Origin of the sequence: Amphritea sp. 1_MG-2023 (assembly GCF_030547545.1) — a bacterium.
Taxonomy (GTDB): Bacteria; Pseudomonadota; Gammaproteobacteria; order Pseudomonadales; family Balneatricaceae; genus Amphritea.
This window is the reverse complement of record NZ_JAUOQE010000023.1, coordinates 1-57,671: the sequence shown is the minus strand read 5'-3', so window position 1 is coordinate 57,671 and position 57,671 is coordinate 1. Positions and strand designations below refer to the sequence as shown.

Genomic DNA, 57,671 nt, shown 5'->3' with positions numbered 1-57,671 from the left:
TCTATTTTAATACCCTGAGTACGATCTCCGAGCTGTGGGTGTCTGCTATCCACTTTGGTGGCTTTGCCATGCTGTGTGCTTTGATGGTACCGGCAATCCGCAGCAATACTATGGCAGGCCGACGAGTCGCGTTGCTCTTGGATGTTTTGCTCGGTTGCGCCGCCGTTGCCTGTGCGCTTTACTTGATCGGGTTTGAAGACGCGCTGTATGCGCGGGGTGTTAAGTTTGATAACCTCGATTGGGTGTTCTCGCTGTGTGCGATCTTTATTGCGCTTGAAATGGCGCGGCGAACAACGGGTTGGTTTATTCCCTGCTTGATTCTGTTCGCATTGACGTATGTATTTTGGTGGGGACAATATGTTGATGGTATTTTTGGCTTTCCTGGCCTGAGTCTGGAAACCTTACTTTATCGTAGCTATTTTTCTTCGGAAGGGATGTTCGGTCAGATTGCCCGTATTTCCTGGACCTTTGTTTTCATGTTCATTCTGTTCGGTGCTTTTTTGGTAAAGTCCGGTGCCGGCGATTTTATTATTGAACTATCTCGCTGTGCCGCAGGACGGATGGTCGGTGGTCCAGGCTTCGTTGCCGTATTGGGTTCGGGCTTGATGGGCTCTGTGTCCGGCTCGTCGGTGGCTAATACAGTGTCCACCGGTGTTATCACGATTCCTCTCATGCAGAAAGCAGGCTTTCCTGCGCGGTTTGCCGCGGGTGTTGAAGCGGCCGCTTCTACCGGTGGGCAGTTGATGCCGCCTGTAATGGGAGCCGGAGCCTTTATTATGGCTTCATATACGCAGATCCCTTATGTTCAAGTCATCTCTGTTGCGGCACTGCCGGCACTGTTGTACTTCCTATCGGTGGGCTTCTTTGTTCGGGTCGAAGCGATGCGCAGTCGCGCACAGGCGGTTGAGTTAGATTCCCGCCCCATTGGCGAAGTCTTCCGTGATGGTTGGCATTATCTGCTGCCACTCGTGGTATTAGTGTGTCTATTGATTTACGGTTTTACGCCGACCTATGCCGCCGGTATCTCTATTATCTCGGTGGTGGTGGCGTCATGGTTGTCGAAGCACCCGATGGGGCTTAAAGATATTTTTGATGCGCTGGCGCAGGGCTCAAAGAATATGGCAACGACCTCGATGCTATTGATTGCGGTTGGGTTAGTGGTCAATGTGGTGGCGATGACGGGTATTGGTAATACCTTCTCGCTGATGGTTGCTGAATGGGCAGGTGGTAGCTTGTTAATCACTATCTTGCTGGTGGCGCTCGCGTCGCTGGTGTTGGGTATGGGCTTACCGGTAACCGCTGCCTATATCGTGCTGGCAACGCTATCGGCTCCTGCGCTGTATAACTTAATCGCAGAAATGCAATTGATTGGGATGATGGTTGATGGCACCTTGCCTGAAATGGCACGCACTATTTTCCTGTTAGTCGATGCCGATAAAGCGGCGTTGTTGGCCGAACCCATGAGTAAGATCGATGCTCAGCAGTTGCTGGCATTGGTGCCGGGTGATTTCAAAGGACAGTTGATGGAACAAGCGATTGATCCGACGCGTCTGGCGATGATTTTACTGGCGGCACATATGATCATTTTCTGGCTATCTCAGGATTCAAATGTCACTCCGCCGGTTTGTTTGACGGCTTTTGCGGCTGCCGCGATTGCCAAAACACCGCCGATGGCAACGGGCTTTACCGCCTGGAAAATAGCCAAAGGGTTGTATATCGTGCCGTTACTGTTCGCCTATACTAACTTTATTGGCGGCACAACGGCCGAAGTATTGACTATTTTCTTCTTCTCAGTGTTTGGCATATACGCCCTAGTTGGTTTCATGGAAGGCTATCTCGAGAGCCCACTTAACCCGCTACTACGATTAGTATCAGGGGCTGCCGGGATGTTAATGCTGTGGCCTCATGGCGAGTGGTTGATTAGTAGCTTAGGCTTGCTGGTATTTTTGGCACTGTTTATCTACAGCCGTTACAACCAAAAAGAGGAAGACGGCGTGACGATAACGGCCGGTTAACTCTTAAGCGGTGATGACAAACCGGCCAAACGGCCGGTTTTTGCGTTTTTAAAGGAAATAATGAGCTCGATCTCTTATTCCGCAGGCAACAATTTGTTAAATTACGCCTAAGAATGCTGACTCCGTGTACCTGAACATCGCGGTATGGCCTTTGTTCTCGCTTGTTCTAGTGCTATTGTCGGTAGAATTAAAGCGGGTTTGATTGATGGCTTTCGACAGTGGATTGTTATGGTCGCCAGCTTTCGCTTAATTCCGAGGGGGAATTAAGTCGTGAAATGTTGTGAAGATGCGTTTAAATGTTCTTCTGGCTAGCGGTAGGGACTATGTTAATAAAACCGAATTTAACACGATTGCAGCTGTATTTTCGTTTACCCACTCTTCTTGGCGTGAGTTCCACGCTGCTTTTTGCATCGTTATCTGCCGCCAGTGATGGCGATCAAAACAATTGTTATTCGCTTTTTGCCGCGGCAAAGTATCAAGAGGCTCGGCCTCAATGTCAGGAGCTTGCTGAGCTTGGCGATGCCAAAGGCGCGTTTCTATTAGCGACCATGTATTATCAGGCGTTGGGCACAAAACGTGATGATCAGCGTGGCTTGTTTTGGGATCAGGTCGCGGCAGAGAAAGGTCATCCAGAATCGGCTTATCGATTAGGGCTGGCGTATCAATTGGGTCAGGGCGTCAGTCAGAGTAATAATCAAGCGCGTCATTGGTATCAGCAGGCGGCATTGGCGCAGCACCCTAAAGCGCAAAAATTACTTGGCTCGATGTTTGAAACTGGCGCTGCCGGCGAAAAAGATGAGCAGCGGGCTTATCAGTGGTATCTTAAAGCGGCTCAACAAGACGTGATGGAAGCCCAACTGAAAATCGGCACAATGCTGCTAGAAGGACGTGGCGTCAAGGCTAACCGAGCATCAGCACAACACTGGATCAGAAAAGCGGCTGAAGCGGGCAACGCCAATGCTCAGGTTGCCATGGGGGTTTTTTTGGCCGAGGTTGATCCTGATGAAAGTCTGAATTGGTATCAACGTTCAGCGGCTCAGGGTAACGGGCTGGCGCTGCAAAATTTAGCGCTGGTGTATTATGTTGGTCAAGGTGTCGATACCGATCATGCTAAGGCGGCCGATTTGGCACAGCAAGCGTTAGATGCCGGTAATAAGGAAGCCGGATCGTTATTGAACTTGATCCGTTTGGAAACCGAACAGAAAAAAGTCGTTGAGCTACAGGCTGAGAAGCAACAGCTTGCGCGACAGATTCGAGAATCGATCCCTGACAATGGATCGGGTGAGCGGCAACTGTTGTTGGCGACCTTGTCTGTTGATAAGGGGATGATCGATAGCGATGATCTGGGCGCTCAGGCAGAGCCGATGACGGACTCAGTCGCGATGAATGAAGTTGTAGAATCAGCCGCTGAACCTCTAGAACCGTCAGCTGACTCTTCATCAGAGCCTTCAGCCGATTCTTTATCAGAGCCCTCAACCGATCCTCTATCAAAGTCTTCAGCTAATTCTTCATTAGCGCCTTCAGTTGATGCTGCCTCAAAGCCGTCAGCAGCGGCGCTAGCTTCAGCCATTGTCGCCCAGGATGCTTCATCGTCTGAGGTTAACGTTGCAACTAATCCTCAACAAGCCCCATGGCAACCCGATAATCAATATGCGCTGCCCGATGGCTGGGTAATGGATAAATTTCCACCTAACTTTACCATTCAGTTGTTATATGGCACCGATGAGCAAGGCGTACTCAATTATATTAACAAGCATCAATTGCCGGAAACGGTGCGTTATTTCAGGACACAGCGTGAAGCGGGGCTGTTTTTCGTGCTCGTTTATGGCGATTATAAAACCATCGCAGAAGCCAATGCTGCTCTGGCTGAGCTGTCTGAATCGGCTCAGAAGAGTCACTGGATTCGTAAGTTTAGGCGCTTGCAGGAGTTGTATGTCGATCCTTAATTGGCTTAACCGGCAGTAATAAAAACTACTTGGCTTAGTTGTTTAGTTTGAATCAATCTGTTTTTAGTCTTGTTGTTCGGAAGTGATATGGCGCGTATTGTTTTCTCACTGGTTACTATTGTGTTGTTTTTTTCAGCGGCCCTTCGTGCTGAGGATCAAACCTGTCGTCGTTTTTATGATGATGGCCAAAGCCGTGAAGCGTTACATCATTGTTTGCCGTTGGCCGCTCAGGGAGATGGAGAAGCCAGCTTTATTCTTTCTAACCTCTACAGTCAGGGGTTTGAAGGAGGCTCTGCCGATTTACAGCAGGCCTTGAGTTGGCTAACCCGTTCAGCCGAGCAGGGTTATGCGCCGGGTTGTTATAACTTGGCCGTGCTGTATGAAACAGGCGGTGTGGTCGATCAGGATATGAGCGTTGCCTTTCGTTGGTACCTTGAGGGTGCGACGTTGGGGCATTTAGCGAGTCAGTTAAAAACGGGGCTTGCCTATTTGAAAGGCAAAGGCACTGACAAAGATCTCACTGAGGCACGTTACTGGCTAACGCAGGCCGCTGATCGAGGCGATCAGAGTGCACAGGTCATGTTGGCGACCTTATTCAAGGACAGTGATCCGGAAAAATCGATTCAGCTCTATCAACAGGCTGCGCAGCAGGGTAACCGTTTTGCTTATTATCAACTGGCGGGGCTGTTGCGCGAAGGTTCTGCTACGCGGGATGTGAATTTGGCTCAGGCTTTAACATATGCCATCGAAAGTGAACGACTAGGCTATGAGCCAGCGATTGAGTTAGTGGAAAGTATCAAGCAACAGCAGGTGCTTGAAGTCGCTCACCGGATCACCCTCGGTGATGAAGCGATCGCCGCGGATGTTGATGGTTTAGCATCATTGGAACGCGTCACGACCCATGCAGCAGAAGCGCCTAAAGAGAAAGCTGTTAAACAGGAAGCGCTAAATAACACTGTCGCATTAGACATGGCCGAGAAAGCGGCCATTCAGGATACCGAGGTTAATAAATCAAACGCTGCGTCAGCATCTCTCGATGCGGTAGGTTTACATGATTTCGCTTGGTTAATGGCGCAGCCCGAGCATAATTATGTTTTGCAACTGGCGCAACTGAGCAGCGCGGCTTCCGTTAAAGCTTATCTTGCGACTTATCAGTTAGAGGGTAAGACTCACTATTTTAAAGCGATAACGCCCGGCGGTGAAAAGTATGTGGTGTTATTTGCGCAGTCTGGTCGCACACTACCCGAAGCGAAACAGCTAGCGGCAAAACACTTACCTGAAGGGCTAAAGGGGATGGTGTGGTATCGTACTTATCGAGCGATTCTGGGGGCTTACACATCCACGGATTCTGTTCATGTTGATAATGACAAAGATGACTCATAGCGTCTTTTTGAGTACGGCGTAAGCGCAGCGATTAACGCGTGTGATAATCAAGTATTGTTATTCAGTTAAAAGGATTTTAAATGTTTCTAGGGGTTAGACTGGCTATCGCGATAGCCATTACATTATTAGCCAGCGTGAGTTTGGCCGCCAATAATCAACTGTGTCAGCAACATTATAATGCGGGACAGATGAATCAAGCCTATGATTATTGCTTGCCTTTAGCGCAGGTTGGCGATCCTCAGGCCGCCTTTATTTTGGCGCGCTTGTATTCATTGGGTATTGAGGGTAAAGGCGCCGACTGGGAAAAAGTGGTCGAGTGGCTGACTATTTCTGCTGCTGGAGATCATGCAGAAGCTGCCTATAACTTAGCCATTGCTTATGAAACGGGCAAAGGCGTTGCCGTTAATGTGCGTCAAGCCCTAAAGTATTATCGTCAATCGGTTACCTTGGGCAATCCTAAGGCGATGCGTAATTTGGCCCGGTTATATGAGCAGGGTGAGGGTGTCGAGTTGGATATTAATCGGGCTTTTTTGCTCTATCAGCAGTCGGCAGAGGCAGGCTTGCCTGATAGTCAGATGAAGACGGGCTTGATGTTGCTGCATGGCGAGGGTGTTACAAAAGACTTAATGACAGCCCGTCGGTGGATCGAAAAATCGGCACAATCCGGTTATCTTAAAGCTCAGTTAGGGTTAGGTGTGATGCTGATGGACGTGGAGCCCAGTCAAGCGGTGTATTGGTATCAGCGTGCGCTGTCTAAGGGAAGCGCTTATGCTGCGCATAACTTGGCTTTAGCTTATTTTGAGGGGCGCTCGGTGCCTCTTGATCTGTTGCGGGCGTTGGCTTACGCAGACGCGAGTCTTGAGTTAGGCGACCTCAAGACGCAGGTTCTTTATGATAGGATCTTAACCCGTATACAACAGCAAGATGCTGCTCAGACACTGACGTTGAATGGGTCTACTCGTTCAAACGACGCTCAAAAATCTACAGAGTCTCATACTCCCGCGCAAGATCAAGGTTACTTGGTTAAGGTTCGCCAACCATCGGTAGCAACGACAGACAATCAGGCAGCGACATCAATATGGCAGGATCTCGATTGGCTTAAGCGTCAACCATCCGATGGCTACATCATTCAGTTAGCTCGGCTAACGAGTCAAACAAGTGCTTTACGCTTTATTGCGGAGTATCACTTAGAAGATCAGGCTTATGCGGTTAATCTTGCTAAGCATGATTATGTGATATTACTTCAGGATAGTTATGCCGATAAAAATCTCGCTCTCAATGCCTCTAAAGCCAAGCTGCCCACTGCGCTGGTGGATGAAGCGTGGGTACGTAGCTATCGTTCACTGTATACTCAATAATACAATCTCGATGGCGTACGACGAGTGAAGATACTCCTACTTTCCGCCTACGATGCGGCCAGTCATCGCTATTGGCATCAGGGATTAATCGAAAATCTAAGCCAGCATCAGTGGACATTATTAACATTACCGCCACGCTATTTTTCTTGGCGCATTCGCGGTAACAGCTTGAGCTGGGCCATGGGAGAACGCGACATACTGGAACAGCCTTATGATCTAGTGATCGCCACCTCCATGACCGATCTATCTGCGCTACGGGGCTTAGTGCCTCACCTTGGCGGTATACCCACACTGGTTTATTTTCACGAGAATCAATTTGCCTATCCCGAATCCGGTCGCGAATACGGCAATGTTGAGCCGAAGATTCTTAATCTCTATACGGCGTTAGCTGCGGATCATGTCTGTTTTAATACGGCTTATAATCGAGATACTTTTCTGTCGGGGTGTCGCGCTTTATTGAAAAAGCTCCCCGATCAGGTACCTGCCGGTGTGGTGGAAAGATTAGAGCAGTGTTCATCAGTGTTGCAGGTACCACTGACCGCGTCGGCTTTTTTAGCCAATGAGCCGCAATCAGGCGCTATACGGCTTATTTGGAACCATCGTTGGGAGTTTGATAAAGGACCCGAACGGTTGCTACGAGCGTATCAAGGGTTGTGTGAAGCAGATGTTGATTTTCACTTGGATGTCGTTGGGCAGCAGTTTCGTCACTCACCGGAGTCGTTTCAGACGTTGAAACAATTAATGCAAAGACGCGAACAGCACTGCGGTTTTGTTGCATCGGTGGCCGACTATCGTCGCCTGCTACAGCGAGCGGATATTGTGCTTTCAACCGCAATGCATGACTTTCAAGGGATTGCGGTACTCGAAGGGGTGGCTGCGGGGGCGATGCCGTTAGTGCCCAATCGTTTGGCTTACCCTGAGCTGTTTCCTGAACATTGTTGCTATCGTAGTGGCACAGGGGAAACGCAGAGCCTGATTGATGCCGTTAGCCGTTATGCAGCGCTAAAAGAGCAGGGGCAAGCACTCGCTGTACCGGATGTATCGGCGTTAAGTTGGCATCATATGGGCGCACAGTATGAAGCTTTACTGCAGCGTGTGGCGCTTCAGCACTAGTGCTCTGATATAAGTGCCCTGATATGAGTGCTCTGGCATGAGTGCTTTAATATTCGTGCTTTAATATTAGTGCTTTGGCGGCAACCGTGAAGATTATCGAGGACAGCAACTATCCGATCGCGAACCTCGCAGCAACGCTGCCGTTGTATGATCTCTGATTGGGTTGAATTGTGCTCGAGACGATGGCGATCCTGCGAGTAAAAACAGTGTTTGTTTAATAAATGTACAGCTGCCCCTCGACATTAGGGACTGAACTCTTTAAAGTGGCGGCAACTTTAACGGTGTCACTTTGACACTGTATAACCTGTACTTTTCAGGACGCTTTGTCAGTACATTCTTCCCAGAACTCTCTTTTCAGGACCTATCCCTTTGATCTCCTCTGCGAATATCACTATGCAGTTTGGCGCTGAGCCGCTGTTTCAAAATATTTCTGCTAAATTTGGCAACGGTAACCGTTATGGTTTGATCGGCGCTAACGGTTGCGGCAAATCCACCTTTATGAAAATTTTGAGTGGTGAGCTGACGCCAACGGCCGGTAATGTGTCGATGACGCCGGGAGAAAAGCTGGGAATCCTCAGTCAGGATCAGTTTGCCTTTGAAGAGTACACCGTGATCGATGCGGTGATTATGGGCGATGCGCAGTTGTGGAAGGTTAAGCAGGAGCGTGAGCGTATCTACTCGCTGCCAGAGATGTCTGAAGAAGACGGTATGAAGGTGGCTCATCTGGAAGTCGAATTTGCCGAAATGGATGGCTACAGTGCCGAAAGCCGTGCTGGGGATATTCTATTGGAAGCCGGTATTGAAGAAGAGTATCACTTTGGCTTGATGAGTCAGGTTGCCCCCGGCTGGAAACTTCGCGTGTTGTTGGCGCAGGCGTTGTTTGCCAATCCTGATGTGTTGCTGCTCGATGAGCCAACCAACAACTTGGATATTCATACCATCAGTTGGTTAGAAAATGTGCTTAATCAGCGTAAAAGCACCATGATTATTATTTCACACGATCGACATTTCTTGAACGCGGTGTGTACGCATATGGCCGATATCGATTATGGTGAGCTGCGTATCTATCCGGGTAACTATGAGTATTATCTGGAAGCTTCGGCATTGATTCGTGAACAGTTGCTCACCTCAAACGCGAAGAAGAGCCTGGAGATGGATGAGTTACAGGCATTCGTTAACCGTTTCTCGGCCAATGCATCGAAAGCAAAGCAGGCGAGCTCTCGGGCTAAGAAACTTGAAAAAATCGAACTGGATGAGGTCAAAAGCTCAAGCCGTCAGTTTCCTTCGATTACCTATAAGCAGGATAAAAAACTGCACCGTCAGGCACTTATTCTGGAAGATATGGGGCATGGATTTGACGACGACATGTTGTTTCGCGATGGTAACCTAATTCTGGAAGCGGGCGCTAAACTGGCCATTATCGGTGAAAACGGTGCCGGTAAAACGACCTTTATTCGCTGCCTAGTGGATGAATTACAGGCGCAAGAAGGGACGCTGAAGTGGTCTGAAAATGCATCGATTGGTTACTGTCCTCAGGATAGCTCAGCCGACTTTAATTCTGATCTGACGCTGTTTGAATGGATGTCACAGTGGCGCACACCGAAACATGATGATTTGAAAGTACGGGCGATGCTGGGACGTCTGCTGTTTACCGCCGATGATTTCAATAAGAAGGCGCGCGTCTGTTCCGGTGGTGAAAAAAACCGTCTACTGTTTGGCAAGTTGATGATGATGGATATCAACGTGTTAATTATGGATGAGCCGACTAACCACATGGATATGGAAGCGATCGAAGCCTTGAATAATGCGCTGATCGGTTTTGATGGTACGCTGATTTTTGTTAGTCATGATCGCGCGTTTATCTCCTCGCTGGCGAACAATATTATTGAGATTAAAGATCAAAAAGTGATTCACTTTAAGGGCAGCTTTGATGAATATTTAGATAATCAAACTAAGGCTGCTCAGGTGGCTTAAGGGTTATTATCCAATCGTGATTGGCTAGTATCTAGCTAAAAAGCCCCCTCAGCTTTATCGCTGTGGGGGCTTTTTTACAGCTAGATGATCATAGTCTCTCGCCAAGCCTAACGATTGAGGGGGCTATTAAAGTTTGGCGGCCAGGGTATCAGTGGATAACTGAGTGGATGGCTGAATAACAGGAAAAAGCCGATCATATCCCCAGTTAAACACCAAGGTGTAGGCCATCACCAGAAAGATTGACAGTAGGTCAACCACCAGGGCCTGCATAAAGGTCACATCGAGCCACCAGATAATCAGCGGTAGCGAGGTGGCCATCAGCGTTACTTCTAAGCCTGCCGCATGAATCAGTCGGCCGGACAACTTCCGTTCGGTGGGGATTCTGCCTCGTTTAACGTCGTATCGATCAAACAGGAAGTTGAAAAACGGGTTTATCAGCATCGCTTTAATGCTGACGACAACCGATAGCATACCGACATCTAGAATATCTCGGTTGAGCAATAGCGACATCATCGGCGCTAGCAGTGTCAGTAGTAAGAGTTCGAACATCAGGGTGTGGCGCAGACGGTCGAGAGGGGTGCGAGTGATAATTGGCTGATTCATGATGGCTCCTTGCTATGCTGACTCGATATGTTTGTGTTAGGCATTGTTAGCGAATGGGGTTGGAATATGAGGGCCATTCTAGGCTTTATTTAGATAGAAAAAAGTTAGATACTATCTAAAAAGTAGATAGATTGGAGTGGGGTTATGGCGGGGCTTGATCCACTGGAAGCGTTTGTTATTGCTGCGGAAACTGGCTCTTTTTCGGCGGCGGCGAGGCGTTTGGGTAAGGCGCAGTCTGCGGTGAGTACGGCGATTAGTAATTTAGAGCTCGATAGTAATGTGTCTTTGTTTGATCGCACGCACCGTAATCCGGTATTAACTCAGCGTGGGCAGGCGTTATTGGAGTATGCTCGCACGGTATTGCATAGTCAGCATGAGTTTCGAGTGCATGCGCAGGCGTTAGGGCAGAGTGATGAGATCGAGTTGTGTCTAGCGGTGGAGCAGAGTATCTCGAGTCAGCCATTATTGGATATTCTGCATCGCTTTGAACAGCGCTTTCCCCATATTCAGTTGGAACTACTCGATCCCGGCGGCAGTGATGTGGCCGAGTTAATCCGCACTAATCGAGCGGATATCGGCTTAATGTTGGAGCGAGAAGCTTACCCACAGGGCTTCGGTTTTCGGGGTATTGGTTATTCAGAGGTGGTGGCGGTATGCCGTCATGATCACCCGTTGGTGAGTGAGCAGCCTGTCAGTCATGCTAACTTTAGGGCACACCGTCAGTTAGTGTTACGCAGTTTGGATTTAACCGATCATAGTCATGAACGGTTGATGTTTAGCCCCCGTGTGTGGTTTTCAGAGAGCCCTCATCTTATTCTTGAATTGCTGTGTAGTGGCTTGGGATGGGCGTTTTTGCACCGCAATGTGGTGCAGGAGAAACTCGTCAGTGGTGAATTACTGATGTTACAGCGGGCTTATCAAGCGGTGGCATCGTTGCAAGGCATCGATGTTGTTTGGAGTGAGAATCGCTCGTTAGGTACGGCCGGTAGCTGGTTACTGGAAGAGTTATCGCAGTTGGATATGACCACCTTAGATAAGCCTTGAGCGGCGTGTTATGGCTGTTTATTTAAGTTGAGTTTGATAACCCCGCCATCACGCAGTAATTGTGTCATCTGTTCGGCGGGCAATGGATGACTGTACATAAATCCTTGAAACTCATCGCAACCGTTAGAACGGAGAAATTTCGCTTGTTCTGGGGTTTCGATACCTTCAGCGATAACGTTCATCCCCAGCCGTTTACCGATCGCCAAGATGGTGAGCGTGATCGCCGTCGAGGCATTGCGGTCGCCTATCTCTTGAGTAAAGGACTTATCAATTTTTAAGCGGTCCAGAGGAAAATGTCTGAGATTACTCAGTGACGAATAACCGGTACCAAAATCATCAATCGCGAAGATGGTGCCTCGTTGTCTTATCTGCTGCATTATTTTAATCGCCGTTGGCATATCCCACATCAGCGAGCTCTCCGTTATTTCCAGCTCCAGATCTTCGGGTTTTATACCGGTTTGCTCAATAATACGTTGCACGCTGTTGCCTAATTCGGGATCAACAAACTGCAATGGTGATACGTTAACCGCTAAGCGTAATGTGGGCAGGCCTTCATCTTGCCATTGTTTTAATTGATGACAGGCGTTAGTGAGTACCCATTCACCAATCGGACGTATTAACCCCACATGTTCTGCCACGGGAATGAATTCTTCCGGCGAAACCGCACCTAGTTGCGGATTGTGCCAGCGTAATAAGGCTTCAGTACCGACAATACGTCCACTATCCGCCAGAATTTGCGGTTGATAATAGATCTCAAATTCGTCTCGCTCGATGGCATGAATGAGGGCTTGTTCCAGCTGTGAACGGATTCTGAGTCGCTGTCCGACATCGGCGGAATAGATACAGAGGTATTCGCTTTCATCGATACGGGATTTAAACATAGCCGTATAAGCATTGCGTAACAGCTGATGATCATCGTCATCTTCGGCGGACCAGATACTTACGCCTATTTGCGGGGATAACAGGAGTGATTCGTTATTGACCTCTAAAGGTTGCTGCATCTGTTTCAGCAGAGTTGCGGCGCGATGCCGAATACTCTCTGCTGTTATTTGAGTAAAGAGTACAGCAAAGTCATCGCCGTTGAGATGCGCGATATAATCGTTATCGGAGACAATATGACGTAAGCGCTCGCCAATGCTTTTCAATAGTAGGTCGCCTATGGGTCGACCTAGGGTGGTACTGGCAGAGCCGGGCCATTCAAAATGGATAATCATTAACGCGATGACCTGAGTTGAATCATCGCTGAGGTTGAGCTGTTTGAGGCGGTTTTCTAACATGCCACTGTTAGGCATGCCTGTTGCGCTGTGATGCTGAGCCTGATGCTGTAATTGGTTTAGCAGTTGTCTGCGTAAGCGATAATCGACATTTAACTGCCATAGGCTCCAGATTGGCCAGATAACGGCGATACAGATGAGCGTTGGTGCGGGTGTAAACCAGCGATGAAAGTAAGTGATGGCGATGAGTGTTAAAGCGATCGTTATCGCTAGCATCATCATCGCCGCGAATAAGTTAAAGCGAGCAGGTAGTAGCAGAATAGCTAATATGCTCAACAGTATCAGTGCAGAACTGATGAGCATCTGTTGTGACGCGGTCACTGGGTAGATCGCTTTATTCTGTATTAACGCATTCAGTATCTGCGCATTTAGCTCAATGCCGGGCATACGTTCATGCGCCTTGGCCGCGGGGGTGGCAATTAAGTCGCCGAGTCCCGTGGCTGTAGAGCCAATCAGTACGTACTTGTTACGCAGTGTTTGCTGTGGCACTGAACCGTTTATCAGGTCTACCCAGGAGATAATGAGAGGCGTTTGCTCAGTGGTGGTGAAGGGGATCAGGATGTTGTTCTTTCTGAGCCAGTTTTCTGATACTGATAGGCGCGGTTCTCGGTTCGTTTGGTTATGAGTCTGAAACGGTATGGGGGCTTTACCCACGGCTTGAAGCATCGCGAGAGGCAGCGCTGGCCAGCGAGCATCACCGACACCGCCATAGAGAAAGGCGCGACGGCACAGGCCATCTTTGTCGAGTTCGGTATCGACATGCCCTAAAGCGACGGCGCTGGCGGCTAATTCAGGCAACGGTAGTAGCTCGGTGATTAAGCCATTCGCTTGTCGGTCGGGGGCAATACTCAGGACAACGGTTTTATTACGTTGTAACGCCTGCGCGAATAATCGATCAGCTTCTATATCATCCGTTTGTGCTTCACTAAAGAGTATATCGATACCGATGACCGCCGCCTCTGCTTCAGTGAGCTTATCGATTAATTTGGCATGCTCCCTGCGAGACCAAGGCCAACGTCCTAGTTGTTCTATGCTGTTGTAATCGATGGCAATAATAACGATATCATCACTCATGCTGCCGGCGTGAAAGGGTAGTAACAGATCATAAGTGAGTAGATCAAGCCGCTCGAGGCTGCGATTCGTGTTAAGACCCGCATTCAGTAACAGGAGTAAGCCGGTCAGTAGCGTGGCATACCAGAGAGAACGATTGGATACCATGGATAACTCCATCTGTTTATAGGAGAAGCAACATGACAATAGCGCCCCAGATTGTCAGCGGTGTATAGTCGGTTATCGGAATGACTTTTTGTGGCGTTCCCCAAGGCCCAGTATAGCCATCGGCTGTCAGGCTGCGCACTCTAAGATAGCGCACTTGATTTTTCACAGCTTCGAAGGCGAATTGCGGCTCACTGAGTATCAAATCGGTTTGTAGATCTGTAAAGGCTTGATCATAGGCGAGTTGTATTTGAAAGGTTGCTCCCAATTCGCCACTAGGCCAACTCGCCACTAACATACCTTCTGAGGCCTCCATCTGCGCGTCAATTTTGGCGGGCACAGGCTTGCTTTCCCATTCCCGTATAATGCTGGGTGGGCCGTATTCATGGTCAGCGGTGATACTGGTTAGACGCCAGAAGTAGTGTCCGGGAACCGGCAATGCGCTGGCATCATAGCGATTACTCTGCAGGCTATCATCGTCGACAATTAATTGGCTAAAGTTGCTATCCGTGGCTATCTCTAGGCGATAACGGACGGCTGCCTCTGAGGTAGTCCATTGCAGTTCTGCTGATGGGCCTCGCACGACCTGTTGATGGGCGGGTGATAATTGCATGGGAGGCTGTGGTTTGGCGTCTAAGGTTAATGCAAACACCCTGTTTTGGCCTTCGATGCCTAATTGATCGATCGCTCGGACACGCACAAAGTACTCCCCATCGGGTAGGTCGGGCAGCGGGGCGCGGGTATAGCGAGTCAGCTGTTGCCAAAGCAGCGTATTAAAATAAGCGTTATCGGATAACTCAATACGGTAGTGGCTAGCGAGTGGCTCGCGATGCCAGTGAATGGTCCCGTTAATATCGCGGATAGGTTCGGTAGGGGTTTCAACTCGAGGGGGAGGCAATAATTTTTGCGGTGCAATTGGAGCCTTACCGGCTTCAACTTGGGTGCCATAGCCGGCTTTGATCTGTCGTTTTTGCTTGGCGCCGCTGACTAACACCTTGCCGTGAAGAACTTCAATCGTTGATTGTTGACCGGTCTCTAGGGTGCTGGCGCGGTATTCCGTGCCTCGCACCGCGCTAATAGCGGATGGCGTTTCAATCTCAAACCGTGAGCCGGGACCGGATGCCGGTGTGACGCGAGTATCTAGGCGACCTTTCAGTAGGTGTAATCTGGAATCCACCATGCCGGTTGTGCCATGAGCGCTGAGGTGATCAAAACGAATCAGGCTGTTGCTATAGAGTGTCAGAATGGTGTTATCGGCAAAACGTATGGCGAGAGTGGTGTCTGCGCCAGAGCGAATGCGATCACCTAACTGTATTAAATGCCCTTCAGCGACTGAATGAATACTGTTATCGGCGGCGCGAAGTAGCTCCGCTTGGCCTTGTACTTGGATTATCTTAGCCGCGACAGGATTGCTACGTATCCATTTTAAGGGCACCCGTAGACGTGTGCCTGGCTGCATTTGACGCGGATTTTTAATATTGTTGAGTTGTTGCAGTTGCTTAAATCGGCTGACGCTATCGAGATGCTGTTCACTCAGATTCCAGAGATTGTCTCCCGCGACCGTTGTATAGATCCATTCTTGAGCCCACGCGGATGATGAAAAGATAGACGTGGTTACAATAGCTGAAAAAAGCACCATACAAAGAGTTAACCGGCTGACAGTCATCGTGCGGAGTTCCTTTCGTAACGGTTAGTCTGTTTGACAGCGCGATGCGTCAGTTAACAAGTGATCGGCTGTATGTTCGTCGGGTTGTACCGCCTCAGACTAACTTAATTCAATGAATGATCAGAACTTGTGAACGACAACTAACAACACAACAATCGATGATAGCGTGTTAGCTTCAAGCAAGTTATTTACACTTTAGAACAATTAGCCTCAATACGATAGACTGTTTATGACATATCCTCACTGACATTGATACGGATCGCATCGTAACGCTTGCAACATCGAACTCGCGATAAACGTTAGTCTGAATGCCGATATCCCAGTTGTGTGGAGATGCTGCGGGCCGTATCAATAACGTTACTGATCCAGGTCAGATGTCGACGCTCAATGGGGGCCGAAACGGATAAGCCGGCAACCGGTAGGTTGGTCTGATCATAAATTAACACGCCAATACAGCCTACGCCGATCTCTGCTTCTTCATTATCTAATGCGTAACCCTGCGCAACAGATTGTAAACATTCTGCGGTTAAGGCACTCAGCGTAGAAAAGGTGTTTTTAGTGTAAGAGGGCAGATTGGTTCGCTGAGCATAGCGATTGATCTCATTCTCGCCACCATGCCCGAGCATTAGTTTACCCACCCCCGTGACATGCAGCGGTGCACGACTACCGATCAGTTGATGCACATGCATCATCCGATTAGGAATCGTTCGTTCAAAGTAGATCACGACATCGCCCTCACGCACCGTCAGATTGATACTTTCGCCCAGCTGATCCCTTAGCCGCTCCATATAAGGCAGTGCAACGGCGCGTAGATCGACATCGGTACGCCGTTTATTGGTCAGTTGTAAGAGTCGATTACCCAACCAGTATTCACCCTGTTCATTACGATCAACAAAGCGATTATCGATCAAGGCTCGCAGTATTCGATGAGTGGTTGAGGGATGTAATTGTGTTTCGGCGCTGAGTACTTTGAGCGTGACCGGTTGAGAATAGCGAGCGATGGCATCGAGAATATGGGCGGCTCGATCAATCACCTGAATACGGCTGACGGGCTTACTCTGGGTATTATCATGGGCTGGGGTTTGAGCATCGGTCGATGACTCGGGAGAGGTTGATAGATGAGTACCTGACATTGAATCGCACCTGACAATAATCGCTAATAACCATATTGTAATAACTAACGCGTTTTTTTCATATCGTGAAAATCGATTTGGCCGAGCTTATAATATGTTGCTAATTGATTAACAGGGGGATCAGTTGATCGGGGCGATGAATGACAAAATCGCTGTTGGCATGATGTAGTTCGGCACTGTCGCCATAGCCCCAAGTCACGGCGACTGAATGGATGCCACAGGCTTGTGCTGCGTGAACATCACTGGCACGGTCGCCGATCATCCAGTGTGGCTGATCAGGGGTCTGCTGCTGTTGCAGCAGGCTTTTAAGGTGTTGTGTTTTATCGCTTCGGCTACCATCGAGGTGACTGCCGTGAATACTTTTGAATAGAGGTGCTAGTTGGGCATGTTGAATTAGCCACTCCGCTTGTGGTTGAGGCTTAATCGTCAGTACGCGCAGCGTTTTTTGCCGTTGTGTTAACTGTTGTAGCAAGGCCTCGATGCCCGCATAGCGTTGATAGTTATAGATGCCTTTGTGTTGATAATGTTGGCGAAAGTGGCGCACTGCCGTTTCGATCAATGCTTGATGATCGGTGTTGAGGAGGCGTGCGAAACTATCGCGTATCGGTGGGCCAAAACAGCTTGTTAGTTCGCTGGGCGAGACACTCGGGTAACCGAGTGTCGTTAACGCGGCTTGGATCGATTCGCCAATCCCTGCTTGAGTATTGAGCAGGGTACCGTCTAAATCAAAAAAGATATCCCCCATCAGCGGCGACCTCAGTGATCGATGCGGGCGCCTTGCGCAATCCATTGGCCTAGGAGATCTCGTTCCTGTGGCGTCATCTGAGTGATATTGCCTAGCGGCATCGCGGTGGTGGTGATCGCTTGCGCCTGAATACGGGGGACTAAGGTTTTTATTTGTGCTGGTGTATCCATGATGACGTTCAGCGGTGGCGCAGTAAAGCCAGGATAGGTCGGATTCGCCGAGTGACAAACAGAGCAGCGTTCACTCAAGATCGGTTGAACCTGAGTAAAGCTAACCGCTTGAGCCTGAGAGGTTGGCGCGGTTTGAGGTGCGACGACAAAGGCCAGTACGATCATACCCAGTGCGGCGGCGGGCAGTGTCCAGAGGTATTTTTGAGTGAGGTGACGGGTATTGAAATAATGTCGTACCAGTACGCTGAGAAATGCCAGCGCCCCAAGAATAGCCCAGTTATATTCATAACTATAGGTGCTGGGGAAGTGGTTGCTGATCATGATGAACAGCACGGGTAGAGTAAAGTAGTTGTTATGCCGAGAACGTAGCAAACCTTTTGCCGGTAGCTTAGGATCTGGTGTTTGTCCTGCTTCAATTGCGCTGACCATAGCGCGTTGTGCCGGCATAATAATACGGAAAACGTTACCCACCATAATCGTACCGATAATAGCACCGATATGAATAAAAGCACCGCGGCCACTATAGATGAGTGATAAACCCCACGCCGCAAGTACTAACAGCGCAAACAGTACAACCCCCAGTAACAGCGGTTTTTGCCCTAGCGGTGAATCACAGAGACTGGTGTAGATCAGCCAGCCGGCCAAGAGGCTGGCGATGCTGATAGCAATGGCCGTCATCGTTCCCATCTCAGAGCCGGGTGCGATCAGATAGAGCGGTGCATTGAGGTAGTAAACGACGGCTAACAGTGTAAAGCCAGAGAGGAATGTGGCATACGCTTCCCAGTAAAACCAGTGCAGCTTTTCCGGCATTTGCGGTGGGGCAAGTTTATATTTTTCTAAGTGATAGATGCCGCCGCCATGAATCGCCCACAGATCGCCCGATAAGCCTTCTCTCGGTTGATTTCGTTCTAGGTGATTTTCCAGCCAGACAAAGTAAAAGGAAGCGCCAATCCACGCGATACCGGTGATCATATGAACCCAGCGTACTGCTAAGTTTAGCCATTCCGTGATATGTGGATCCATCATGTATTCCTCATCAAGCTTGACCTCAGTCGAGGCGTTTATGGTCTAGTTTTTCGCTCAGGGGCCGACTATGTCGGCGGATGTCAGCCGCGAATCGGGTTTTCAAGCAGCATCTCTTCATCATTAAAATAGTGTTCATCACAATTGTTGCCATCGCCGGCACGATCGACAATTAAAAAGTCATCTTCTGCTGCACAGCAGAGTATTGGGTGATGCCAAACGCCGCTGTGATAGTTAATGCCTTGGCGACCGTTGGTGATAAAGGCGCGGATGGATTTAGGGGTGGGGTGCTCCCCAGGTTCGGCAACGACAATTAAAAAGGGATGTTGTTTTAAGGGGATAAAGGCCTGACTGCCGAGAGGATGCCGTTCAAGCATTTTGATCGGCAGTGGATAGCTCAGCTTTTGTGTCCTAAAAATACTAATAATGGCGCGATCGTCCGCTTGACTCAGCATCACCTCAGATAGGCGATGAAAGCGTTGTGTTGAACCGTTATTGATCATAAAAAAATCACTGCCCTCGGTTTCAATAACATCACCATAGGGGGCAAAGCGTGCTTTCGTTAGAGGCTCAGGTGTGAGTATCCGCTGCATCCTGTGATCCTTTATTGACTCGGTTTGCCGAACAGCCTGATACGGCTGATACCGCCATCGGGGAATATATTCAGGCGAATATGGGTAATAGTGCCCAGCGGCTTGAGTTGTTGCTCGAATTGATGCTCTTGATGCATGGCGAGTTTTTGGGCCGGTAGTAGCTCTTTCCAGAACAGACTTTGGGTTTCAATCTGTTCATCAGTGCCCCCTTTGACATAGGCGGCCTGAATTGAACAGCTATCAGGGTAGTTACCTTTGAAATGTAAGGTATCGACTAAGACACGGCTGATTTCACCGGGGTGCCCCAGTGCGATAATCACCCAATCATTACCGGGAGTACGGCGCCGCGCGGTTTCCCAGCCATCACCCATATTGATGCCACGGCCAGGGTTAAGAATGTTGCTCATGGTGCCATAGTGTTCATTACTGCAGGCCAGTGAGCGACCACCGTTAATGGCAGCGGCCAGATCAATCTCTTGATTGGCATCGATGCTCGACCAATCCAGATAAGGAATACCGTAGATTTTAAGACGTGCGATACCACCGTCTGGATAAATATTCAAACGAATGTGAGTCCAGGGGGCAGCATGATCAATCGCATGCAGATGCTGACTATCACCGTTTAGGCTCACAGCGCTCAGTAGTTCGGTCCATTCGGTAGTATCGTGCGGATCACCTTCAGGGCAAAAGCAGGCTTGCAGCGATGCAGAAGGTGGAAAGTTGCCGGTAAAGAAGGCGGTATCGATATTCACGCCTTTGATGACGCCAGGAACGCCAAGGCGAATGATAGCGTAATCGTAGCCTTCAAAGCGTTTGCGCCGGGATTCCCAGCCGTCCATCCATTTACCGTTATCATCGTAAACGTCGTCTTTCCACACTGGGGCTTGCGGTTGCAGCATACGATCAACGGCTGCAAACCAGTCATCGGTGACAAACACCGCTTGACTACCGAGCCGTGCATCGGCCAGATTGATATATTTTGTAAATGTAGCGTGACTCATAAATGTATTCGCCTTGTATCTATTATGACCGCTTAACGGTATAGGGTTTAGAGGGATGCCAGTCTAAACCGAGCTATTTTGTTAATTTCCATCAAGGCGCGCTGAAATTCTTGTGCCGGGCTGTGATGAATTCTTTCCTCGAAAGCGGTCAGTATCTGCTGCTTCTGACTACCTTTGACCGCCATAATAAAGGGGAAACCAAATTTCGCTTTATAGGCGTTATTGAGTTCGGTAAAACGCGCAAACTCCGCATCGGTACACTCACTGATGCCGGCTCCCGCTTGTTCCGAGGTCGAAGAGGCGGTTAACTCTCCGGCAATAGCCGCTTTGCCCGCTAAATCGGGGTGAGCGTTGATCAGCTTGAGTTGCGCGGCTTGATCTGAATCAAGCAAGATCTTTGCCATGCGCGCTTGAAGGTTATCGATTTGGTTATGACTGCTATCGATTCCTAGGTCATAAGCCTGCTCGGCTATCCACGCTGAGTGTTCATAGATATCAGCAAATGTGGCAATAAAGTCGGCACGACTCATCTGGCTGGGAGTACAGCTATGAAAGCAGGTTCCGCTCATTGGCAACGCTCCGGTTGGTAGGGGTGTTGCTGTTGCCAATGTTTGGCGATATCGATGCGGCGCGTAAACCATACCTGTGGATGGCTTTGAGCATAACGAATAAAGCGTTCCAGTGCGGCGATGCGTCCGGGACGCCCTGCAAGTCGGCAGTGCAGACCCACAGACATCATTTTTGGTGCATCTTCACCCTCGGCATAGAGGGTATCGAAGCTATCTTTTAAATATTGATAAAACTGTTCGCCACTGTTAAACCCCTGTGCCGTGGCAAAGCGCATATCATTAACATCCAGGGTATAGGGGATAACTAGATGTCCTTTGCCTGCGTTATCGAGCCAATAAGGCAGATCATCATCGTAAGCATCGGAGTCATATAAAAAGCCGCCTTCTTGCATCACTAGTTGCCGAGTATTTGGCCCAGTGCGACCGGTATACCAGCCCTGTGGCCGTTCACCGGTGATCGTTTCGATAATCTCGATAGCTTGTAAGAGGTGTTCGCGCTCCTCGTCGATATCGGTATATTGATAATCGAGCCAGCGTAAACCGTGACTGCAGATCTCATGACCTGCGGCCACCATCGCTTGGGCGACGGCGGGATTACGTTGAATAGCCATGGCGACCGCAAATACAGTTAAAGGAATATCGTATTGTTTGAAGAGTTTTAATAAGCGCCAAACGCCGGCACGGCTGCCATATTCATAGCAGGATTCCATGCTCATATGGCGAACATTAGCGAGCGCCTGTGCGCCGGGCATCTCGGATAAGAAGGCTTCCGATTCGTTATCACCATGAAGAATGCAGCGTTCTCCGCCTTCTTCGTAATTCAATACAAAAGAGATAGCAATACGGGCTTCATTAGGCCAATGTGGATGAGGTGGGTTGTTGCCATATCCAATGAGGTCGCGCGGATAATCGGTATTCACGGCGGAACTCCTTACATAATGATCGATGTGGTCATCTGGTTTAGCAAAACTAATGCCTTGATTGTATACAATTGATTGCAGATCATTCAAGTAAAAAGTTGTCCAAAGAGTCAGATTTAATCTGTATTGCAGCGAGTGTGTTCGTCTATACACTATTAAAGTCGATAGACTGATGTGGTTCAAGAGGAGATAAAAAACGTTGAAAAATGTATACAATTTTAACGATGCTTGGTTGTTTCCGTTTGCGGTGTTGTTTTATAGTGTTTAGTAAGGTTTTGACAGCATGTCAGAAATAATCACGTGATGTAAGCGGCTCAAGGGGAAAGGTGATGGGATATCTGACAACACACGTTTTAGATTCGGCGCATGGTTGTCCCGGCGCCAATATTCCGGTGGTACTCTACCGGATCATTGATGATGAGAGCCGGGAGCGGTTAGCGCAAACGCTAACCAATGATGATGGTCGTTGTGATCAACCCGTGCTGACGGGGGATGACTTCAAACAAGGTGTCTATGAGTTGGTCTTTAGTGTCGGTGATTACTACCGTCAACGTGGCGTAGACCTGCCCAGCATTGCTTTTTTAGATGACGTTGTGCTGCGTTTTGGTATTAATGATGAAGCAGAGCATTATCATGTGCCGTTATTGATATCTCCTTATAGCTATTCAACCTATCGAGGAAGTTAAAAGCCATTGCCCGTTATGATGATATTTGCATTGCTCGCTGAGTGCTACTCAGCATAAGCCTGTTTAGGTGATTATGCTGCTTAAGCCCTTTGAGGTCACTGATCTGAACGACAAGCACTGCGTATGCTAGGTTAAATGCTGATGCGTAAGGAGGCTCAAGCGGCGATGAAAATTTTATTAACGCTGATGACGGTATTGTTACTGCATGGCTGTTTAGGTATGCCGAAGGGCGTGACCCCGGTAAGTCAGTTTGAGTTAGACCGGTATTTAGGTCAGTGGTATGAGATTGCGCGGCTCGATCACTCATTTGAGCGGGGATTGACACAGGTTTCGGCTGCATACAGTCGACGAGACGATGGGGGTGTCAGGGTGCTAAACCGAGGCTTTTCTAGCGACACAGAGGCATGGCAAGAAGTCGAAGGCAAGGCTTATTTTGTTAACGGCAGCGATCAAGGCTATCTGAAGGTGTCATTCTTCGGCCCCTTCTACGGTTCATATGTCGTGTTTGAGTTGGATCATCAAGGCTATCAGTATGCCTTTGTCTCTGGGCCTGATACGTCGTATCTGTGGTTGCTTGCGCGCACCCCTGAGGTTCAACCTGAGATCCTGCAAAAATTTATGCGGATGGCGAAGGTGCGGGGTTTCGATACCGATGCTGTGATTATGGTTGAACAGCATCGGTGATCACGAAGGATGGTTGTTTGCTCCCTTTATATATTGGGGCCGATGTTTAAGCGGCTACCATCACTGAAGCGGGAGAAGCGGAAGCGGGACAGGTCATGCTGACTTTTGTCGTTATTCACTATCTGTGCCACGATTTTACCGAAGGCGGGGCCGATGCCAAAACCATGACCACTCATCCCCGTTGCCACAATCAGTCCCTCTAAGTCGGGTACTCGGTCAACGATAGGCACGATATCGGGCATCGCATCGATCATACCAGCCCAAGCATCCAATATTTTGGGTTCGCCTATGTGTGGGAACCTTTCTGCAAAACGTTGCTGCATCACTTTAACCTTGCCCTTTGCGGGAGCAGGATCGAGAACACGGGTTAATTCAAACGGCGTTATTTCATCCGCATGCCAGTGACGTGCCATCCGCCATGCATCGGGTGAATGCGGCACTTCGTTAATCCACGGTCTGATCTCATGGATATTTTGTAGCCCTGTTTTGATCCATTTTGGCAGTAAGCGAAACGAATCTGGGCCAATAAAGTGATCATGGGAATCGGTGAGGGCGAGGGAGTAACCGCCGTCATTGCGGCGACGCACGGCCAGCTGTTTATCGGCAAAGCTGGTGGTGGTAATGCTTTCTAGAGGGGCGGTTCGGGCCACCGATGCGCGTACCGATAACTGTGGAATATTGATCCCATGACGGCGCAGAAACAAAGATGACCAAGCGCCGCCCGCGACAATCACTTGAGACGCCTTGAGGGGACCGGCTTCGGTGATAACGCCGGTGATTTTTCCTGCTTCAATATCGAGGCTACGCACGGCACAGTTCTCTTTGATAAGAACCCCTTCGCTGTGAGCCAGTTCTGCCACGGCGGGTATGGCTTGCCAAGGCTCGGCGCGGGCGTCACTGGCGGTGAAGGTTGCGCCAACCCAAGGATTTTTCGATTGTTTGTCCAGCTGAATATATTGCTTTAGCTGCGTGCTAGACAGCGCCACCGTATCGACACCGTGTGCAGCGGCGGTGCTGAGCCATGTTTCGCGTTGTGCTTGAGCCGCTTCAGTTTGTGAAAGATACATTACGCCGACTCGTTTGAATCCGGTACGGCCTTTGACCTCTTGATCAATGCTTTCCCATAACCGAGTTGCTTCCATCATGATGGGTAGCTCTGCCGCATCTCTGCCATGTTGACGAATCCAACCCCAGTTGCGGGATGATTGTTCCCCCGCGATACGGCCTTTTTCGATGACCATCACACTGCGGCCCGAGCGGGCAATATTTAGGGCGGAGAAGATACCGATAACGCCGCCACCAATGATGACCACGTCGACTTCTTGAGGTAGTGAATCATTGAAGACGATGGGGGTGTCTAGATTAATCATTGTTAGCTGCCGTTTTGATTGAGTGATAAAGGGTATTTAGATATCGAGCTGAATGGCTTTTATCTCAACATATACAGCCTCAATAGGGGCTTTTTGTATGTTCGGTGACTCAGGGCCGCGCCGCAGCGGGTAACGACTTCGCCCATCAACTCAGTGATTAAGCCCCTTGTTTTTCAAATGTTACAACGCCTTCGGGTATTTGATACCAGTGTTGTTTTTGACTGACCCAAATATGCCGAGTGGGTTTGATAATGCTCGTATCTGATAGGGTGCTGGGTTTTAACTTGATGGCATCAGGCTCGGCAGGATTAAAGTGGTAAATTCGATTCCCGCAGGTCGGGCAAAACTTGGCGGCAGAAATATTGCCGCTATCAGCGGGCCTACGCCACTCTTGCATCTCACCTTCAAACTTAATTGAGCTGGCGTTCACCACCGCCGTTACACTAAAGGCGCTGGTGGAGAGTTTCTGACATTCGAGGCAATGACAGGCTTGAATCAGTTGCGGGGCTGCTAATAAGGTATATTTTACGCTGCCACATTGGCAAGAGCCTTGAATGGGATAAGTCATCGTCATCTCCAGATAAACTGACATCATCAATCGCTGATTATTTGAAAGCCTACTGTAGTTCAGTAACGATAGTTGAAGCAAGAGGGGGAGCAAGTAGCAGCGATTATTATTGGCCCCAAAAGCCGTCCGCAGAGGGCTTTTGGGGGTTCTCGTTGTTAAGGTAGGAAGATGAATTTAGCGACAAAGATAGCGGTGAGTGCCCAGACACCGGTGGTAATCGTATCGGCCTTACCGGTGCAGACTTTCATCACCGTATAGGTGATAAAGCCGATAGCGATACCGTTAGCGATGGAGAATGTCAGCGGCATCATAATGGTGGTCATCAGGGCCGGCGCAAATTCGGTGAGATCGTCCCAATCGATGCTGGCTAGTGAGCCCATCATGAGCATGGCTACGTAGATCAATGCACCGTCAACGGCAAAGCCCGGCAACATCTGAGCTAGAGGTAACAAGAATACCCCTGATAGAAACATGAGGCCGATCACAACGGCGGTTAGACCGGTGCGCCCGCCAGCTGCGACACCCGCTGCAGACTCAACATAAGAGGTGACCGGAGGGCAGCCAAAGGCCGTACCAATGACAGAGGAGATCGAGTCGGCTTTTAAGGATTTATCTAAGCCTTCGATTTTACCATTTTCATCTTGCAGATTAGCGCGATGTGCCACGCCCATGAGGGTGCCCGCAGTATCGAAAATATTGACAAACAGGAAGGTAATAATCACCGGTATCAGGGCGACATCAAGCGCACCCATAATATCCAATTTCATGAAGATTGGCGCGATATCGGCAAAGTTTGGCACCGCCAGCAGACCATTTTCAGGCCAAGCCATAAAGCCCGAGGTGGGCGCTCTATCCGAAGTGACGGTGAAAAAATCCACCGGTAGCAAGGCGCTCATTAGAAAGGCAATGGCGGTCGTTATGACGATACCAATGATGACTGAACCAAACACGCGCAGGTAGCTCAGCACACTGATAATAAGAAAGCTGAGTAGTCCCAGTGCCGGTGCTTCAGGTCCAAAGGCACCGAAACCGAAGTGAGTCAGATCTGCCAGCGCAACCACGTTATCCGGATTCGGTACGATAAGACCGGTAAAGCGTAAGCCAATAAAACCCAGGAATAAGCCGACACCGGCAGTCATTGCGAGACGTAGACTCATGGGAATACTCTCCAACATCCATTCCCGTAGTCGAGTGACGCTCATCAAGACAAAGAGAATGCCCGATAGAAATACCGCCCCAAGGGCGATTTCCCAGCTGTAATTCATCTCCATGACAACGGTGAAAGTAAAAAAGGCGTTAAGTCCCATGCCGGGTGCTAAACCGATGGGCCAGTTGGCGTAGACTCCCATAAATATCGTCGCGATGGCGGCACCGATACAGGTCGCCAAAAACAGGCCATCGAAAGGCATGCCTGTTTTGCTCATGATGATGGGGTTAAGAAACATAATGTAAGACATCGTTACAAAAGTGGTCAGTCCGGCGATCACTTCGGTACGGATATTGGTTTTATGTTGGCTGAGTTTGAAAAGGTGGTCCAGGAAGCTTAATGTTGAGGACGGACTCTGATCCTTGCTTGCATGTTCTGATTGTATGCTTTCCACAACTTTAACTCCTCGTTAGGATATCCCTTGGGTATTTAAACCGCGTTGTTTTGTGTTGCATTATCAGGAGTCGTATTTCATTGATCGATACCTGAATGAGCACAATCGTGAAATTGTGCTTGTCTTTAGAATAAGATTGTATACAAAAAAGTCAACCTATTGATGACATCCTAATCGGCTGATGATCTTACGTCTATACGTCATTTACCCCCATTTTATCCCTTGAAATGATCGGTAAGAGCGGTATAGAAGTCGTCTGAGGTGATCGTCGGTTGGCATTGTTGGGTTTTATCTGGGGGCCATCATGGGGATGGCGAGGCCTAACCGAGGGCTAACTATATTGTCTTCTGTGTACAGAAATTCAGCTTTTATGTATCATTCCCCGAAATTTAAGCCATCATTACTGTGCGGTGTAGGTTTTGTTATAGGTAAGTTTTTGGCTTGCCTGGAGAAATGAAGGGTTTATGAGTCAATTATCTGAAATGAAAAAAATTGATATCAAAAAAAGCGGTAAAAAAACGCAGGATGATATCGTTTATGAACACATCTTCGATGCGATTCTGGAACAGCGTTTAGCCCCAAACACGAAACTGAATGAGGAATCACTCGGTGATATCTTTGGTGTGAGTCGAACGATTATCCGTCGAGCTTTATCGCGCCTGAGCTATGAGCAGGTGGTGGTCATACGGCCTAATCGAGGGGCCGTCGTCGCGAGTCCATCGAACGAAGATACTCGACGTATTCTGTTTGCCCGTCGAGTGGTCGAGAAAGCGGTCGTTGAGTTGGTGTGTGACGAGGCCGATAAAACACAGATTGAGCAATTGAAGCAGAGTGTGCGCAATGAGCAAGCCTGCTTTGAAAAAGGTGATCGGGCGGCCGGGATTCGTTTATCAGGCGAGTTTCACTTGTTGTTAGCTGAGATAGCCAATAACCCACCTCTACTCAGCTTTCAGCGGAGTCTTGTATCATTGAGTTCGTTAGCGATTGCACAATATGAGAACCATGTGCGATCTCATTGTTCCTACGATGAGCACTATGAGTTAATCGAGGCATTGGCCAATGGTGATAAGCCGCAGGCGGCTCAATTGATGATGCATCATTTAGATCATATTGAAGAGAAGCTTGATCTTGATGATCACACGCCACCAAGAGACCTTAAAGCGATCTTCTCTCATGTGCGTAAATAAGCGCCTTTAATAGCGCCGAGTCACGCTTGTGTGAAGCCTATTGAGGCCTGCTTAGCAGGCCTGAGGCAAAGATATCAGTCACTCAAACGCCCTGTGGGGCGTTGTCTGTGTTTGTTGCTGTGTCATTGTAATGCTAATCTCGGCGATACACCGGCTTACCCATCGCGTAAGTCGCCTTGATGGCTCGATCGTCCCCCAGTGTCATCATCACAAATAGGCGTTCTTCCAGTGATTGTGTTTGTGCCATTCGGTATTTCATCAATGGCGTTGAGTTGTAATCGAGTACCACGAAGTCAGCTTCAGATCCGGGTTCGAGATTACCGATCTTATCCTCCAACTGTAGCGCTTTTGCCCCCCCGAGCGTGGCTAAATAAAACGATTTGAAGGGGTGTAGTTTGTGTCCCTGTAGCTGCATCACCTTGTAGGCTTCGTTAATGGTTTGTAGCATCGAGAAACTAGTGCCAGCGCCGACATCGGTGCCCATACCCACGTTGATTTTATAGGTTTCTGCTTGAGGTAGATTAAATAAACCGCTGCCAAGAAATAGATTAGAGGTAGGGCAGAAGGCGATCGCCGAGTTTGTGTCTGCGAGGCGTTGACACTCGTCATCACACAGATGCACGCCATGAGCAAAGACCGAGCGTTCACCGAGTAATTGATGATGATCATATACATCGAGGTAGCCTTTCTGCTCGGGAAAGAGCTCTTTTACCCATGCAATCTCGTTATTATTCTCTGACAGGTGAGTATGCAGATACAAGCCTGGGTATTCCTGTAGCAGCTTGCCCGCAAGGCTGAGTTGCTCTGGCGTGCTGGTGGGGGCAAAACGAGGCGTGACCGCATAATGCAAACGTCCCTTACCGTGCCAGCGCTCAATCAGGGCTTTACTGTCGGCATAGCTGCTAGCCGGCGTGTCGGTGAGTGCCGCGGGGGCGTTTCTATCCATCATCACCTTACCGGCGATCATGCGCAGGTTATGCTGTTCAGCGCAGTGGAAAAAAGCATCGACTGAGGTTGAATGTACGGTACCAAAGACTAGTGCCGTGGTGGTGCCATTTCTCAGTAGTTCATTGATAAAGATATCGGAGACTTCGGCGGCATGCTGTGGATCGATAAACTTTTGCTCTGCTGGGAAGGTGTAGTTTTCCAGCCAATCGAGCAGTTGTTCACCGTATGAGGCGATCATACCGGTTTGCGGATAATGAATATGGGTATCGATAAAGCCGGGGATGATCAGGGCATCGCTATAGTGTTTCACCGTGATATCCGCTGACAGCGTTTCCAATAGATCGGAGGCTTCACCTAGGGCAGTAATGTGGCCGTTTTCGATCACCATCAATCCATCTTTAAAATAGCGATAACTGTTGTCGATCCCGACTTCAGCGGGATCGCCAAGGCTGTCGAGAATCGCGGCGCGATAGGCTGTTATAGCAGATTGTGTCATTGATCTTTCTCAGAGTATTGGTCTATATGAAGTCTATCGAATCGCTGACGATTAGATGGCCAAGCGTTCAATAATGGTTGTATCGGCCGGTGCTGAGGGTTGCTCACAGCCGAAGTTTGCGTTGTAATGAGCAATGATTTCACCCGCTACCGATACCGCAATTTCTGCGGGTAATTTACCCTTCACGGCGGCAATCCCCATGGGGCAGGTCATGCGCTTAATCTGCGATTCGCTAAAGCCTTTAGCGTGTAATCGGTGGATAAACTTATGCCGTTTGGTCGCCGAGCCAATCAGACCAAAATAGGCAAAATCATCACGCTGTAAAATGGCTTCGGTGAGACTTTGATCGAGTTGATGATTATGAGTCATAACGATGAAATAGCTATTAGCGGCTTGGCTGGCCACTTCATCGGTGGGAAACTCGCTGATGCAGGGGATAACCCCGTCAGGAATGACCTTTGGGAATTGATCTTCACGACTATCAATCCAACGGACTCGACAAGGTAAGCTGGCGAGTATGCTAATCAGTGCGCGACCGACATGGCCGGCACCAAAAACAACGATCTCCACCGTATCCGTATTGATCGGCTCAAATAGCAGGGTGGTGGCACCACCGCAGCATTGACCCAGACTGGCACCGAGGGTAAAGCGCTCTAACCGAGGCTGATGCTGTTTCTGCTGCAGCATCTGACGGGCAATTTTGATCGCCTTGTACTCAAGATGCCCACCGCCGATGGTGTCAAATTGTTCAGCCTGACTGATGATCATCTTCGCACCGGCATTACGCGGGGTTGAGCCACGTTCCTCGACGACCGTGATGATGACGCCGGGAGTTGCCTCGGTAGCAAACTGATTCAGCGCTGTGATCCACTCATGATTCATCGGTTTGCTCCGTCTGACTGACCGGTCTTCGCGCCGTTGTTAGCGGGGCGAAGGTCGGCCCGCAGGTTAGTTGGCTGATAGCTTAAGGCTATCTTGTTGTATGGCTTGCACCGCCCATAATACTCGCTCCGGCGTGGCCGGTGTATCGAGTGCAGGGCTGAGGCGATAATCCGAGAGACTCGAAATCGCATCTTTAATAGCGCAGTACACCGAGATACCGAGCATAAAGGGTGGCTCCCCCACGGCTTTCGAGTTAAAGACGGTATCTTCTTTGTTCTTACGGTTTTCAACCAAACGTACGCGAAAATCAATCGGCATATCGGTTATCGCCGGAATTTTGTAGCTGGCGGGGCCTGAAGTCATTAAGCGGCCCTGATCGTTCCAGACTAACTCTTCTGTGGTCAGCCAGCCTGCACCCTGCACAAAGGCGCCTTCAATTTGACCAATATCGATAGCCGGGTTGAGCGAAGCGCCGACATCGTGAAGGATATCCACTCGCAGTATTTTATATTCACCCGTTAGGGTATCGATCACCACTTCGCTGCAAGCCGCGCCATAGGCAAAGTAATAGAACGGACGGCCGCGCGCGGTTTCGCGATCATAATAAATTTTCGGAGTGCGATAAAAGCCGGTGCTAGAGAGCGATATTTGATTAAAATAGGCCAGTTGAATGAAATCCGCAAAGGCCATCACCTGATCTCGAATCAGTACGTGATTATTACGAAACGCAACATCTTCTTGGCTCACACTGAAGTGCTGAGCGGCGAAATCAATTAACCGCTGCTTGATGGTGCGTGCGGCATTCTGAGCCGCTTTACCGTTCAGGTCTGTGCCGGAGGAGGCGGCGGTCGGAGAGGTGTTAGGGACTTTATCGGTGTTAGTCGCGGTGATCTGAATGGTATCGAAATCGACCTGAAACTCTTCCGCGACAATCTGTGCCACTTTAGTGTTTAGGCCCTGACCCATTTCGGTGCCGCCATGGTTGAGATGGATGCTGCCATCAGTATAGATATGGATCAGCGCACCGGCCTGATTTAAAAATGAAGCGGTAAAGGAGATACCAAACTTAACCGGTGTGAGGGCTAAACCCTTTTTAAGAATTGGACTATCGGCATTGAAGGCTTTAATTTCTTGGCGTCGCTGTTGATACTGACTGCTCTGTTCTAAATCAGCCAACAGTTCGGGTAGAATATTATCTTCAACTTTCTGATAGTAGTGAGTGGTATCTCGGCCTTCACCGCCATAGAGGTTCAGTTTGCGTACTTCGAGCGGGTCCTTGCCGAGTTGACGGGCAATCTCATCGAGAATGATTTCCGGCATGATCAGGCCTTGAGGCCCACCAAAGCCACGATAGGCGGTATTGGATGCGGTATTGGTTTTACAGCGATAGCCGGTGATAGTGGCATCGCCTAGATAATAGCCGTTATCACTGTGGAACATCGCACGGTCGATGATGGAATCGGATAGGTCGGGTGAGTTACCGCAGTTACCGGCGAGTTTCATTTCACAGCCGGTGATCATGCCGTTATCGTCATAACCGACGTGATATTGATTGAAGAAGGGGTGCCGTTTACCGGTCATCATCATATCTTCCATGCGTGGCAGCCGCACTTTGGTTGGACGTCCGGTTAACTTCGCCACGACGGCGGCGATACAAGCAGGCCCTGCTGCTTGTGTTTCTTTACCGCCAAAGCCGCCACCCATCCGGCGCATATCGATCTGCACTTTATTGAAAGGGATATCGAGGACTTCCGCCACGAGTTTTTGCACTTCGGTGGGGTTTTGCGTCGACGAGTAAACAATCATACCGCCATCTTCAGTCGGCACCACCGATGAAATCTGGGTTTCCAGATAGAAATGCTCTTGCCCGCCGATATGCACGTGGCCTGAGAGAGTATGCTTGGCTGCGGCTAATGCGGCGCTGGCATCGCCTCGTTGGTGAGTATGAGGTTCGCTGACGAAGTGTTCAGTTTGTAGCGCTTGTTCGACACAGAGCACCGGCTCTAGGGGGTCATACTCGATGATTGCCGCCATCGCCGCTTGACGTGCAGTGTCAAGATCACTGGCCGCAACCGCGAGCACCGGTTGACCGAAAAACTCCACGAGCTCTTCAACCAATAACGGATCGCCGGGTTTTAATGCGCCAATATCGACGAGGCCAGGGATATCCTTAGCCGTAATGGCAAGGGTGACACCGGGAATGGTATAGCAAGGCGCTGTATCAATATGACGAATGCGAGCATGCGCCTGATCCGAGGTGCGGATATACACATGTAGCTGATTTGGAAATTCGAGTCGATCATCGATGTAAATCGCTTCACCGCTAACCTGTTTGGCCGCACTCTCATGTTTGACGCGGCGACCGACACCGGTGGTTAGGTCTTGTTTTGCTAACGCTAACATCGCTGCGTGGCTGAGAGGCTTGTGCGTGTGATTAGACATAAGCGGTTACCCGTGTGGTGACGTTAGGCGTTTCAAGTTCGATGAAGTAGCGGCTCAGGAGATTCGTGGCGATCTGTGTACGATAGGCTTGCGAGGCGCGAAAGTCGGAGATCGGCGTAAAATCTTCAAGCAGTGCTTGCTTCGCTAATTCGATGGTGGCCATATTCCAAGGGGCACCTAGCAGCGTTTGTTCACAGGCTGTGGCGCGTTTAGGAATAGCCGCCATGCCACCGAAAGCGATTCGCGCAGATTGTATAACACCTTGATGAATCTGCAGATTAAAGCAGCCTAAGACAGCCGATATATCATCGTCTAAGCGTTTGGAAATCTTATAGCAGCGGAACTCGCCGTTATCTGCTGCGCGGGGCAGAATGATTTTTTCGATGAACTCACCGGGTTGCTGTGCGGTTTGCTTATAATCAATAAAGTAATCTTGCAGGTCCAGAGTGCGGCATTGATCCTGTTTACGCAGCACTATTTTTGCATTGAGTGCGATTAACGCCGGCGGCGAATCGCCGATCGGAGAGGCATTACCAATATTGCCCCCTAGCGTGCCTTGATTACGAATCTGCAAAGAGGCGAAGCGGTGGAGTAGGGCACCTAAATCTGGGTAGTCAGCATTGAGCGCCGTATAGCAATCGGTGAGCGAGGCGGCGGCCCCTAACGTTATTTGCGTCTCTGATACTTCAATCTGTTTAAGCGCCTCGATATCACCGATATAGATGAGTGTGTCGATGGCTCGGTGAAATTGAGTCACTTCCAAGGCCAGATCGGTGCCGCCCGCCACCATGCGCGCCTCAGGGTACTGTTCGAGCAACGCGGACAGTTCGGTTAAACGGGTGGGATTGAATGAACGTTTATGGCCATCACTCAGTTCAGCCGGTTGTTGTGGCTGTATTTTACGCAGTTGAGCAATGGTTTGCTGTTGTTCGGTGGCGAAGCGATCCGGTGTGACATCGTCATACATCGATTGTGCCGCCTCAATGATGGGGCGATAGCCGGTACAGCGGCACAGATTACCGGCGAGCGCTTCATTGATCTCTTCTGTATTCGGTTGAGCGATATTTTTACCGAGCGCAAACATCGACATCACAATGCCTGGGGTGCAAAAGCCGCACTGACTGGCATGCTTATCCACCATCGCTTGCTGAGCTGGATGCAATTGATCTCCCTGTTTCAGATCTTCAACGGTGATGAGCTGTTTGCCATTCAGCGCTGAGATGAACGTCAGGCAGGCATTGATACTTTTATAACGGATTTGATCACCGTCTAATTCACCCAAGACCACCGTGCAGGCTCCGCAATCGCCAGAGGCACAACCCTCTTTAGTGCCGGTTTTACCCAACTGATTACGCAGATAATTTAACACTGTCATGTTGGGGTCTGGGTGTTGTTCAACCCGCAGTTCTTTATCGACTAAGAAGCTGATCAAAGCGGACTCCTTCTGACTTGAGTTAGTGATGCTGTTGTCAATGTATCCAATGATTAAAATGAAAGCTGACTTTTAAGTCAAGATACAGATGATCACCATTTATCGGTAACGGGTCGTTAGAGTAGAGTTATATTTTTATTTTGTGTTATTTATTAGGCTATTTAACTGGTAAATATATTTTTAAAAATGATATTTTTTGCATAATCAGAATTATGCGAATTCAATACGTTTTTAATAAATTGTATACAATTTTTAGTGTTGATGGTTTTTTGAACTATTACTGCGCAGTTTTTCTGTCAAATGCACTGAATAAAGGCGCTTTATGGCTTTTAATGAACGATGGGTTTTGCTGGTTGGGTACATTTTTGCCTGTTTATAAGCGTTTTTAAACTACTTTTTAGTAAATATTGTCTTTATTTGATGCGATAATTGTGGACAATATTGCGCCATGGTAATGCTTGCGCCTGTTTTTATGGCAGGTGTGAGAGCGCGTTTGCAGCCGTTAACTGTTAATGTTGAGTCATCCATCGACTCGCAGTAGACGGCACTAGCTGACGATATAAAGATGGCATCAGGACATACGCCATGTATAAGCCAAAGATATAAGCGGAATGGGAAAACATGAACAGTCATCGACGTATCTGGATTAAAGCACCACTGGTCAGTCTTGAAAGTGACAGTGCCGGAGGTGTCGTAGTCGAAAATCAGTTAATCACCGAGGTACTGGCTAAAGGCGAGCAGCCTAGCATGCCGGTGGATGAGGTGTTTGATGCCCGTGAGCATGTGATGTTGCCGGGATTGATAAACAGTCATCATCATTTTTATCAAACATTGACGCGTGCTTATCCTCAAGCACTGAATAAGTCACTGTTTAGCTGGCTAAAAAGTCTCTATCCTGTGTGGGCGAAGCTGGGCGAAGAGATGATCGAGGTGTCGACGCAGGTAGCGCTAGCGGAGTTATTATTATCCGGATGTACGACGGCCAGTGATCATCATTATCTGTTTCCTGCGGGCTTAGAAAATGCCATTGATATTCAGATGACTCAGGCTGAAAAGTTGGGCGTGCGTGTCCATCTGACCCGTGGCTCGATGAGCTTAGGTGAGGAGGATGGCGGGTTACCTCCACAATCAACGGTGCAGTCTGAAGAGGCTATTTTAGCTGATAGTGAGCGATTAATTCAGCGTTATCATGATCCCAAGGCGGGAGCCATGTCACGTCTCGCCTTAGCGCCTTGTTCGCCTTTCTCGGTGAGTGAAGCACTCATGACTGCCAGCGCGGCATTAGCGCAACAGTATGGTGTTAGGTTGCATACTCATCTGGCTGAAACTCATGATGAAACCGATTTTTGTATACAGATGTTTGGTTTACGGCCGTTAGACTATTTAGAGAAAGTCGGTTGGCTGAACGATCGTGTATGGCTCGCTCACGGTATTCATTTCAATGACGAGGAGATTCGCCGCTTAGGGGCGGCAGGTACCGGTATCAGTCATTGCCCCTCTTCGAATATGTTGCTAGCGTCCGGATTGTGCCCTACGCTGGATCTGGAACGGGCCGGTAGCCCAGTGGGATTGGGCGTGGATGGTTCGGCATCCAATGATGGTTCGAATATGATTCAAGAAGTACGGCAGGCGTTTTTGTTAGGTCGATTACGTTATGCGGCGGCCGACATTACGCATCAAAAAGTACTCTCTTGGGCAACCGAAGGTTCCGCCCGTTGTTTAGGGCGGGATGATCTTGGCCGTCTCAAGGTCGGTATGCAGGCCGATATTGCGTTGTACAAATTGGATGAGCTACGCTTTGCCGGTGCCGGAGATCCCTTGGCGGCGTTGGTTTTATGTGGCGCACATCAAGCCGATCGGGTTATGGTGGCAGGACGTTGGCGAGTGATTGATGGAGCTATCGATGGCTTTGATCTCGAGGCCTTAATTCAACGGCAAAAAACATTAGCGCAGCGTTTAGCGGTTTAAACGATGAGCACCTGAACGATGAGCACCTGAACAATATGCCTTTGATTTCAGCGATCATGGCGGTCAAGGTTCAGGTGCTATCGATCACAGATAGAGTGAATAATGATGGTTCAGAAAACCTACCTCGATGCACAAACCTTACTAGATGATTCCTTTCGCTTGGGCGCCAAGATCATCAATGACGGCTTTAAACCGACCTATATTATCGCCATTTGGCGAGGAGGAACGCCGATTGGCGTGGCGGTGCAAGAGTTTCTCGCTTACTACGGCGTGCAGAGTGATCATATCGCGATTCGCACCTCATCCTATGCCGATGAGATCGATCAACGGGCGAAGAAAGTAAAAGTCCATGGTATGGATTATTTGATTAAGAATATTCAAGCGACCGATAGCTTGTTAATTGTCGATGATGTATATGACACGGGACTAACGATTCAAGCGGTGATTGCCGAATTGCGTGAAAAGTGTCGCTTGAATAGCCCGGAAGATATTCGTATTGCGGTACCTTATTTTAAGCCAACGCGAAATAAGACCGGGGTTGATCCCGAATACTATCTGCATGAAACCGACGCTTGGCTGAAGTATCCGCACTCACTGGAGGGTTTAACGGTTGAGGAGTTACAACAGCATCGTCCAGAGCTGTTCGACATTATTGGCCATCTGCTGCCTGATGCGGACTGAGCCTTCAGTAACAGCATTATCCTCAAGAGGTGAAGATTGTGGAAAAACATTTTATTACTGAGCAGGCACTGATCTGTGATTCGTTTCGTCTAGGGGCGCAGATTTTTGAAAGTGGTTATCGTCCCGATTTTATTGTCGGTATCTGGCGCGGGGGCAGCACCGTGGGTATTTACGTGCAGGAGTGTCTGCAATACTTAGGCATTAAAACGGATCATATCTCGATTCGCACCTCCTATCGTGGTTTGCCGGGTTATCAATCGATGATTGAAGGTGATAACAGTATCAAAGCCCACGGCTTGCGCTATCTGTTAGAAAACCTCAATCGTGACGATAAATTGCTGATTGTGGATGATGTGTTTGGTTCGGGTAAAAGTATTGAGGCGGTGTTATCGCAGTTATCCGAGCGCGCCAAACGAAATATGCCCGTCGATGTTAAAGTAGCGGTGCCTTGGTTTAAACCCGCGCATAATCGTACCGCGAGAACCCCCGATTTCTATATTCACAGCAGCGATAAATGGTTGGTGCTGCCCTATGAGATGGTGGGATTAACGCAAGCGGAGATCTTCGCGAATAAACCGGGGTTACAAGCGATTATGGAGACGGTGCAGCGCTGATTTTCCTTATCGCCTCAAACAACGGTAATCAGTCTCACTAAAATGGATGAAATCCTTTATGATATGTGCCCAAAATTCAGGGAAGGGGTGAATATGCCGTGCCTAAGGCCGTTTAATCTATTCGCCCTTCCTGAGCTATAGCAAGGTAGACAGAGGATTTATCATGAAGTTTTCAGCATTAGATCTTGCCCCAGAGATTCAACAGGCCCTTGATGCCTGTGGCTATAGCCAGATGACCCCCGTGCAGGAGCAGGCGATTGTGCCGGCCCGTCGGGGTAAAAATGTGCTGGCGAACGCGCAAACGGGTACCGGCAAAACCGCTGCTTTCAGTTTGCCTATATTGCAACAGATGAGCGATCGGCCTAAGCCGACAGAGTCGGGCTGCCCGCGTGCGCTGATTCTGACTCCCACTCGAGAGCTTGCCGAGCAGTTAGCCGAGACGATTAAACGTTATGCTCAGTTTATGCCGTTAACGGTGACCGCTCTCTATGGCGGCGTCAATATGGATGGGCAACAGAAAAAGCTTAAAGCGGGCGTTGATATTCTTATCTCCACTCCCGGACGGCTGCTTGAACATGTGGTGCAATGTAATGTGAGCTTGGCAAAGGCTGAATTTGTCGTCTTGGATGAAGCCGATCGTATGTTGGATATGGGCTTTATTGCCGATGTTGGCGCGTTGCTGCAACAGGCACCGAAAAAACATCAGACCCTGATGTTTTCTGCGACCATATCACCCACGGTGAACACGGTGGCGAAGCAACTGATGACGCCTTATGAAACCGTGCGGGTGGCGAAACTCAATGTTACTGCCGATACTATTGAACATGTGGTTTACCCCGTTGAAGAAAAGCGTAAGGCTGATCTGTTTGCGGAATTGATTAATAAGCATCAGTGGTTTCAGGTGTTGGTGTTTACCAGTACTAAAGCGCAGGCCGATTCACTGATGGTGGATCTGAAAATTGACGGTATTCGTGCCGCTATCTGTCACGGCGATAAATCTCAAGGTTCACGCCGACGCGCCATTGCTGATTTTAAATCGGGCAAAATACAGGTGTTGGTTGCTACCGAAGTCGCTGCGCGTGGCTTGGATATTCAGGGTTTGGAGTTGGTGGTTAACTATAACCTTCCTTACCTTGCCGAAGACTATGTTCATCGGATTGGCCGTACGGGGCGTGCAGGCGCGCAGGGGAAGGCGATCTCTTTCGTGAGTCGTGAAGAAGAGCGTGCCTTGGATGATATAGAGCGACTGATCGGTGCTCGGATTCAGCGGATCTATATGCCCGGTTATGAAGTGGGTAGTCGGGATAACTTACGTAAGCAGATGACGAAAAAGGCACACCGTCCGCGAACCAATAAAGCGGGCCGCACCAAAATTATTCGCAGTAAACCGGCGGCTGGCCGGTCGAGTAAAAAATCGAAGTAGTTGAGACGGTTACAATAGGGTTAATGATTATTCACCCTAGCGTATGCGTTTTTTGTGGTAATAAAGGGCTGGATTAAACTTGTTTTTGATGCGACCCGGGTGGCGAAAAAGCTTGCTGCGCGTTGTAGTCATCGGTCGTGGGACATGAATAGATACGGGTAGTTCATTGAGTGAAATAGCACTCAATGCCTAGTTCGATAAAGGGATTTTATTATGTTGCGTGCATCCATTTTATGTTGGCTGATGTTGCTGTTACTCGGGTGTAGCGATGAGGCCGACACGCGGGTTAGCGATTCAACCAAACCCGCGGTGTCAACGCCTGTTGCCGCCGCGAATGTGACGTCATCGAAAGCGACGCAAGACGCCGCGGCCATCACAGCAACCACGACTACTACAGAAACCGCAACTACCGCAGAAACCACGGCGGCGCAGTCGGCACTCGTCAAGTCGGTTGTCGCCGAGGCAGTGAAGCTTACTCTACACTGGCAGGATAAGTTCGAGCAGCAACCGGTGGTTCGCGATGGTGTCGCGAATAGCGTTGAAATTCATGCCGATATTAGCGGTGCAGAAGGGCTTGATGCGACTCATCTAGCGTCGTTATTTCATCTATCGGATAGTCAGGCTCGGGTCTCTGTAGTTATCGATGAGGGACAGCGGCCGCATCTGACGATTAGTGATATTCAGCGAGCCGTCAGTTGTGCTCAGGAGCTGACGGTTAGCTGGGGTGAGGCGCAGGAGCAACGCTTTATCGTCCCGACGCTAAGCGGTGCTGATAAGCGCCCTCTTGAACTACTGTCTGCGGCCATTGATGATAATGCCGAGGTGCTTGAACTACGTTTCAATCGTCAACTGAAACAGGATCAAGCGCTTAAACACCTGATCTCCAGCCGATATCGTTTTACCTCCTATCAGATGGATAACAATCGCGTGCGGTTGGGGCTGAATAACTCGGCGACAGAAAAGCTCAGCGTTACCATCCATAAAGAGTTGCAAGACCGTTGTGATATCGGCTTGGCGACTAGTTTAAAGCAATCCTTCACTATTGCCCCGCATAAGCCGGGAGTTCGGTTTGCCGGTAGCGGTATTATTTTGCCGGATGCAACGCGGATTGAATTACCCTTTCAGGCGGTGAGTGCGAAATCGGTGACGGTCACCGCGTTTGAAGTGTTTGAGGATAATGTGCATCAATTTTTGCAAGAGAATCGTCTGACGGACGCCCGTTCACTGGCAAAGGTGGGACGCTTTATTTGGCAAAAATCGGTGCCGTTGAAGGATAATAATCTGCGTAGTTGGCAAGATTATCGTCTGGATATCACTGAATTAATGGCGCAAAAGGGCGGTAGTCTTATTCGTCTATACCTTTCGCTCGATCGCGGTGATTCGATGATCGCCTGTAGTGATGCCGAAAACGCGATACCGATAGTGTCATCTACGCTGCCGCAAAATGCCGAAGCGCTCGATTACAGTGGCGGTTATAGTTCCTGGGATAACGTTGAGCCGGGAGCCTCTCGAACCAATAATTTCAATGCCTGTGATGATCGCTATTATCGAGTGTCGGCGGATGCTAAAGCGGCTAAAAATCTACTGCGCTCGAATATTGGTCTGGTGGTTAAGCAGGGCCCTGCCGGTGACACGGCTCGAGTGATTGCCACTAACTTAAAAACCTCGGCGCCATTGTCGGAGAGCGTGGTCGAGCTGTTTAATTTTCAAGGTCAGTCGGTAGGTAAAGGTGAAACCGATAGCGATGGCTTTGCCAAGATTAAACTCAAGGGTAAGCCTTTTTATCTTGAAGCCCGCACCGCAGAACAGGTTGGCTATCTAAAACTCAATGATGCGGGTGCCTTAACCACGAGTCAGTTTGATATTGGAGGCAGCCATCTACAGAGTAATATCGATGGCTTTATCTTCGCTGAGCGAGATGTTTGGCGGCCTGGTGATGATATTTATCTGACGTTTATGCTCAAGGATAAGCTCAATGAATTGCCAACAGAGCACCCGGTGGTGGCTGATCTTTATAACCCTTCAGGGCAGCTGGTGGAATCGGTTTACAGTAATCAGCCGGTAGGTCGCCTGTATAGTTTCAAGTTGGCCACCGCCGAGAGTGCGCCGACCGGTAATTGGGAAGCGATCGTGCGGCTGGGTGGACAGGATTTCCATCATCCTTTGCGTATTGAAACGGTGGTACCAAATCGCCTCAAGATTGAGCTAGATATTCCCCGAGGTGAGCGATTACAAAACGGTCAGACTCAAGCCGTTAGCTTGCAGTCAAACTGGCTTCATGGTGCGCCGGCCAGTGGTTTAGAGGCGGATGTGGCCGTGACGCTGATACCGGTGACCACCTCGTTTGCGGGTAAATTTCCTGATTATAGCTTTGATGATCCGGCCCGAGATTACCGTGCGCGTAAAATGAAGCTGTTCGAGGGGACGTTGGATGAGCAGGGTAGCAGTGGGTTTGATTTACACATTGATAGTCAAACGCCACCGCCGGGGATGTTGAAGGCGGTGTTTACGAATCGCGTGTTTGAGCAGAGCGGTCAGTATAGTAGTAATCGTTTTTCTCGGTCGTTCGACTATTACGATCGTTATTTGGGGTTACAGTTACCGAAAGGGGATGCCGAGCGGGGGATGTTATTGACCGATGAGGATCATAAAACCCGTTTAGTGGTGTTGGATAGTGCTGGGCAGCCGGTGAGTCAGACTAATCTAGATATCACCGTGTATAAGCTCGACTGGAAATGGTGGTATGAAAAAAGTAGCGAATCTTTGGCGCGTTATGCTGATGGTCGACACACGACTGCAATAGCATCGGGTCAGGTTGTCACCGATGATAATGGCATGGCTGAATGGCCATTGCGAGTTAATTATCCTCAATGGGGGCGTTATTTAGTGCGTGCTTGTATTGCCGGTCAGGATAGCCATTGTAGCGGTAAAGTGGTCTATATCGATTGGCCCGGTTGGGCGGGGCGGCAGCAGGAATCGCAAGGTGATCATGTTGATCGGTTGACGTTGTTTAGTGATAAAAAATCTTATTCAGTGGGCGACACTGCGACGATTACCCTGCCCGAACTACATCATGGTCGTGCGTTGATCACGGTTGAATCGGCGCATCATGTCTTGCAGCAATTCTGGGTTAAAGCCGAGCAGTCAAATGCCGCGACACAAGCTGCGTTACAGCAACAGGTGAATATCGATATTAGCGCCGAGATGGCACCGAATGTGTATGTGAGTGTGACTTATCTGCAGCCCCATGAAAATCGAGACAATGATCGGCCGATGCGCTTGATGGGGATTATTCCGTTAGCGGTTGAGAATCCTGACAATCACCTGCATCCATTGATCACCACCGAGGGGCAAGTGCAGTCCCGAGCAACCTTTGATATTCAGGTCGCTGAAGCGGCGGGTCGGCCGATGGCTTATAGTCTCGCCTTAGTTGATGAAGGTTTGTTAGGTTTAACCAACTATCGAACCCCAGATCCCTTCGATTATTTCTATCGACGTCAGGCCTTACAGGTGAAAACCTGGGATCTCTACAAAGATGTGGTGGGGGCCTATAGCGGTGAACTACACGGACTGTTACCGGTGGGCGGTAGTGATGCTCAGAAGGATGATGATAAGAGTAATAAGAATCGACGTTTTCCTCCCTTGGTGCAATACCTTGGTCGCTTCGAACTGCAGCCTGATGAGACGCGTCAGCATCAAGTGACCTTACCCATGTATCTAGGTGCTGTTCGAGTGATGGTGATTGCTGAGGATGGTGCAGCGTATGGTAAAGCCGAAGCGAGCGTGGTGGTACGGGACGATATCTCCATGTTTCCAACGCTGCCGCGGGTATTACGTATCGGTGAGCAGGCCAGCGTTCCGGTCGAGTTATTTAATAATACTGCGAATGAAGCGGCTGTTAAGGTGATGCTATCAACCGATGCCGAGCGGGTGACGGTGGCTCAAGCATCAACCGATGTGACGCTAGCGCCGTATTCATCGGCGCTAGCTGAGTTTGCGATTCAAACGGGTGAATTGATGGGGAAAACCGCGTTCACTTTTACGACGCAGTCAGCTGAGGCCGAGCATAGTCAGACGCTCTATCTGGATATTAATGCGCCGAATGCTCCGGCCACTCGCATTACCACGCAACGCGTCGATAGTCAGACGGCACTCGATCTAAAGCTGCAGCCGTTTGGTATACCCGGAAGCAATGTGGCTTCTATCGCATTGAGTCAGTTTAAACCGATTCATCTGCGTTCTCGATTGGATTATTTAGTTAACTATCCTCATGGGTGTCTTGAGCAAACGACCTCATCGGTATTTCCTCAGCTCTACTTGCATCAATTAAGTACGTTAGCGGCGCAACAAGTGCAACAAGTACAGCAGAATGTTATCGCCGCCATCGCACGTTTACAGTCGTTTCAAACGCTGGAAGGGGGTTTTGCTTATTGGCCGGGTCAGAGTCAAAGTCATGCTTGGGGGAGTAGCTATGCAGGACATTTCCTGCTGTTAGCTAAACAGGCGGGCTACGATGTGCCTGAATATCTGTTACAACAGTGGTTAGCATATCAACATCAGGCATCGGAGTTCGCCGTTGATAGTAGTGATGCTGAAAAGATTAAAGCGCAGGCGTATCGCTTGTTTACTTTGAGTCTGGCAGGGGAGCCTAATTGGTCTGCCATGTATCGTTTGCAAGCGTTACCGCTAGATGACAGTGTCAGTGTCGCCCTGTTATCGCTAGCGTATCTCAATGCTGGGCAGGAGGATGTCGCACGGGCTTTGATTGCCGACGGTTTGACGACGGCTGAATCCTACGATTCGAATTCACCGAGCTTTGCTTCTGCCTTACGGGATAAAGCGTTGTTCTTAATGCTGTATGCCAATATTGCTGAGCCGGAGATCGCGGTAAAACTAGCGGATGAGATTGCAGATAAACTGGCCGAAAAACGGTGGTACAGCACTCAGACGGCTGCCTATGCGTTGGTTGCGTTGGCTAACTATCAACAGTTCTCGCAACATCGCGCGCCCGAGGCGACTCCGGTTGAGGTCTTGTTACAGCAGGCTCAGGCGGTGCAGCGTGTGACTGTTGGACGGCAGGTGACAGAAACGTCGCTGAACGGTGCAGAGGATGAGCCTCAGTTGGTGAATATTCGCAATAACGGTGAGACGGCAGTCTGGCTCACCCTGACGCAGAGCGGTGTTGCAGGGCCTGGTTCCGAGCAAGTCTATGCTGAGGGATTAGCGTTACAGGTTGATTATCTTAATAGCGACGGTGCTGAAGCGAATATTCGTTCGCTCAAGCAGGGCAGTAATATTACGGCACAGATTAAGCTGCGCAATACGACCGTCAGCGATCTCACCAATGTGGCGTTGAATTTTAGAGCCCCGAGTGGCTGGCAGATCGATAATGAACGTGAAGCCTGTAGTCAGGCGGCTTGTCAGTTCGATTATGTCGATATTCGCGATGATCGAGTCAGTGGCTATATGGGCCTGAAAGCCGGCGAAGAGAAAAGCTTGTCATTGCAGTTGAATGCTTCGTTTATAGGGCGCTTTTATCTGCCGGCGATCTCCGCTTATGCGATGTATGATGAAACCATTAAAGCGCAACTAAAAGGCTTCAGTGTTGAGGTTGTGCAGTAAAACGCGGCTTGCCTTAGCGGGCTTACTGCTATTGCTGATGGCGGCAAGTCTCGGGTGGCCACTACCGCAGCCGTTGTTTCAGCAACCGCTGTCGCGACAGTTGTTAGATGAAAATCAGCAGCTGTTGAGTGCGCGGATTGCTGCCGATCAACAGTGGCGATTTGCGTTGATTTCGCCGCTATCGGATGCTTATAAAACCGCCCTGATCACCTATGAAGATAAGCGCTTTAGACAGCATCTGGGGGTTGATCCTCTAGCAATCATGCGGGCACTCTATCTTAATCTGAAGTGGGGTCGAGTGGTGAGCGGTGGCAGCACGCTGACCATGCAATTGGCCCGTATGATCGATGGCAATCAACCTCGCACATGGTGGCAAAAGCTACAGGAGCTGCACCTAGCCTTGCGCTTAGAGGCGCAATTAAGTAAAGCTGAAATTCTCAAGTATTATGCGGCTAATGCACCGATGGGCGGTAATACCGTTGGTATTGAAGCGGCGGCGTGGCGTTATTTTGGTCGACGACTAGCGGAACTGAGCTGGGCCGAATCGGCTTTGTTGGCTGTATTACCGAATAACCCGGCGGCGATGCATCTTTCTAGAGGTCGGGATAAGCTGCAGGCAAAGCGTGATTTTCTGCTGCAAAAACTTTGGCATAACGGGGTATTAACTGAGCAAGATTATCGCTTATCAGTGCTGGAAAAAATCCCTCAAAAACCGCGAGCTTGGCCAACCTATGGGCAGCATCTGTTGGATAGGCTAACTCAGCAGTCACCTAATCAAGCGGTGTTTCATACGCAGATTGATCGACGTTTAACGCAGAAGATCGAGTTTATTACGCGACAGCATAGTCAACGTTTGGGGGCTATCGGTATTCACAACCTAGCCTTGTTGGTGGTCGATAACGAAACCCTGCAGACCAAGGCTTATTTCGGTAATGTGGCCTATCGTCAGCGTGCTGAAGATGCTTTTCATGTCGATATTGCGAGTCGACCTCGATCATCGGGTAGCACCTTGAAGCCGTTTTTGTATGCAGCCATGCTGGATAACGGCGATATGACGCCTAAAACATTGATTGCCGATGTGCCTACCGCCTATGGTAGCTATCAGCCGAGTAATTATGATCAGCGCTTTCGTGGTGCCGTGAGTGCTCGTTCGGCGTTGATCGCATCGCTGAATATCCCCGCCGTTAGAATGTTACATAGCTATAGCTATCAAGCATTCTATCGGCGTTTGCAGACACTGGGTTTTAATCACCTCTTTAGGCAAGCGGATGGATATGGATTGTCTCTCATCCTTGGTGGCGCTGAAGTCAGTTTGACAGATTTAACCGCCGCCTATGCTAATTTGAGTCGTCGAGCACAGACGGCAGCCGCGCTGCGAGTAACACCGTTGCGTTACGGTATGGCATCGCCAGAGCAGGTGACCAGCACACCGCCATACCCTTTTAGTCAAGGCGCTGCCTGGTTGACGCTGAATACTCTATCTGATGTCACGCGTCCGGGATTGCATAAAATGCATCGACTATTTTCCGGCTCCGCCCGTGTGGCGTGGAAAACCGGTACCAGCTATGGCTTGCGCGATGGTTGGGCCGTGGGCACCACCGCGAATGTAACGGTTGGGGTTTGGGTGGGTAATGCTAACGGTGAAGGGCGACAATTACTGACAGGCACTCATGCGGCGGCACCGATACTGTTTGATACCTTGAATATCATTGACAAACTCGACTGGCCAGAACCGCCAAGTGGGGCGTTAAAGTCGATTCAAGTATGTCGCGAGAACGGCTTTTTACCAAAATATGGTTGCCCTAGAACAAGCGTTTTGATTCCGCAAGGGGCACAGTTTGAAAAGGTGAGTCCGCATCACTTTCAGGTGGCGGTGGATCAAGACAGTGGTTTACGTAGCAGTATTGGCTGTCATCCTCACGGCCGAATTATCAGTCAAACGTTTTTTCAGTTGCCGCCTTCACAGGCGGCGTACTATCGTCTGGCGCATGCAGACTATCGACCGGTGCCGGACTTTGATCCTCGCTGTACGCCTGATCGACGAGCGTTACGTGGAAATTTTGAGATTACCTATCCGCGTTCTGGGCAAGTTATCAGTGTGCCACGCTATCTGAGTGGTGAGCGTGGTGAGGTGATCTTTCGCGCAACCGCGAAGCAAGCTTCAGCACCGTTATTCTGGCACCTAGATAAGCGTTATTTAGGCACGACTCGAACGTTTCATGAATGGAGTGAAGTTCTCGCACCGGGTGAGCATTGGCTACGGGTGGTGGATCAACAGGGGGTATGGCAGCAAATTCGATTTACGGTAGTTCCTTAAAGCGTCTCATGCTGAGTTAGGGCTACTCTGATCAATGTGTGGCCTGTTTTTTTATCAAACTACGCTGATTAAAGTTGATCAATGAATCATGTTGGTATACAACTAAGGTATAAAGACAAACCAGCTTCGAGCTGGTTTTTGTCCCTATGTTGATCGTTGTCAGGGACTAAAGATAATAATAAAGCAACCGGAACTGTTGCAGGAGCAAGTCGCATGAACTCTGTATTGAAGGATCAGTATGATTTTTTTGCTTTTCTTGAGGGATCAGGTGTGCCGCTAAAACAGACATGGACACCACAACAATGTAGTCAGGCCGCTCTGGCCTGGTTGGTTGATCAAAATGATGTTGTGCGCACTCAGTTTGCCGTCTCCGTGACTGAGTTGCAGGATAGTACTCAGGTGTTGCAGCCTGAAATAGAGGAGGCATTATCTATTTTGATTGATAATTAAAGGTTTTGAGAATCGATGACGTCGTTTAAGTGAGTGAGCTGTTGGTCACTAACATGTCGACGTTGTCTATCCCTGTTGCATCGTCGTCAGGGTAATCGATGATAAGTTTACTATCAGTTGTTTTGATCATTTCATGACTGACAGCGGTTGCTGCTTAAAGGCTATTAAGTAGAGGGTAGCTAAGTTGAATTTTATCTCCTTAATGGCTTGATCGTTCGAATGATGGCGTTTTTCTAGCAGAGCCGTCTAGAGCCGATCTGTATAACTGAGGCTTCAAAGGGTCATTTCTGGCTTCAGATCATACTCACATAACTTCTTAATCACGGCTTGAATTTGATCTTGCCGCGTTGAATTTTTCACGAATACCGCGAAGACAGAGCGTTTAACCGATTTAATCTGATTCACCCGGTGTAACTGACCTGAGGCTAAGTAAGGGTCAGCTAATACTCGGGGAAGAAATGCACAGCCGCCATGACTGAGGATAAACTCTAGTGCGATCTGGCTCTGTTCAGTGTGTAAAATAGGCGTGAGCGTTTTCTTAAACAGTTTCGCGGTGCGCATATTGAATGCGACGCCCCAATCAACGAACACAAAGTCGTTATCTTGCACCTGATCTGCGGTTAAATCTGTATGGCTACTCACCAGTAGCAGTTCGATCTGTCCTATTTTTAGATGATTTAGTTCATCAAGGTTGGGCGGGTCGAGGACGATAGCGAGATCCAGCGTCCCCGTCAGTAACGAGCGAGTCAGTTCCAGATGATTATTGATCTCCGTGCGAATCACCATGTTGGGAAAGCTATCGGCCAGTTTGGGTAAGGTCGATTGTAAAAAAGTACCCCATAAATTTGCGATGCCACCCAGGGCCAGTTGTGCTTCCTGTTCTTTCGCAATAGCTACGTCTTGGAGAGCCATTTGCCAGTTTTTAATAATATTCTCGGCGTGAGGTATGAGACGTTCGCCAGCACTGGTGAGCAGAATATTATTGCGCTCACGACTAAATAAAAGTACCCCGATCAGTTCCTCTAAGTGTTTTATGCGAAAGCTCACGGCCGATTGCGTGAGATAGAGGTTCTGTGCTGCCTTACCAAAATGGCGAGTGCGTGTTACTTCAAGAAAAGTGCGTAGCAATCCTATTTCCATAATTCTGTCCATTTGCTTGAATGATCGAGTCAGCGAGCCGAGTAGAGGCCGGCTTCATTATGTCGATAAGCAATTTCGATTGAAGTGATAAAAAAGCATCATTTTACAGTTATTAAAACTCTGATAATAATCAAAGTGTACTTTAAATAGTACGTTCAACAATAGATCAATATTTTTTATGGTTAGACTTTTTCCATCCGAGTGTGGCACAAAATGTCTGACTAGGTGAGTAGCACATAACCGTGTAATACGTCATCAACGCCCTTGAGGTATTAAAGAGAAGCATTATGAGTAACAAGAGTCGTTTGAATAGCTATTCAGAAGATCAAGATGCCTGGGATGACTGGGATGACGATAGTTATAAAAGCAGCAAACGTCGCGCGCGCCCGAGTAGAACAGTCGAATTTAGCGCTGACGATGATTGGGACGAGGCCGATGATGATCTGCCTGAAGAGCTAGGTCGTAAATCTCATAGTCGTCGGCGAGATATCGAAGATCGACTCGAGCGACAACGGTTGCGACGAGATATCTTCGGTGATATGGATCGGCAAGATCGGTTGTAATCTAGATAAGCAGGCGGCGCCTGCTTTTTTTTGGCTTCAAGCAATTTAAGGAACGTGAACACTAATATAGGATTTTTTCTTATATACCTCAGCCTTCTGATTTCTGAGAATGGTGTTAGGTCGAGTAGATCTAACGATTGTTTAAATACTCTGAGACCTGCAGCAATGCGTCAATCTTGAGGAGCGTCAGATGTATACGGGAACAGTGAAGTGGTTTAATAATGCCAAAGGTTTTGGTTTTATTGTTTCGCCAGATTTTGAAGAAGATCTGTTTGTTCATTATTCGGCGATAATTACCGAAGGGTATAAGAGTCTCAAAACAGGTCAGTCTGTGCGCTTTGATGCAGCACAAAAAGATATCGGTATACACGCCGTTAATATCACGCCTATTGTCGCTAGCTAAGCGATTGATAATCTTGTTGTCGTCGAAGGCTTTGTCTTTCCGGTGAGTGTGCGCTGATCTTTAGGAAGGCAGTAGATGCCGCTTACGACGTCAACATAAACCCTCTGTTATAGACGTTGTCTATAACAGAAGGGTGAGTTGACAAGACTGAGCCTTGATAACTAGTGTTCTGATAACTAGTATTCAGATAGCCTGTGTTCATCTCATTGAAATTGAAGTCGATGAGGCTATGCCGCATTCGTGATGCCTTTTGAGGTCTTTGCACTGAAGGCTTCAGTGGAAAGGGGCTTTCAGAGGGGGCAGTCATGATGTTTGATATGTTTGAGGCGCACAATGAGTGAGTCAAACTCAACACCGATGTCTATTTGATACAACTTTAATCAGCCATTTAGCACAACTATTTAACACAACTATTTAACACAACCAAGCATTGGCTTAATGCGGCTGCTCTGGCGAATTCAAGGTCTAGTCTAGCCTATGTGGCTACCATGTGCCTGCCTATGTCACTGATAGTCATTCAGTTATTCAGCTCAATATACAAAGTAATCTATACACCTAGTCTATACAGCCAGTCTCTACACAAAGCCTATACAGCCAGTCTATAAATGTAGCCACACGGCGACTCGGCCATGCTGTCGCTCAAACAGAGCATCGCAGACTCAAACAAAGCATCGCAGACTCAAAATAGTCTTACAGACTCAAAACAGTGTCACAGCAGGCATCGGCGTGATGAATATTGCCATCTGAGCGTTTGAGTCAGTATCTGTCGACCAATATATTATTCGTATTTCTTAATGTTCGTGCCATCTCTCGGGTGAGGTTCATCAGTAAAATACCGAACTCGAGCGGCTTATTCAGATGAAACTCATGGAACACCGCTGAGTTTATCTCCAGTGATACGCAGGGTTCACAGGCTTCTGCTCGGCCGACTCGGTCATGCAAGGCGATCAGACTGACGAAACCGACCTGCTCGCCAGCGCTAAAGGAGCGTATATAAGCGTAACGGCCGTTATGAAATTTATAGTAATCAACACGACCCTGAAGAATAACGTGAAAGCTATCACCCGGCTGCGCAGGGCTGAACAATAGGTCGCCGGGATCAAAGCGTCTAATCACGCCATGATCCAACAGCCAGACGATGGCTGTTTCCGATAGCGCCCCAAACACTGAAGCGTTGACGAGTTGACTTAATTCGCAACGCGTTAAAAGTGTTTGAGTGGTGATTGTCTCCATTTCTCTTTCCTCTCAATGATACAAATTAAGTTTAGTCGCTCTGAGGCTGAATTCCGCCTTTTTATTGTCGCTAGTGAGTCGCCTGTATGCTGCCGGCGGATCATGATGTGCTAAGGAACAACCCTTTATGGTATCCGTTATGAGGGCTTTTCATGGTTGACACTCTTGATACATTTTTATGATAGTTTCATTCAATTAGGTTTCATTATTTCAGTGGTTTGTTGGTTTTTTGATGAATTTAAATCATTTATAGGGCTTTATACTTAGTCTTAAAGTGATACATAAAAGTTGCCAATGGTAATGTTTTGTGTAATATTAAATCCATCGGGGAATGACAGGCTTTGTTGTCATCACAGGTTCCCAGACTGAAGGACGCTTTGCTGTGCGTTTTCAGGAAAATAGAAATGAGGAAATAATAATGATAGATGCCTATATCTGCGATGCTATCCGGACACCCTTTGGGCGTTATGGTGGCGGTCTCTCTACTGTTCGGGCTGATGATCTGGGTGCGGTGCCTCTTAAGGCATTGATCGATCGCAATCCGCAGGTAGATTGGTCTCTGGTAGATGATGTGATCTACGGAAATGCTAATCAGGCGGGTGAAGATAACCGTAATGTCGCGCGTATGTCCGCGTTACTGGCGGGGATGCCGACCGAGGTGCCTGGCACCACGGTTAATCGATTATGTGGTTCAGGTATGGATGCCATTGGCATGGCTGCACGGGCGATTAAGGCCGGCGAAACTGAATTGATGGTCGCTGGTGGTTGTGAGTCGATGTCACGGGCTCCTTTCGTGATGGGTAAAGCGGAATCGGCTTTTAGTCGAGCAACGAACGGTTTGTATGACACCACGATCGGTTGGCGTTTCATTAATAAGAAGATGAAGCAGCAGTATGGCGTCGATAGCATGCCGGAAACGGCTGAAAATGTTGCTGAAGAGTTCAATATTTCCCGTGAAGATCAGGATCTGTTTGCCCTGCGCAGTCAACAGAAAACGGCTGCCGCGATGGCTAAAGGCCTGTTCGATGAAGAGATTGTGCCGGTCGTTATTCCTCAGCGTAAGGGTGAGCCGGTGGTGTTTGATACCGACGAGCATCCTCGTGCCAGCACAACCTTACAAGATCTGTCTAAACTGAAAGCACCTTTTCGTGAGGGTGGTTCGGTCACGGCGGGTAACGCGTCAGGTGTCAATGATGGTGCCTGTGCTCTGTTGATTGCTTCGCAGGCCGCGGCTGATAAATATAGTCTGACGCCGAAAGCGCGAGTGGTGGGTATGGCAACGGCGGGACTGGCACCTCGGATCATGGGGTTTGGTCCATCGCCGGCGACTAAAAAAGTGCTTGCACAAACGGGTCTGACGTTGGCGCAGATGGATGTGATTGAGCTCAATGAAGCGTTTGCCGCACAAGGTCTCGCGGTCATGCGTGATCTTGGTTTGGCGGATGATGCCGCGCATGTAAACCCAAATGGCGGTGCTATTTCGTTAGGTCATCCGCTGGGTGCCAGTGGTGCACGTCTAGTGATGACCGCGATGTATCAATTGCATCGTACCGGTGGCCGCTATGCATTGTGCACGATGTGTATCGGAGTGGGTCAGGGTATCGCCATGATCATAGAGCGCGTGTAATCGCGTTAATTAGCCCGTGCTGGACCGAATGCCTGCCGGGCTTCTAGTTACCCTGTGCTGAATGTCTGAAATATAAAAAAACAGGACAATTAAAAATGAAATATGAGAAGCATCCTCGCCGAGCACTCGATCCGATTGAAACGGCCAGTATAGATGAGCTTCGAGCCCTGCAACTGGTACGTATGCAGTGGAGTGTTGCCCATGCTTATAACAATGTACCCGCGTATAAACGCCTCTGCGATGAACGTGGTGTCCATCCCTATGAATTAAAGCAATTGGAAGATCTGAGTCTCTTCCCGTTTACCACTAAAGCTTATCTGCGAGATGCGTATCCGTTTGATTCGTTTGCCGTACCTATGGAGGATGTTGTGCGGGTGCATGCGTCATCGGGTACCACGGGTAAACCAACGGTCGTGGGCTATACACAGAATGATATTAACGTTTGGGCGGATGTCGTCGCGCGATCTATTCGTGCAGCGGGTGGCCATGCCGGGGATAAAGTGCATATCTCTTATGGTTACGGCTTATTCACTGGCGGTATGGGCGCGCATTACGGTGCCGAGCGTTTAGGTTGTACAGTGATCCCGATGTCGGGTGGACAGACCGAGAAACAAGTTCAGCTGATGAACGATTTCGATCCTGACATCATCATGGTCACGCCCTCTTATATGCTCAATATTATCGATGAGATGGAGCGTCAAGGCTTAGATCCTCACAAGATGGCGCTACGCTGCGGTATTTTTGGCGCCGAGCCTTGGACCGATGAGATGCGGAAGAATATCGAGCATCGCTTGGGTATCGATGCGGTGGATATTTATGGTTTATCAGAAGTGATGGGCCCTGGTGTCGCGCAGGAATGTATCGAAACTAAAGATGGTCCCACCATTTGGGAAGATCATTTCTATCCAGAAATTATTGATCCGAATACCGGTGAAGTGTTGCCGGACGGTGAATATGGTGAGCTGGTATTTACCTCCCTGACGAAGGAAGCCTTGCCGATTGTACGCTACCGTACTCGCGATCTAACGCGTCTACTCCCGGGTACCGCACGGCCGATGCGACGTATCGATAAGATCACCGGTCGTTCCGATGACATGATGATTATCCGCGGCGTGAATGTCTTCCCAACACAAGTTGAAGAACAGATTCTGAAGATTTCTGCGCTGTCGCCCCACTATGAAATCGTGGTCGATAAGCAAGGCAACTTGGATAAGGTGCTGATTAAAGTGGAACTCAGCGCCGCTGCTCAGAGTGCCAATACGTCGCAAGTGGCGAAAGAGTTAGCCCATCATATTAAAGCGGTGATCGGTATCTCAACGACAATTGAAATATTGCAGCCTGGAGTTATTCCTCGTTCGGAAGGCAAGGCTAAGCGGGTGTTTGATAACCGCCCAAAAATAACATAACACGGGTGCCCTTTAATGAGGGCCGCCAACAAAAAGTCATCGCGAAGGGCCTGTTTGCGCAGGTCTTAAACCGAAGTGGAGACGATTGAAATGACACTACCTCAAGAAGAAAACTTCATGCGCAAAATTTCGGCCGAAGAGAAAATAGAGCCGAAAGATTGGATGCCAGATGCTTACCGTAAGAATCTGATTCGTCAGATTTCACAACACGCGCATTCTGAAATTATCGGTATGCAGCCAGAAGGTAACTGGATTACTCGGGCTCCTTCGCTGCGACGTAAGGCGGTACTGCTGTCTAAAGTTCAGGATGAAGCGGGCCATGGTCTGTATCTGTATAGCGCCTGTGAAACATTGGGTATCTCCCGTGCAGAGATGATTGAGCAGTTGCAAACGGGGGCGGCCAAATACTCTTCCATTTTCAACTACCCAACTCTGACATGGGCGGATGTGGGAGCGATCGGCTGGTTGGTTGATGGGGCGGCGATTGTGAATCAGGTATCGCTGCAGCGCACCTCCTATGGTCCCTATTCACGCGGCATGATTCGTATCTGTAAAGAGGAATCGTTCCATCAGCGTCAAGGCTATGAGGCGATATTGGCGTTGGCGAAAGGTTCTGAAGGTCAGAAAGCCATGGCTCAGGATGCGTTAGATCGTTTTTATTGGCCGGCGTTAATGATGTTTGGTCCTCACGATTCAGATTCGGCGCACTCGCAAAAATCGATGGAATGGAAAATCAAGCGTGAAACCAACGATGATCTGCGGCAGAAATTCATTGATCAGACCGTGCAACAGATTGAAGTGCTAGGTCTGGAGCATCCCGATAAAGCGATTAAATGGAATGAAGAGCGGGGTCACTATGATAGCAGTGATTTGAACTGGGATGAGTTCTGGAGTGTGATCAACGGTAATGGTCACTGCAACCGTCAACGTATTGAACATCATGTTGCTGCTCACGAAGAGGGTGAGTGGGTACGTGATGCGATCACCGCCTATAACGAAAAGAAACGTGCCAAGCAAACGCAAGACGCGGCATAAGGGGTAATTGAGATGACAACTGCAACTGAAAAGCTAGAACTATTTGAAGTCTTTGTGCGTTCTAAGCGTGGCTTGGATCACAAGCATATCGGCAGCTTACATGCCGAAGATCATGAACAGGCGTTGGAATATGCTCGCGACTGTTATACCCGGCGTAGCGAAGGCGTCAGTATCTGGGTGGTTAAGTCCAATGATATCTGCGCCTCTCAGGAAGACGATGCGGATTGCTTCTATGATCCGAGCGATGATAAGCCTTATCGTCATGCGACATATTATGTTTTGCCTGACCCCGTCAACAACATGTAATTGGGGAGAGCCTACATGAGTGATCAAATCAAAAAAGCATTACTGGAATATACCACCCGTCTCGGTGATGATGCCGTGGTGCTGGGACATCGCATTTCAGAATGGGTCAGCTATGGGCCATTCCTCGAAGAGGATATCGCTTACGGCAATGTGGCGTTGGATTATATTGGTCGTGCGCGTATGTTTTATACCTATGCGGCTGAACTAGCGAATGACGGTCGTGATGAAGATGATTTTGCCTATATGCGCAATGATCGTGAATATCACAACCTGTTGCTGTTGGAGCTGCCCAAAGGCGATTTTGCCTACTCACAGATCCGTCAACTGTTTGCCGATGCTTACTACACCTTGGTGCTACCGCAACTGCTGCACTCCAAGGATGAGCGCTTAGCCGCCATCGCCGCGAAAGGCATTAAAGAGACTAAGTATCATCTGCGGCGTAGCCGTGATTGGGTGTTGCGCCTAGGCGGTGGCACTGACGAGAGTCATCAGCGGGCTCAGAAAGCCCTCGATCAGTTATGGGGTTATACCCATGAAATGTTCGATATGGACGAAACTGAACAGCTGTTGGCGGATGCTGGCATTGGCGTCGATGTGTCAACGTTGCGCGATGAGTGGCTGGCCATCGTTACCGAGATCGTCACCAACGCGACCTTGAGCGTGCCAGAAGATAGCTGGGCGGTACGGGGTGGACGTATTGGTTATCACACCGAAAATCTGGGTCACATGCTGACAGAAATGCAGATTGTGCACCGCTCTCACCCTGGCTGTAAGTGGTAAGTGCTATGAATGAGATCTCTTTGATGGACGAAGAGTATTATCAACGGCTACAGCAGCGTAACGCTGCTGACGTTAAAATGCTCTGGGATTTGCTGGATACGGTGAAAGACCCTGAGGTGCCGGCGTTAAGCATCTGGGATCTGGGTATCTTACGGGATATTCAGCGCGAGGGTGATCGAGTTGTGGTGATCATTACGCCAACATATTCGGGTTGTCCGGCGATGGATAATATCAGCACCGATGTTATTCAGTGTCTCAACGATCATGGCTATGCCGATGTCGTGGTTAAGCTGTCATTGTCACCCGCTTGGAGTTCTGAATGGATGTCTCCTGAGGGGCGTATCAAGTTGCGTCAATACGGCATTGCGCCGCCGGAAGATGCCGAACTGGATGCCGATGGCCTGACGCCCGAAGCCCATGCGGCTTGTCCTCATTGCGGATCACGTCATACCCGCAGAGTCAGTGAGTTTGGTTCTACCGCCTGTAAAGCACTGTTTCAGTGTGACGATTGTGGTGAACCGTTCGATTATTTCAAAAAGATCTGATCTCGTATCAGTTCTGATAAAAACAATAGGTGAAGCATGTCTGACACCAATTTTTACACGCTGAAAATCGCCGATGTACAGCCCGAAACGGACACCGCGATCTGCGTAACCTTCGCGGTTCCTACTGATCTAACCGATAAATTTCGCTTTATTCAGGGGCAGTTTCTGACGTTACGAGCGACGATTGAGGGTGAAGAAGTACGCCGTTCCTATTCGATCTGTTCCGGTATTCATGATGGCCATATGCGAGTCGGCATCAAACGAGTTAAGAACGGCCGTTTCTCAAACTACGCTAACGATGTCTTCAAGCCGGGCATGTCGGTGGAGGTGATGCCGCCTCAGGGAAGTTTTTATACTGAGCTTAATCCTGAGAACAGTAAAAACTATATGTGTATTGCTGTTGGTTCAGGTATTACGCCGATGATTTCCATTATGAAGTCGATTCTCGATACTGAACCCGGCTCTAATGTGACCTTAATCTATGGTAATCGTCGCAGTAACTCGGTGATGTTCAAAGAGGAACTGAACTTCGTTAAAAACCGTTTTATGGATCGTTTTCACTGGATCAATGTGATGGATTACGAAGATCAGGGGGCGGATCTGCTGAATGGTCGTATCGATAATGCCAAAGGCTATGCCTTACAAAAAGCCGGTTTGATCAATATCAAAGCGGTGAATGATGCCTTTATTTGTGGCCCTGAATCGATGATGTCGGAAATCTCACGTGGCTTCCGTCTGGAAGGCCTCAGTGATGAACAGATCCATTATGAGCTGTTCGCTAACTCATCCGCCGACTCGAAAGAGATGCTGGAAAAAGCCGCCAAACGTAAAGAACAGTTTGGTGAACAGAAGACATCTAAAGTGACTGTACGGGCCGATGGTCGAGCAGTGATGTTTGATCTGGCGACCGTGGGTGAGAATATCCTCGATGCCGGTATGAATAACGGCATGGACCTACCTTACTCCTGTAAAGCGGGGGTTTGCTCAACGTGTAAATGTAAATTGGTTGAGGGTGAAGTGGATATGGATATCTCTCACGGGCTTGAACAGCATGAAATTGAAGATGGCTATATCCTTAGCTGTCAGGCTCACCCGATCACCGACACTGTGGTGGTTGATTTCGATCAGCGTTAACAGCGTTATCCTACCCGTATAGGCCAACGGAAATCGACATAAAAGCCATCTAAACATATTCTTAGTGTGCATGTTTAGGTGGCTTTTTGCAGGTAAGTACTTATAACAAGTGTGTGTTGGCGGACTTATTTTCCGCGGTGCTCCAAATAAAAATAAGTCGAAAATATTGGTGCTGTGTGTCTTCATAGCATTGATAGTTGAAACTAGGGAAGGTGCGAATAAGCCCGTTATGTTCTCTGCGGATATTAGAATGGCCAGATACGCGAAAGCCAGTGCAGCGAAATGTCTAGGCCTTTTCAAACTGGTTGACAAAGTAGATGACCATTCTAATATCCGCCCTTCGGGGCTTTCAGAGAAGCAGGATCTCGGCGTTAACATTTTTC

The 57,671-nt window shown here is 48.9% G+C and carries 45 protein-coding genes (1 of these 45 running past the window's edge); 26 read left to right on the top strand and 19 right to left on the bottom strand.

Features of this window, described 5'->3' with window-relative positions; all coding sequences use genetic code 11:
• From Q4488_RS12840 to Q4488_RS12815, 6 genes are all read left to right on the top strand, one after another.
• Nucleotides 1-2,015, top strand: the 3' portion of a protein-coding gene (locus Q4488_RS12840) for a TRAP transporter fused permease subunit (protein ID WP_303580878.1). The gene continues 136 nt to the left of window position 1, outside the view; 2,015 of the gene's 2,151 nt are visible here — the last part of the coding sequence; its start codon lies off the left edge, out of view; the stop codon is at nucleotides 2,013-2,015.
• A gap of 323 nt (nucleotides 2,016-2,338) precedes the next feature.
• On the top strand, nucleotides 2,339-3,961 hold the full coding sequence (locus tag Q4488_RS12835) for an SPOR domain-containing protein (RefSeq protein ID WP_303580877.1): 1,623 nt from the start codon (nucleotides 2,339-2,341) through the stop codon (nucleotides 3,959-3,961).
• An 87-nt stretch (nucleotides 3,962-4,048) separates the two neighbouring features.
• The gene (locus tag Q4488_RS12830) at nucleotides 4,049-5,344 is read left to right on the top strand and encodes an SPOR domain-containing protein (protein WP_303580876.1); all 1,296 of its coding nucleotides are present in this window, start codon (nucleotides 4,049-4,051) and stop codon (nucleotides 5,342-5,344) included.
• 80 nt (nucleotides 5,345-5,424) lie between these two features.
• Nucleotides 5,425-6,702: a hypothetical protein gene (locus tag Q4488_RS12825; protein ID WP_303580875.1), complete on the top strand. Its 1,278-nt coding sequence runs from the start codon at nucleotides 5,425-5,427 to the stop codon at nucleotides 6,700-6,702.
• Between the two features lie 24 nt (nucleotides 6,703-6,726).
• The gene (locus Q4488_RS12820; protein ID WP_303580874.1) at nucleotides 6,727-7,815 is read left to right on the top strand and encodes a DUF3524 domain-containing protein; all 1,089 of its coding nucleotides are present in this window, start codon (nucleotides 6,727-6,729) and stop codon (nucleotides 7,813-7,815) included.
• 369 nt (nucleotides 7,816-8,184) lie between these two features.
• The gene (locus Q4488_RS12815; RefSeq protein ID WP_303580873.1) at nucleotides 8,185-9,789 is read left to right on the top strand and encodes an ABC-F family ATPase; all 1,605 of its coding nucleotides are present in this window, start codon (nucleotides 8,185-8,187) and stop codon (nucleotides 9,787-9,789) included.
• A 126-nt stretch (nucleotides 9,790-9,915) separates the two neighbouring features.
• Here Q4488_RS12815 and Q4488_RS12810 read toward each other — a convergent pair whose 3' ends face one another.
• On the bottom strand, nucleotides 9,916-10,392 hold the full coding sequence (locus tag Q4488_RS12810) for a PACE efflux transporter (RefSeq protein ID WP_303580872.1): 477 nt from the start codon (nucleotides 10,390-10,392) through the stop codon (nucleotides 9,916-9,918).
• A 144-nt stretch (nucleotides 10,393-10,536) separates the two neighbouring features.
• Here Q4488_RS12810 and Q4488_RS12805 point away from each other — a divergent pair, with 144 nt between their 5' ends.
• On the top strand, nucleotides 10,537-11,436 hold the full coding sequence (locus tag Q4488_RS12805; RefSeq protein ID WP_303580871.1) for a LysR family transcriptional regulator: 900 nt from the start codon (nucleotides 10,537-10,539) through the stop codon (nucleotides 11,434-11,436).
• 8 nt (nucleotides 11,437-11,444) lie between these two features.
• Here the strand turns inward: Q4488_RS12805 and Q4488_RS12800 are convergent, their stop codons facing one another.
• The 9 genes from Q4488_RS12800 to puuE form a co-directional block, all read right to left on the bottom strand.
• Complete coding sequence (locus tag Q4488_RS12800; RefSeq protein WP_303580870.1) at nucleotides 11,445-13,928, bottom strand: EAL domain-containing protein; 2,484 nt, start codon at nucleotides 13,926-13,928, stop codon at nucleotides 11,445-11,447.
• Between the two features lie 16 nt (nucleotides 13,929-13,944).
• The gene (locus tag Q4488_RS12795) at nucleotides 13,945-15,591 is read right to left on the bottom strand and encodes a FecR domain-containing protein (protein WP_303580869.1); all 1,647 of its coding nucleotides are present in this window, start codon (nucleotides 15,589-15,591) and stop codon (nucleotides 13,945-13,947) included.
• 299 nt (nucleotides 15,592-15,890) lie between these two features.
• On the bottom strand, nucleotides 15,891-16,724 hold the full coding sequence (locus Q4488_RS12790; RefSeq protein ID WP_303580868.1) for an IclR family transcriptional regulator: 834 nt from the start codon (nucleotides 16,722-16,724) through the stop codon (nucleotides 15,891-15,893).
• Between the two features lie 100 nt (nucleotides 16,725-16,824).
• Nucleotides 16,825-17,469 (bottom strand): HAD hydrolase-like protein, encoded by a 645-nt coding sequence (locus tag Q4488_RS12785; protein ID WP_303580867.1) that lies wholly within the window; start codon nucleotides 17,467-17,469, stop codon nucleotides 16,825-16,827.
• A gap of 11 nt (nucleotides 17,470-17,480) precedes the next feature.
• The gene (locus Q4488_RS12780) at nucleotides 17,481-18,665 is read right to left on the bottom strand and encodes a urate hydroxylase PuuD (RefSeq protein WP_368411579.1); all 1,185 of its coding nucleotides are present in this window, start codon (nucleotides 18,663-18,665) and stop codon (nucleotides 17,481-17,483) included.
• 80 nt (nucleotides 18,666-18,745) lie between these two features.
• Complete coding sequence (locus Q4488_RS12775; RefSeq protein ID WP_303580866.1) at nucleotides 18,746-19,255, bottom strand: ureidoglycolate lyase; 510 nt, start codon at nucleotides 19,253-19,255, stop codon at nucleotides 18,746-18,748.
• Nucleotides 19,256-19,266: 11 nt separating this feature from the next.
• A complete protein-coding gene (alc, locus tag Q4488_RS12770; protein WP_303580865.1) occupies nucleotides 19,267-20,256 on the bottom strand; it encodes an allantoicase in 990 nt (329 codons plus the stop codon).
• A 47-nt stretch (nucleotides 20,257-20,303) separates the two neighbouring features.
• Entirely contained in the window at nucleotides 20,304-20,825 is a 522-nt protein-coding gene (gene uraD / locus Q4488_RS12765) for a 2-oxo-4-hydroxy-4-carboxy-5-ureidoimidazoline decarboxylase (protein ID WP_303580864.1), read from the bottom strand.
• On the bottom strand, nucleotides 20,822-21,745 hold the full coding sequence (gene puuE / locus Q4488_RS12760; RefSeq protein WP_303580863.1) for an allantoinase PuuE: 924 nt from the start codon (nucleotides 21,743-21,745) through the stop codon (nucleotides 20,822-20,824). The genes uraD and puuE overlap by 4 nt, the downstream gene beginning before the upstream one ends.
• Nucleotides 21,746-22,074: 329 nt before the next feature.
• Here puuE and uraH point away from each other — a divergent pair, with 329 nt between their 5' ends.
• Nucleotides 22,075-22,431, top strand: coding sequence for a hydroxyisourate hydrolase (gene uraH, locus Q4488_RS12755; protein ID WP_303580862.1), 357 nt, complete (start codon nucleotides 22,075-22,077; stop codon nucleotides 22,429-22,431).
• Between the two features lie 141 nt (nucleotides 22,432-22,572).
• A complete protein-coding gene (locus Q4488_RS12750) occupies nucleotides 22,573-23,115 on the top strand; it encodes a lipocalin family protein (RefSeq protein WP_368411578.1) in 543 nt (180 codons plus the stop codon).
• 26 nt (nucleotides 23,116-23,141) lie between these two features.
• On the opposite strand, the gene Q4488_RS12745 is transcribed toward Q4488_RS12750, so the two are convergent.
• The 3 genes from Q4488_RS12745 to Q4488_RS12735 form a co-directional block, all read right to left on the bottom strand.
• A complete protein-coding gene (locus tag Q4488_RS12745; RefSeq protein ID WP_303580861.1) occupies nucleotides 23,142-24,485 on the bottom strand; it encodes an FAD-binding oxidoreductase in 1,344 nt (447 codons plus the stop codon).
• A gap of 157 nt (nucleotides 24,486-24,642) precedes the next feature.
• Entirely contained in the window at nucleotides 24,643-25,053 is a 411-nt protein-coding gene (locus Q4488_RS12740) for a GFA family protein (RefSeq protein WP_303580860.1), read from the bottom strand.
• Nucleotides 25,054-25,208: 155 nt separating this feature from the next.
• Entirely contained in the window at nucleotides 25,209-26,654 is a 1,446-nt protein-coding gene (locus Q4488_RS12735) for an NCS2 family permease (RefSeq protein WP_303580859.1), read from the bottom strand.
• Nucleotides 26,655-27,118: 464 nt separating this feature from the next.
• Between Q4488_RS12735 and Q4488_RS12730 the strand changes: the two genes are divergently transcribed.
• A complete protein-coding gene (locus Q4488_RS12730; protein ID WP_303580858.1) occupies nucleotides 27,119-27,841 on the top strand; it encodes a GntR family transcriptional regulator in 723 nt (240 codons plus the stop codon).
• Between the two features lie 133 nt (nucleotides 27,842-27,974).
• On the opposite strand, the gene guaD is transcribed toward Q4488_RS12730, so the two are convergent.
• The 4 genes from guaD to xdhA form a co-directional block, all read right to left on the bottom strand.
• Entirely contained in the window at nucleotides 27,975-29,285 is a 1,311-nt protein-coding gene (gene guaD / locus Q4488_RS12725; RefSeq protein ID WP_303580857.1) for a guanine deaminase, read from the bottom strand.
• Nucleotides 29,286-29,336: 51 nt separating this feature from the next.
• Nucleotides 29,337-30,167, bottom strand: a complete 831-nt coding sequence (xdhC, locus tag Q4488_RS12720) for a xanthine dehydrogenase accessory protein XdhC (protein WP_303580856.1) — start codon at nucleotides 30,165-30,167, stop codon at nucleotides 29,337-29,339.
• A gap of 66 nt (nucleotides 30,168-30,233) precedes the next feature.
• Nucleotides 30,234-32,609, bottom strand: a complete 2,376-nt coding sequence (gene xdhB, locus Q4488_RS12715) for a xanthine dehydrogenase molybdopterin binding subunit (protein WP_303580855.1) — start codon at nucleotides 32,607-32,609, stop codon at nucleotides 30,234-30,236.
• The gene (xdhA, locus tag Q4488_RS12710; protein WP_303580854.1) at nucleotides 32,602-34,041 is read right to left on the bottom strand and encodes a xanthine dehydrogenase small subunit; all 1,440 of its coding nucleotides are present in this window, start codon (nucleotides 34,039-34,041) and stop codon (nucleotides 32,602-32,604) included. The genes xdhB and xdhA overlap by 8 nt, the downstream gene beginning before the upstream one ends.
• A gap of 621 nt (nucleotides 34,042-34,662) precedes the next feature.
• On the opposite strand from xdhA, the gene Q4488_RS12705 reads away from it, so the two are divergent.
• The 7 genes from Q4488_RS12705 to Q4488_RS12675 all read left to right on the top strand — a co-directional run bounded on the left by Q4488_RS12705 (nucleotide 34,663) and on the right by Q4488_RS12675 (nucleotide 47,116).
• On the top strand, nucleotides 34,663-36,009 hold the full coding sequence (locus tag Q4488_RS12705) for an 8-oxoguanine deaminase (RefSeq protein WP_303580853.1): 1,347 nt from the start codon (nucleotides 34,663-34,665) through the stop codon (nucleotides 36,007-36,009).
• Between the two features lie 102 nt (nucleotides 36,010-36,111).
• Complete coding sequence (locus tag Q4488_RS12700; RefSeq protein WP_368411577.1) at nucleotides 36,112-36,690, top strand: phosphoribosyltransferase; 579 nt, start codon at nucleotides 36,112-36,114, stop codon at nucleotides 36,688-36,690.
• Between the two features lie 38 nt (nucleotides 36,691-36,728).
• The gene (locus Q4488_RS12695; protein WP_303580852.1) at nucleotides 36,729-37,304 is read left to right on the top strand and encodes a phosphoribosyltransferase; all 576 of its coding nucleotides are present in this window, start codon (nucleotides 36,729-36,731) and stop codon (nucleotides 37,302-37,304) included.
• A gap of 163 nt (nucleotides 37,305-37,467) precedes the next feature.
• Nucleotides 37,468-38,727, top strand: coding sequence for a DEAD/DEAH box helicase (locus Q4488_RS12690; RefSeq protein WP_303580851.1), 1,260 nt, complete (start codon nucleotides 37,468-37,470; stop codon nucleotides 38,725-38,727).
• Nucleotides 38,728-38,940: 213 nt separating this feature from the next.
• Nucleotides 38,941-44,349: an alpha-2-macroglobulin gene (locus Q4488_RS12685; protein WP_303580850.1), complete on the top strand. Its 5,409-nt coding sequence runs from the start codon at nucleotides 38,941-38,943 to the stop codon at nucleotides 44,347-44,349.
• Nucleotides 44,339-46,666: a penicillin-binding protein 1C gene (pbpC, locus tag Q4488_RS12680; RefSeq protein ID WP_303580849.1), complete on the top strand. Its 2,328-nt coding sequence runs from the start codon at nucleotides 44,339-44,341 to the stop codon at nucleotides 46,664-46,666. Before Q4488_RS12685 ends, pbpC begins: the two co-directional genes overlap by 11 nt.
• Nucleotides 46,667-46,879: 213 nt before the next feature.
• Entirely contained in the window at nucleotides 46,880-47,116 is a 237-nt protein-coding gene (locus Q4488_RS12675) for a hypothetical protein (RefSeq protein WP_303580848.1), read from the top strand.
• Nucleotides 47,117-47,389: 273 nt separating this feature from the next.
• Here Q4488_RS12675 and Q4488_RS12670 read toward each other — a convergent pair whose 3' ends face one another.
• On the bottom strand, nucleotides 47,390-48,256 hold the full coding sequence (locus Q4488_RS12670) for a LysR substrate-binding domain-containing protein (RefSeq protein WP_303580847.1): 867 nt from the start codon (nucleotides 48,254-48,256) through the stop codon (nucleotides 47,390-47,392).
• A gap of 287 nt (nucleotides 48,257-48,543) precedes the next feature.
• Here Q4488_RS12670 and Q4488_RS12665 point away from each other — a divergent pair, with 287 nt between their 5' ends.
• A complete protein-coding gene (locus Q4488_RS12665) occupies nucleotides 48,544-48,819 on the top strand; it encodes a hypothetical protein (RefSeq protein WP_303580846.1) in 276 nt (91 codons plus the stop codon).
• Between the two features lie 190 nt (nucleotides 48,820-49,009).
• Entirely contained in the window at nucleotides 49,010-49,222 is a 213-nt protein-coding gene (locus Q4488_RS12660) for a cold-shock protein (RefSeq protein WP_303580845.1), read from the top strand.
• A gap of 756 nt (nucleotides 49,223-49,978) precedes the next feature.
• Here Q4488_RS12660 and Q4488_RS12655 read toward each other — a convergent pair.
• Nucleotides 49,979-50,455: a Crp/Fnr family transcriptional regulator gene (locus tag Q4488_RS12655; RefSeq protein WP_303580844.1), complete on the bottom strand. Its 477-nt coding sequence runs from the start codon at nucleotides 50,453-50,455 to the stop codon at nucleotides 49,979-49,981.
• A gap of 418 nt (nucleotides 50,456-50,873) precedes the next feature.
• Here Q4488_RS12655 and pcaF point away from each other — a divergent pair, with 418 nt between their 5' ends.
• From pcaF to Q4488_RS12620, 7 genes are all read left to right on the top strand, one after another.
• A complete protein-coding gene (gene pcaF, locus Q4488_RS12650) occupies nucleotides 50,874-52,082 on the top strand; it encodes a 3-oxoadipyl-CoA thiolase (RefSeq protein WP_303580843.1) in 1,209 nt (402 codons plus the stop codon).
• Between the two features lie 95 nt (nucleotides 52,083-52,177).
• Nucleotides 52,178-53,488 carry a phenylacetate--CoA ligase PaaK gene (gene paaK, locus Q4488_RS12645; protein WP_303580842.1) on the top strand — a complete coding sequence of 437 codons (1,311 nt, stop codon included), beginning with the start codon at nucleotides 52,178-52,180 and terminating at the stop codon, nucleotides 53,486-53,488.
• A 90-nt stretch (nucleotides 53,489-53,578) separates the two neighbouring features.
• Complete coding sequence (gene paaA / locus Q4488_RS12640) at nucleotides 53,579-54,523, top strand: 1,2-phenylacetyl-CoA epoxidase subunit PaaA (protein ID WP_303580841.1); 945 nt, start codon at nucleotides 53,579-53,581, stop codon at nucleotides 54,521-54,523.
• Nucleotides 54,524-54,535: 12 nt separating this feature from the next.
• Nucleotides 54,536-54,829 carry a 1,2-phenylacetyl-CoA epoxidase subunit PaaB gene (gene paaB / locus Q4488_RS12635; protein WP_303580840.1) on the top strand — a complete coding sequence of 98 codons (294 nt, stop codon included), beginning with the start codon at nucleotides 54,536-54,538 and terminating at the stop codon, nucleotides 54,827-54,829.
• Nucleotides 54,830-54,844: 15 nt separating this feature from the next.
• A complete protein-coding gene (gene paaC, locus Q4488_RS12630; RefSeq protein ID WP_303580839.1) occupies nucleotides 54,845-55,609 on the top strand; it encodes a 1,2-phenylacetyl-CoA epoxidase subunit PaaC in 765 nt (254 codons plus the stop codon).
• 5 nt (nucleotides 55,610-55,614) lie between these two features.
• The gene (gene paaD, locus Q4488_RS12625; RefSeq protein ID WP_303580838.1) at nucleotides 55,615-56,154 is read left to right on the top strand and encodes a 1,2-phenylacetyl-CoA epoxidase subunit PaaD; all 540 of its coding nucleotides are present in this window, start codon (nucleotides 55,615-55,617) and stop codon (nucleotides 56,152-56,154) included.
• 36 nt (nucleotides 56,155-56,190) lie between these two features.
• On the top strand, nucleotides 56,191-57,288 hold the full coding sequence (locus Q4488_RS12620; RefSeq protein WP_303580837.1) for a 2Fe-2S iron-sulfur cluster-binding protein: 1,098 nt from the start codon (nucleotides 56,191-56,193) through the stop codon (nucleotides 57,286-57,288).
• Nucleotides 57,289-57,671 lie beyond the last annotated feature (383 nt).

Excerpts from the sequence above, each read along its gene's own strand:
- Q4488_RS12835 (WP_303580877.1), top strand. The coding sequence starts at position 2,339 with ATGTTAATAAAACCGAATTTAACACGATTGCAGCTGTATTTTCGTTTA.
- Q4488_RS12830 (WP_303580876.1), top strand. The coding sequence starts at position 4,049 with ATGGCGCGTATTGTTTTCTCACTGGTTACTATTGTGTTGTTTTTTTCA.
- Q4488_RS12825 (WP_303580875.1), top strand. The coding sequence starts at position 5,425 with ATGTTTCTAGGGGTTAGACTGGCTATCGCGATAGCCATTACATTATTA.
- Q4488_RS12810 (WP_303580872.1), bottom strand. The coding sequence starts at position 10,392 with ATGAATCAGCCAATTATCACTCGCACCCCTCTCGACCGTCTGCGCCAC.
- Q4488_RS12805 (WP_303580871.1), top strand. The coding sequence starts at position 10,537 with ATGGCGGGGCTTGATCCACTGGAAGCGTTTGTTATTGCTGCGGAAACT.
- Q4488_RS12800 (WP_303580870.1), bottom strand. The coding sequence starts at position 13,928 with ATGGTATCCAATCGTTCTCTCTGGTATGCCACGCTACTGACCGGCTTA.
- Q4488_RS12795 (WP_303580869.1), bottom strand. The coding sequence starts at position 15,591 with ATGACTGTCAGCCGGTTAACTCTTTGTATGGTGCTTTTTTCAGCTATT.
- Q4488_RS12790 (WP_303580868.1), bottom strand. The coding sequence starts at position 16,724 with ATGTCAGGTACTCATCTATCAACCTCTCCCGAGTCATCGACCGATGCT.
- Q4488_RS12785 (WP_303580867.1), bottom strand. The coding sequence starts at position 17,469 with ATGGGGGATATCTTTTTTGATTTAGACGGTACCCTGCTCAATACTCAA.
- Q4488_RS12780 (WP_368411579.1), bottom strand. The coding sequence starts at position 18,665 with ATGATGGATCCACATATCACGGAATGGCTAAACTTAGCAGTACGCTGG.
- Q4488_RS12775 (WP_303580866.1), bottom strand. The coding sequence starts at position 19,255 with ATGCAGCGGATACTCACACCTGAGCCTCTAACGAAAGCACGCTTTGCC.
- alc (WP_303580865.1), bottom strand. The coding sequence starts at position 20,256 with ATGAGTCACGCTACATTTACAAAATATATCAATCTGGCCGATGCACGG.
- uraD (WP_303580864.1), bottom strand. The coding sequence starts at position 20,825 with ATGAGCGGAACCTGCTTTCATAGCTGTACTCCCAGCCAGATGAGTCGT.
- uraH (WP_303580862.1), top strand. The coding sequence starts at position 22,075 with ATGGGATATCTGACAACACACGTTTTAGATTCGGCGCATGGTTGTCCC.
- Q4488_RS12750 (WP_368411578.1), top strand. The coding sequence starts at position 22,573 with ATGCGTAAGGAGGCTCAAGCGGCGATGAAAATTTTATTAACGCTGATG.
- Q4488_RS12745 (WP_303580861.1), bottom strand. The coding sequence starts at position 24,485 with ATGATTAATCTAGACACCCCCATCGTCTTCAATGATTCACTACCTCAA.
- Q4488_RS12740 (WP_303580860.1), bottom strand. The coding sequence starts at position 25,053 with ATGACTTATCCCATTCAAGGCTCTTGCCAATGTGGCAGCGTAAAATAT.
- Q4488_RS12730 (WP_303580858.1), top strand. The coding sequence starts at position 27,119 with ATGAGTCAATTATCTGAAATGAAAAAAATTGATATCAAAAAAAGCGGT.
- guaD (WP_303580857.1), bottom strand. The coding sequence starts at position 29,285 with ATGACACAATCTGCTATAACAGCCTATCGCGCCGCGATTCTCGACAGC.
- xdhC (WP_303580856.1), bottom strand. The coding sequence starts at position 30,167 with ATGAATCATGAGTGGATCACAGCGCTGAATCAGTTTGCTACCGAGGCA.
- xdhB (WP_303580855.1), bottom strand. The coding sequence starts at position 32,609 with ATGTCTAATCACACGCACAAGCCTCTCAGCCACGCAGCGATGTTAGCG.
- Q4488_RS12705 (WP_303580853.1), top strand. The coding sequence starts at position 34,663 with ATGAACAGTCATCGACGTATCTGGATTAAAGCACCACTGGTCAGTCTT.
- Q4488_RS12700 (WP_368411577.1), top strand. The coding sequence starts at position 36,112 with ATGATGGTTCAGAAAACCTACCTCGATGCACAAACCTTACTAGATGAT.
- Q4488_RS12690 (WP_303580851.1), top strand. The coding sequence starts at position 37,468 with ATGAAGTTTTCAGCATTAGATCTTGCCCCAGAGATTCAACAGGCCCTT.
- Q4488_RS12685 (WP_303580850.1), top strand. The coding sequence starts at position 38,941 with ATGTTGCGTGCATCCATTTTATGTTGGCTGATGTTGCTGTTACTCGGG.
- Q4488_RS12675 (WP_303580848.1), top strand. The coding sequence starts at position 46,880 with ATGAACTCTGTATTGAAGGATCAGTATGATTTTTTTGCTTTTCTTGAG.
- Q4488_RS12670 (WP_303580847.1), bottom strand. The coding sequence starts at position 48,256 with ATGGAAATAGGATTGCTACGCACTTTTCTTGAAGTAACACGCACTCGC.
- Q4488_RS12665 (WP_303580846.1), top strand. The coding sequence starts at position 48,544 with ATGAGTAACAAGAGTCGTTTGAATAGCTATTCAGAAGATCAAGATGCC.
- Q4488_RS12660 (WP_303580845.1), top strand. The coding sequence starts at position 49,010 with ATGTATACGGGAACAGTGAAGTGGTTTAATAATGCCAAAGGTTTTGGT.
- Q4488_RS12655 (WP_303580844.1), bottom strand. The coding sequence starts at position 50,455 with ATGGAGACAATCACCACTCAAACACTTTTAACGCGTTGCGAATTAAGT.
- pcaF (WP_303580843.1), top strand. The coding sequence starts at position 50,874 with ATGATAGATGCCTATATCTGCGATGCTATCCGGACACCCTTTGGGCGT.
- paaK (WP_303580842.1), top strand. The coding sequence starts at position 52,178 with ATGAAATATGAGAAGCATCCTCGCCGAGCACTCGATCCGATTGAAACG.
- paaA (WP_303580841.1), top strand. The coding sequence starts at position 53,579 with ATGACACTACCTCAAGAAGAAAACTTCATGCGCAAAATTTCGGCCGAA.
- paaB (WP_303580840.1), top strand. The coding sequence starts at position 54,536 with ATGACAACTGCAACTGAAAAGCTAGAACTATTTGAAGTCTTTGTGCGT.
- paaC (WP_303580839.1), top strand. The coding sequence starts at position 54,845 with ATGAGTGATCAAATCAAAAAAGCATTACTGGAATATACCACCCGTCTC.
- paaD (WP_303580838.1), top strand. The coding sequence starts at position 55,615 with ATGAATGAGATCTCTTTGATGGACGAAGAGTATTATCAACGGCTACAG.
- Q4488_RS12620 (WP_303580837.1), top strand. The coding sequence starts at position 56,191 with ATGTCTGACACCAATTTTTACACGCTGAAAATCGCCGATGTACAGCCC.